Origin of the sequence: Moraxella sp. CTOTU46934, from assembly GCF_031979465.1 — a bacterium.
GTDB lineage: Bacteria > Pseudomonadota > Gammaproteobacteria > Pseudomonadales > Moraxellaceae > Faucicola > Faucicola tetraodonis.
Map to the genome: position 1 here is coordinate 1 of NZ_DALZEG010000014.1, position 57,671 is coordinate 57,671.

Below are 57,671 nucleotides of genomic sequence, written 5' to 3' on the forward strand. Positions count from 1 at the left end.
AGAGTCACTGACAACATCTTGGATGACATCACCGCTTGGCAGAACCGGCCACTGAGCAGCGTCTATCCTAACATATTTTTTAATCGTGAACAGGTTCTTAGATAAAGGTACTTTGTACGTTGCAGTATTTAAAGATGATGGTACAGGTGAATGGAAACCATTAACGTTTGGTACAGGCGCATTAACTGCGTCTTATGCAAAATACGCGTTTGCTAACCAAGCTGATGTGTTGGTACATGCTCGTATTGCGGGTGACGCACTAGGTGCAACTAGAATGGATCGTCCAGAATGGGTATCGGTCAGCCCTGTGACGGGTGAAGTTTATGTCACATTAACCAACAATTCTAATCGTGGCGTTTCATATCCGGTAGATGCAGCTAACCCACGTAACTATGCTACCAACAAGGGTAACCGTAACGGACATATCATTCGTTGGGCTGAAAAAGGTAACGACCATACAGCTACCAGCTTTAACTGGGATATCTACCTATTTGCAGCGCCAAATGATTTAACCGCAGAAAATTTGTCTGGTTTAAATGCCAATAACGATTTGTCTTCACCAGATGGCTTATACTTCGACCCACGTGGCGTATTATGGGTAGAAACCGATGACGGTGCTTACACTAGCAGAACCAACTGTATGCTACTAGCTGCGTTGCCAGGTAAAGTCAATGATGGTAAAGAAGTGACCACATCAGCGGGTATCAAAACCCGCGTTGGTATGCAAGCTACAGAACAAAATATCAAACGTTTCTTTGTGGGTCCAAAAGGTTGTGAAGTAACGGGTATCACCTTAACGCCAGACTTTAAAACACTCTTCATCAATATCCAACATCCAGGCGAAGATCAACCAGGGGTCACATGGGGCGCGATTACTGGTGGTACTACACCACGTTCAGCGACGGTGATGATTACCAAAAAAGACGGCGGTGTGATTTTAGGTGAGTCATTAACATAAGTTAAACACGCAACAAAGTTATCAAAAACCCTTGAACAGTGATTCAAGGGTTTTTTTATAAAATAACCTTTTATCTTTTAAAGGTATAAAAAGAATGCTATGATTTTGCCATTTTTATGGTGATTGTTTTTCCAAATAATCGGTCTTTTATGATGGGATAATCCCAATGAATATATCGATTGAATAAGGATTTTGTAATGAGTGAGCCAACGATGCAAAAACCGCGCGTGCTGATGATGGCAGCAGGCACGGGTGGGCATGTGTTTCCAGCGATTGCGGTGGCTCAAGCGTTACAACAATCAGGCGCCCAAGTGCATTGGCTCGGCACCCTAGTCGGTATGGAAAATGAGTTGCTACAACATTACGACTTTAGCTACCATGCCATCAATATGCAGGGGTTACGCGGTAACGGTATCAAACGCTTATTTAAAGCCCCGTCAACCTTACTCAAAGCAACATTAGCGGCTATCAAAATCATCAAAACCAATAAAATCGACATCGTGGTAGGGTTTGGTGGTTATGTGACCGCACCTGGCGGATTGGCCGCCAAATTTTGTAAAATACCAATTTTGATTCATGAACAAAATGCCATCGCAGGCATGAGTAATAACTATCTATCTAAGCTTGCTAATCAAGTGTTAGAAGCCTTCCCAAATACCTTTACCGAACTACCTTCTAATAAAGTAATGACAGTGGGCAACCCAGTACGTGAGGCTATCGTACAGGTACCGCCACCAAAAGCCCGTATTGATGTCAATGATAGCAGTCCTTTAAAGCTATTGGTCATTGGCGGTTCTCTGGGTGCTCAGGCGCTAAATAATCATATCGCGCCCACGCTAAAAAAATTAGAAAGTATGCCAGACGCCAAGCCGTGGCAAGTGCGGCATCAATGTGGTAAAAACAACCAAGAGGCTACTCAAGCGGTATATAGCGAAGCACAGCTCCAATCAACCCAATATGAGATTTTGCCATTTGTCAAAGATATGGCAGAAGCATACAGCTGGGCAGATGTGATTGTCTGCCGTGCTGGGGCGCTCACGGTCACAGAAGTTGCCACGGTTGGATTGCCTGCGGTGTTTGTGCCGCTGCCCCATGCGGTAGATGATCACCAAACGGCCAATGCCAAAACCCTATCACAACATGGCGCCGCGTTTTTAATGCCGCAAAAAGAATTAACGGCAGAGAGTTTAAGTGCGATTTTAGCCAAGCTCGACCGTCATCAAATTTTAGCGATGGCAGAAAAAGCGCGTGAATTTGCCAAACCCAATGCCACACAGCTGGCTGCCGATGCCATTTTATCCCAGTTAAAACCCTAATTATTTTTTACAACTTATAAGTCATTTATCATTGAGCCTGTCTATGTCAAAATCAGCCAAAACTGCCACTGCCCAATCTACTGAAAAACCTGAAAAAACCAACCGTGTCACCAAAAAAATTACCAAACGTGTGGTCGAAATTCCAGAGATGCGCCGTATTCGCCACGTGCATTTTGTCGGTATTGGTGGGGCAGGGATGTGCGGTATTGCCGAAGTCGTCCATAATCATGGCTATATGGTTAGCGGTTCAGACATCAAACAAAGCCCAGTGACCGACCGTTTGACCCAAATGGGCATTCAAGTGTTTATCGGGCATGATTCCAAAAACATCAGTGAAGCCGATGTGGTCGTGGTGTCATCAGCCATTGATCATACCAATCCAGAAATCCAAGCCGCCTTGTCAGGACGTATTCCTGTGGTACGCCGCGCCGATATGCTAGGTGAGCTGATGCGTTACCGTCATGGTATTGCAGTAGCGGGTGCGCATGGCAAGACCACCACCACTAGCCTGCTTACCATGATTTTAACCGAAGCGGGTTTGGATCCTACTTATGTGATTGGTGGTAAACTTAACGCCTCAGGCAAAAACGCGTCATTAGGTCAAAGCCGTTATTTGGTGGCGGAAGCGGATGAGTCAGATGCGTCGTTTTTATCGCTGCGTCCGATGGCAGCGATTGTCACCAATATCGACCAAGACCATATGGAAACCTATGGCGGCAGTTTTGATAAACTAAAAGCCGCGTATGTGCAGTTTTTACAGAATATGCCGTTTTATGGGTTGGCAGTATTGTGCGGTGATGACAAAGAGTTATACGGACTGATTGATAAAATCGCACGTCCTGTGTTGACTTATGGGTTAGAAAAACATAACGATGTGCAAGCCATTGATGTGGTGGCAGATGGCACCAAAACCCATTTTACCGTACTGCGTAAAGACCGTGAGCCACTGCCGATTACTTTGAACATTCCTGGCATTCATAATGTCTATAACGCCTTAGCGGCTATCACCATCTCCACCGATGAAGGTGTCAGTGATGAAGCCATTTGTCAAGCGGTCAAAAAATTTGCCGGCGTGGGCAGACGTTTTGAAAACAATGGTAACTACCCTGTGAAAGATGGCGCAGGCGATGTGCTATTGATTGACGACTATGGTCACCACCCAACTGAAGTGGCAATGACCATCAAAGCGGCTCGCCAAAGCTATCCCGATCGCCGCTTGGTGATGATTTTCCAGCCTCACCGTTTTACCCGTACCCGTGATTGCTTCGATGATTTTGTGGACGTATTGTCACAAGTCGATGTGTTGATGCTACTCGATGTGTATAGCGCAGGTGAAGCCGTGATTGAAGGCGCGGATAGTCGCAGCCTTGCCCGTACCATCCGTACTCGCGGACAAGTTGAGCCAATTATGCTGAACATCAATGACATGGATCAAATCCGTCAGGTGCTAGGTAGTATGTTAAAAGGCAATGATTTGCTGATTACCCAAGGGGCGGGTAACGTGGGTCAACTCTGTCTAGATTTGGCAAAAAATAATTTATTTCTAGCGGACAAATAACCGTTTGATTGAACAACCGCTTGATTGAAAACCACGCGGTAAACGGTTATGAAACTAAGGTATTGAAAAGCTATTTTAGCTTGCCCATGCTCCTAAGCCAAGTCATAGCCAAGCAATAGTTTAAAAAATTTGTGTGAAATAATTATAGCAATAAATCCGGTTAACAAAAGATTAGGAATCAATATGTCAGAGCTTATCGATGTCAAACAATTTGGTAAAGTGGCGGTTGTCTGTGGCGGCTGGAGTGCCGAGCGTGAAGTGTCACTGACGAGTGGTCAAGCTGTGCTTGATGCGCTACTCGCTAAAGGCGTGGATGCCCATCACTTTGACCCCAAAGAAACAGATATCTCAAAACTGCGCGACTATGACCGCGTATTTAATGTGTTGCATGGCACTTTTGGCGAAGATGGCAGCCTGCAAGGGGTGCTAGACGGCTTTAATATTCCGTATACCGGTTGTGGTGTGTTAGCCTCTGCAATTGCCATGGATAAGTTTCGCAATCGCCTAGTTTGGCAAGCGTTAGATTTACCAAACGTACCTTACGTCGTGCTTGATGACAATACCGATTTTACCGCTATCGAACAGCAGCTAGGTTTGCCGCTGTTTGTCAAACCCGCCGCCGAAGGCAGTAGTGTCGGCGTCTTTAAAATTAAAGAAGCGGGCGAGCTTGCCAAGACCTACCCACAGCTCAAACAATACCACGGCGCTATTTTGGCAGAAAAAGCCATCACAGGCGGTGAGTATGCTTGCTCAATCCTCGGTGACGAGGTGTTGCCCAGTATTCGCATCATCCCAACCACTGAGTTTTATGACTACGAAGCCAAATACAATCGTGATGATACCGTCTACCAATGCCCATCAGATTTGAGCGAGGCGCAAGAACAAACCATGCAACAAATTGCAAGAAAAGCATTTGCCGCAATTGGGGGCAAAGGTTGGTCACGTGTGGATTTTTTACGAGATGACGAAGGCACGCTATATCTGCTTGAACTCAATACGGTGCCCGGCATGACCAGTCATAGTCTGGTGCCGATGGCAGCAAAAGCGCGTGGCATGGATTTTGCGACGCTATGCGTGCGTATCTTAGAACAAACGTTGAGCAATTAAGTCGTTTTCGTTTATATTTGTTTACAAAAAAAGTACTTGAATTGTCTAGAAGCGTATTATCTATTTACCATTCATTTCATTGAATTTGCTATGATATGCTTCTAAGCATAAATCCTTGTAATATTTTTAGTTATTTTGATTTTTGTTGTTGAGATTTTAGTAATTAATAATTTTAGACCGAGTTATGATTGGTCAATATGGCAAATTCATTTGTGGCAACTGCTTCTCTAGATACTACGCTCCCTAATCGCTTTCATCAGCTACTGCCAAAGTTGTTAATGCTTGGCGTTGTGTTATTGTTAGTGATATTAGCGGCTTTGGCGATTAATGTGTTCAACAAATTACCCAATGCCGCGATTAGTTTGCAGCATAAAGGGTTAAATTCCCAGCAAACCCTGCAGCTTCAGCAATTATTGGGCGAAAAAGCAGACACAAATTTACTCAAAGCTGATTTGCAAAGCTATCTAGCAAAACTTGAGACGGTAGATTGGGTAGGGCAAGCCGATGTGCGCCGCGATTGGCAACAAGGTATTGTGGTCAATGTAGTACCGCGCCAAGCCGTTGCCAAGTTTGGTAGTGAGCGTTTAGTCGATGCCAATGGCATGGTATTTAAACCTGCCGATAGCAATGACCTAAATAATACCAGCCTAATGCAGCTACAAGGCGATAGCCAAAATGCCATTGTGATGATGCAGCAAATCAAGCAAGTCAGTGATTGGTTTATGCCACTGGGTATAAAAATTGAAGAAGTCATTGTAACGCCCAGAATGGCATGGCTATTTCGCTTTGATAACGGACTTCGGGTACTGGTTGATAATGACAATACGTCAGAAAAACTGTATCGACTAAGCATCATGTTACAAAATCAGCTTAAACCACAGCTCAAAACGCTGCAAACGGTGGATTTACGCTATAAAAACGGCATGGCAATTACCAAACGACCTATGATACAGCAAGCTGGTGATACAACTGCCGTCAATGCCAAATCGGATGATACTAAATCCGTGACCGATGCCAACTCAACAACCGATTCGAAAACTAACGCCTTAAAAACCACCGCCAACCCCAGCCATTAGGTGAAACATAATTTTGTAGTGTTCTATGAAAAAGCCAGATCTGATCGTCGTCGTCCACCTAAGTGCTACCGCTATTCATACTGTGATTGGTCAAATCCACAGTGCGCAAGATATTCGTATTATCGGTTTATCTACCGTCAAAAACCATGATTTCGCCCAAGGCACCATTCGCCACCGCGAACGTCTAAAATCTGCCATCAAACAATCTATTCAAAACGCTGAAGACATGGCAAATTGCCGCGTAAACAGTGTTTGGCTTAGTTTTTCTACCCCAGATTTGCAAAGCGTCAATAGTGTGGGCGAAGTCAAAATCAAACACGATATCGTACAAGCCAAAGACGTGGTCGCCGCGCTAACCCAAGCCAAAAATAAACATCTTACAGATGATTTGTATTTGATGCATTATGCCCAGCAAGGTATTGCTTTAGATGGCAATGCTGAGATGATTGATGATGCGATTGGGATGCAAGCGAGTGACTTGATGGTGCTCTATCATCTGATGATGATGCCGGTCAAAGGTCGCCAAAATTTACAGCAATTGCTGCAAGAATGTGATGTCAGTATCGACCAAATGCTATTTGATGCCGTATCTACCGCCGAATACGGCTTATTGCCTGAAGAAAAATACCATGGCGTATGTCTGATTGATATTGGGGCATCGACCACCAGTGTCTGCGTTTACCGTGAAGATAAGCTGATTTATACCCATTGTTTTGCCGAAGGCGGACATCACGCAACGCTGGATATCTCTATGTTGCTAGATGTCACCATTGCTGAAGCAGAGAATATGAAAAAATCCCAAGCCAGTGTCGATCGTCATGGGATTGACTCAAGCCAATTTTTTACCATCAAGCGCTCACAGCATGACGATGAAAAAACCATTAATATGCTTGAACTACTTGAAGTCACTGAAGCTCGCTATATCAGTATTTTAGGCAATATTAAAAAAGAGCTGGATAAAGAAGGGCTAAGTGATTTTTTACAACAAGGCTATGTGATCACGGGCGGTGGTGCTGAAATGCGCGGACTATTGCCATTAGCCAAAAAAATCTTTGCCAATAAAGTAAACAAGGTCAATCAACACTCAGCGATTTCTGCCTATACCCAATACGGCGATGATGATAAGCTTCGCACCATTGCGACGATGATTGGTGAGCGTAAATACCAAACCGCGTTTGGCACACTGTTATATAGTCAAAGTGAGGCATTTCATCATAGCGAGAAAAGCTCACCCGACTCTTTGCAAGTTCAGCCCATGCGAGAAAAACTCAAAATTGTGAATAAATTTTTTGGTAAATTTTTCTAAAAAAGAGATATTTAGTATTTTAAGAGTGCTCATGTTATGATTGACTCTAAAATCCACTAATTGTGTAATGATTTAATTGATATTTAATTTAATATATTTGCTATTTATGCTGCTCAAATCTACTTGACAGCATACGGAGATTTTCAATTATGGAAGCGAAGTTTAGTATTGTACAAGATCACACTGATACATTTGCCGATTCAGCCCGTTTAACCGTCATCGGTGTCGGCGGTGGCGGTGGGAATGCCGTTGAAACCATGGTACAAAATGGTGTAAAAGGCATTACCTTTGTCTGTGCCAACACCGATAGACAAGCGCTTGACCGCCTGTCAGCGCCCAATAAAATCCAGCTCGGTATCAAAAATAACAACCGCGGCTTGGGCGCAGGTGCCAACCCAGAAGTGGGTCGTGAAGCAGCCGAGAGCGATGAAGAACAAATTCGACAATTGCTAGAAAATTCTGATATGGTATTTATTACCGCGGGTATGGGCGGTGGTACAGGTACAGGCGCTGCGCCAGTCATCGCCAGACTTGCCAAAGAGCTGGGCGTATTGACCGTTGCCGTGGTGACCATGCCATTTACCTTTGAAGGTGGCAGACGCAATAAAGTGGCTAGAGAAGGTATTGAGCAGCTTTCTAACTTTGTCGACTCCATCATCACCATCCCCAACGATAAACTGATGACAGTGTATGGCAAAATCTCTATGAAAGATGCCTTCAAAAAAGCCGATGAAGTGTTACTTCAAGCGGTGCAAGGTATCTCCAATATGATTTCAAAAGATGGTTTTATTAACATCGACTTTAACGATATTCGCACGGCAATGACCTCACGGGGTCATGCGATGATGGGTATCGGTAAAGGCAGTGGGGAAGACCGCGCTGAGATCGCTGCTGAAAAAGCCATCAAAAGCCCATTGCTTGACAATTTATTGCTTAAAAATGCCAAAGGTCTATTGGTCAACGTGGTGGCTAGCTCAGATTTCAATTTTGAAGAGCAAGAACGCATCACCCAAAAAGTGCATAGCTTGGTGGATATTGACGAAGCCAACATCTTCTACGGTGTGGTATTTGATGAAGACATGGGCGATGAAATCCAAGTGACCGTGGTGGCAACCGGTCTTACGCTAGATAATACCCCAAAGCACCCAGCTAGAGATTTTGTCTCAGATGCCTCTAGCACCCACAAAGTGGAAGCAGGCACGCATGAACCTGCGTATGCGGCACGCCGTGATATACCACAATCCATCCCTGCACCTCAGCCACCTGTACAGCAAGCTATTGAGCCTGCGCCAGCGCAACCGCAATCATCGCAGCCACAACGCACAGGCAACAGTATTCAAGACTATCTACGTCGTCAGCAAAATCGCTAAAATACCGTATGACTTTTAACAGCCTCACACCTTAATCGTTGTGGGGTTTTTTTATCACTGTAGTCAATCATAAAGGTCGATAAAATCAATCAAGCATCACTATGATGTGGAAAGGGACAATGGTAGAATAGCCAAATGTAACAAATTATATCAACTTAGCTTTGGCTAAGGATGAGTGCAATCTACTAGGGGGCATTATGCAGCAGCGTACTATTCAACAACCCATTAATCTTGAAGGCATCGGCTTACATAGCGGTAACCCTGTACACCTGCGCTTTTCTCCTGCACCCATTGACTATGGGATTCAATTTTTACGTAGCGATGTGGCAGATGCACAGCCCATACCCGCTATCTATCATGCGGTAACCGATACCATGATGTCCTCAAATCTCACCAATGAATTAGGTCAGCGCATTGGGACAGTCGAGCATTTGATGAGTGCCATCGCTGCGCTTCAAATTGATAACTTACAAATCGAAGTGTCAGCGCCTGAAATTCCAATCATGGATGGTAGTGCCATCGAATTTGTACAAGTATTGCAGCAAGCGGGTATTGCCGAGCAAACGTCTGCCAAACGCTATATTCAGGTGTTGCAACCGATTGAGGTTCGCGTGGAGGATAAAGTCGCTGGATTTCGTCCCTACGATGGATTTGTGTTAGATTTCCAAATTGACTTTAATCACCCTGCGTTTAATGGCTCACATCAAAAGTTTAAATTGGATTTTAATGAAGGCAATTTTATCGAGCATATTGCCAAAGCGCGCACATTCGGCTTTTTAAAAGATATTGAGTACCTAAAAAGCAATAACTTAGGGCTAGGGGGTAGTATGCAAAACGCCATTGTTTTAGATGATAGCGGCGTACTTAATCCTGAAGGGTTACGCTTTGACGATGAATTTGTACGCCATAAAGTATTAGATGCGATTGGTGACTTATACCTTGCCGGTCACCAAATTTTGGGTGAATTTTACGCTTACAAGTCAGGTCATGCACTCAATAATAAATTATTACAAGCTTTATTCAGTGATGAAACTAACTATAAAGTTGTAACAAAAAATGACAATGTTAACTAGATTTATTTAGATTTATTAATTTTATTATGTATTTATACTAATCAAAAAATTTTACATATGGTTTGATTAGTAACATTTTTTCATCAAGAAGTTATCATTTTATTACACTAATTAAACCCAACCATCCAATTTTATCATTTAATTTTTGGATATCTTTTTTTAGCCATTGACTACTATAAGCGCACTAAAAATAAAAAAAAAGATATCTTTATCTATCATGTTAATTGTAAATTTTTTTCTACTTTTTTACTTTCACTTGCACAAGCCATCAATGCATTGATAAATCTTACTATATTAGTAACATAATTTACATAAAATTACATTGTAACTTGGCTATTTTAGTCTTTTATCAGTTTTTGTAATGCCGTTCTAAGTGGCTCGTTGTCCGTGACAAGGTCACATAGCTGTGTTATATTTCGCTTCGTAGATTCGCTTAGCTCACAATTCTTTACATTGCTAACATTATGATTACATTGTAAATCTGTCATTTGCGCGGTATGGACAGGTTTGACAATCACTACTCGAAATCGTAACTGGGTAAATTGATGAAAATTGTTGTCGAACGCTTGCAGTGTTGATAGTAGGTGCTGCTGGTTGTAATTGAGGTGATTGGCAAGGGTATGACTGGTCGTACTCACCACAAGTCTAAATGACTCACAAGCAATCACTTGTAAGCTTGCTAAGACTTCCTCAGTCAACACGTTTTGCCAAGCACTGCGAACATCGTCCGTCAACTGCTGTAATTGCTGCAGCTTTTTTTGAAACGGTAATTGATAGTTGGCAAGACGCTCAGTGCGAGAGGCAAGATGGTTGGTTGGTTTTTTCATAGTCAATGAGCAGTGTGGTGGGTAGTTAAGCGACAAAAATTTTGATTTAGTCTTAGTATTGGGTCTTAGTGTAGGTGATTTTAAGACCAAATTATAGTGAATTAAATCTTGCCAATGCGCTAAAGTAGCGTTCACATGACATTGGCACAGGGTTTAATAGCATAAGGTTTAACAAAGGATAAAAGATGAAATTAGCTCTAATCGCATTACCAGTTGTTGCTTTAACTACAATGAGTGTTGCACAAGCTCAAATTCTATCGATTACCAATGCTGGTAAAACCAGTCAAGTTATTGTCCGTGAAGACGATGGTGAAGATTATTATCTGCCTTCAGATGCCGTCAATGCCGCTATCAAAAATCTAAGCCAACAAACCCAGCAAAAAGAAGACCGCCTCGCAAGTTTAGCACAAAAGCTATCGACTCAGCCAACCACCACCATCATCAATATGCCTACCACGGGCAGCTATGCGGGTAATGGCATGTTAGCGTTGCGCCCAATTACGTCATCTGCACGCATGAGTTCAGGTTTTGGCTATCGTATCCACCCGGTCACTGGTAAATCACAGTTTCATAAAGGGATGGACTTTGCTGCTCCCATTGGCACCCCTATTTATGCCACCGGTAATGGTGTGGTGACTTTCTCAGGTTGGGGTACCGGGTATGGTCGTTATGTTGAAGTGGATCATGGCAACGGTACTGTCACCCGTTACGCCCATACCTCTGCAAACTATGTTAACGTTGGCGATACGGTGTATGCAAATCAGCAAATCGCGGCGGTAGGCAACACGGGTCGTTCAACAGGCGCCCACTTACATTATGAAGTACGCCAAAATGGTCAAACCGTCAATCCACAAACTTACTTGGCAATGGCGCCAGCGCGTTAATCGTGACACTATCTCGGTATATAAAAAAACTGGCTTTAAGCCAGTTTTTTATTTTTCGCTGTGCTATGGTTTAAAATCATCCTAATTTAGATGTTTATCCAGTGTGCCTTGGTATGAAAGTCCGCTGGGTGTGCATGCTGTATGGCCCAATAACTCATTTCATCGACGGTTGGAGCTGAGCTATCTGCTAAGCTATTGTCTGGCGGTTGCTGAATCACACGCGTTGGATTTAGCGCATAATTACCATTTGCACCAACCAACTTGTCCAATGCTGATTTGGCAAATGTCATACCGACACGAAAAGTACCAACGCTAAACGCATATTGCTGCTCTACCGCTCGTACATGGGTGAGGAGCATGGGACTTGCAGAACACCAAAAAACAAGCGGAAGCTCGCTATCTTGTGTGACGGCCTGGCTAAAAAAATTGATATCCTCACCATAAGTCAGCGCTGTGATAGGCAAGCGCCGAGGGGGTAATGTATTCGGTGTCCGATAGCTGTCAAAATAATAAAGATTAAACTCACCATTGGTCGCCAAATTGACCTCAAGATACGGGCTATCCGCTTGGCTATCTTTGGCAATAAAACACTCAAAACAATCTGCTTGCCATAAATAATCTTGGCGCATCACGCGTTGAAGTGCCAATGGGCTAAATGTCGGAAAATTTGCCCATAGACCAGCTTGCAGAGCGGTTTGACTATCATCAATCTTGGGATGGGCAGCATCAAATAAGATAGTTAAAAATTTACTATCAGCGACCACATGTACTGAAAGCTGGTAGTCCAGTATTGCCGATACGGTGAATGGTTCAACCGTGCGCGTCAGTGCGAATGTCTCACCCTGTAACGTGTCCATTGTAGCCTTATCCAAAACGTGCCAAGTTTGATAACTTAGGATTGGCGTCCAGATTGCGACGCAATAATAATACCATACGACCGATACTGGTGACCAAAATCGCATCAGTGGCTTCCGCAATCGCATTTGCCACAGCGTCACGATCTGCTTTGCTACCCGCTGGGATTTTTACTTTAATCAGCTCATGATCGCTCAGTGCGCGCCCAATTTCTTCAATAACGGTTGGGGTAACGCCTTGACCCCCAATCATTACCACCGGGTTCAGCTGGTGACCGATGCCTTTTAAATGTTTGATATCAGCATTTGATAAGCTTGAATTTGCCATAACTGTCAATTGACCTATAAAAAAATTAGCCAGCATTATACCATATTAATCATTTTGTCTAACAAATTATGGGCAATACATAGGCAAAAACACATAGGCAAAAACGCTGGCATGACTTATCATTCTGCAAAAATCACTAGATTAAAAAAATCAATAGCCAATCCATGAGTTAACGCAAGCTAACTTGGTGAAATATGCTAAAATAACAGCCTTAACCCTTGAGATTGTCAAAATTTACCGATAGTCATTCTAAGATGGCGTTGGGTTTTTTAGCCAAATCCCAAGTGAAGAATTTTTAAACTATAAAGGGTAGTTTGTAGAGAATTATGGCAACGCGTATTACCAACAAAAAATTGTCCAAAAGTAGCCGTGCGTGGATGAAAGAGCACATTGACGACCACTATGTCAAACTTGCCCAGCGCGATGGCTATCGGGCAAGAGCGGCTTACAAATTGCTAGAAATCAACGAAAAACTGCAGCTGATTAAAAAAGGCATGACGGTGGTCGATTTGGGTTCTGCCCCAGGCAGCTGGTCGCAAGTTGCTGGCAAACTAGTCGGTGACACTGGCAAACTCATCGCCTCGGACATTTTGCCGATGGATACGTTAGAGAATGTGACCTTTATCCAAGGTGATTTTCGTGAGCAAGCAGTGTTTGACAACATCATGGCAGAAGTCGCCGATAAAAAAGTGGAAGTGGTGCTATCTGACATGGCGCCCAATACCTCTGGTTTTACGGCAGTCGATCAGCCACGCATGATTTATTTATGTGAGCTTGCCATGGACTTTGCCGAGCAAGTGCTCCCGGAAGGTGGCACCTTAGTGATTAAGGTATTCCAAGGTGAAGGCTCTGATGCCTTACGAAAAAATATGCAGCAGCGTTTTAGTAAAGTGCGTAGTATTAAGCCTGCAGCGTCACGCGCACGCTCAAAAGAAATGTATTGGATAGCCACCAAATAAGGTAATTTGCTTTAGTCTATCCCTGAACTTGACTAGATAAAAATTGGTAATATGTTTTTACTAGAAAATAACAGAGAATTCGCTTGATAATGTTAAGGTAAATCCATATATCATGCTATATTGAAAGATTAATGTAACGTCTATTTTTGGTGAAAAATCTACCTATCTTTGGTAAACATTTTGATTTAACCCCACTTTTTAATCAACCCCCTAACGCGAAGGATGAAAAACAACGTGAGCGACATGGTAAAAAATACCTTATTGTGGTTAGTTGTGATAGGGGTATTAGTGCTAGTCTTTAGCAATTTTGATACCCGCAATGAACCTGATAAGCTCAATTACTCCCAATTTGTCACTGCGGTGGCAACTGACCAGGTCAAAAGTGTCAAAATTGACGGGGAGCAAATTTCTGGTGAAAAGAAAAACGGCTCAACTTTTGAGACAGTACGTCCTGCTGTCACTGACACTGAGCTAATGCCAAAGCTTATTAAGCATAATGTTGAAGTTCAAGGCGCCACCCCTGAACGTCAAGGCGTGATGATGCAATTACTGATTGCAAGCTTCCCAGTGCTATTGATTATTGGTTTGTTCTTGTTCATCATGCGTAATATGAGCGGTGGTGGTGCAGGCGGTGGTCGCGGTATGGGTCCGATGAGTTTTGGTAAATCTAAAGCCAAAATGCTATCCGAAGACCAAATCAAAGTGACATTTGCAGATGTGGCAGGGTGTGATGAAGCCAAGCAAGAAGTGACAGAAATTGTCGACTTCTTACGTGACCCAGAGAAATTTACCAAACTTGGCGCGACTATTCCACGTGGTGTATTGATGGTAGGTCCACCCGGTACTGGTAAAACCTTGCTTGCCAAAGCGATTGCAGGTGAAGCCAAAGTACCATTCTTCTCAATTTCAGGTTCTGACTTTGTTGAGATGTTTGTAGGTGTCGGTGCAAGCCGTGTTCGTGATATGTTTGAACAAGCCAAGAAAAATGCCCCTTGTATTATCTTTATTGATGAGATTGATGCTGTCGGTCGTCATCGCGGCGCAGGCATGGGCGGTGGTCATGACGAACGTGAACAAACTTTAAACCAGTTATTGGTTGAGATGGATGGTTTTGAAGGCAATGACGGGGTAATCGTGATTGCGGCAACCAACCGAGTCGATGTACTCGATAAAGCATTGTTACGCCCAGGTCGTTTCGATCGTCAAGTGCAAGTTGGATTGCCTGATATCAAAGGTCGTGAGCAAATTCTTCGTGTTCACATGAAAAAATTGCCCTCAACAATTGGCGTCGATATTCGTTCATTGGCACGTGGTACGCCAGGTTTCAGTGGTGCGCAATTAGCGAATTTGGTGAATGAGGCGGCGCTATTTGCTGCACGTAGCAACAAAGCGTCAGTTGATATGAACGACTTTGAAGAAGCCAAAGACAAGCTGTATATGGGTCCGGAACGTAAATCGATGGTACTGCGTGAAGAAGAGCGTCGTGCAACGGCTTACCATGAAGCAGGGCATGCCTTAGTGGCTGAAATGTTACCGGGTACCGACCCTGTGCATAAGGTTACTATTATGCCGCGTGGCTGGGCGTTAGGTGTCACTTGGCAATTGCCAGAGCATGATCAGACCAGCGTCTATAAGTCAAAAATGCTAAATGACATTGCGATTTTATTTGGTGGCCGTATCGCTGAAGAAGTCTTTATCAATCAGCAATCGACTGGCGCGTCAAATGACTTTGAACGTGCTACCAAGATGGCGCGTGCGATGGTTACCAAATACGGTATGTCAGATGCCATGGGTGTGATGGTATATGAAGAAGATGAAAACCAAGGTTATTTTGGGGCATCATCTCGTACTATCTCAGAAGCGACCCAGCAGAAAGTGGACGATGAAGTTCGTCGTATCCTAGAAGCGCAGTATGATATCGCACGTGCATTAATTGAAGGTAATGCGGATAAAATGCATGCCATGGTCGATGCGTTAATGAAATGGGAAACTATCGATCGTGACCAATTGCAAGACATTATGGCGGGTATCCCACCACGCGAGCCTAAAGTTTATCAAGAGCCGGTTAGAGTAAATTTTGATAAACCAAGCAATCCACCGTCAAGTGGGTCGGGCTTAACGCCACCGCCGTTACCTGCAATGTAAATTATCCATAATATGAGTTACACAAAGACCGCTACCAACTTGATAGCGGTTTTTTTGTTTTTCACTTAAAATAGTAAAAAATTTTAGCCATCATTGTGGACATCATGCAGCTACAGCCCATTCCCAACTTTGCCATTCATTATCATAATCAAACGCTCGATTTATCTTATCCCCATATCATGGGTATTTTAAATGTCACCCCAGACTCATTTTCTGATGGTGGTCGATATAATCATATCGACCAAGGCTTGCGTCATACCGAGCAGATGATCAAAGACGGGGCGACGATTATCGATGTGGGGGGTGAATCTACTCGCCCAAACGCCAGTCCCGTGAGTGAGCAAAAAGAAATTGACCGCGTTATTAAAGTGGTTGAAGCGATTAATCATAACTTTGGTAAGCAAGTGTGGGTGTCGGTTGATACCAGTAGCCCGACCGTGATGACCCTCGCCAGTCAAGTCGGTGCCAAAATTTGGAATGATGTACGAGCCTTGACGCGCCCCGATGCCATTGCTACCGCTGCCAAACTTGATATCCCTGTCATGCTTATGCATATGCGCGGTGAGCCAACGACCATGAATCAGCTGGATAATTATCAAGATTTATATACCGATGTTATTACCGAGTTACAGCAGCGCATTGATGAAGTTGTGGCGGGTGGGGTCAGACGTGATAATCTTATCATTGACCCAGGGTTTGGCTTTGCCAAAAACGCCCAGCAAAATCTGGCATGGCTGAATGAATTTTATCGGTTGCACACGTTTAATCTACCGGTTATGGTAGCATTATCACGTAAACGCTTTGTCGGTGAAGTGCTTAAACATACTAATTTGCCCCATGAAGCGACTGATAGAGACATCGCCAGTATGGTTGCAGGATTACTTGCGGTTCAGCAAGGGGCATGTATCGTACGCACTCACAATGTGGCTGCGACCAAAGCAGGATTAGCTATGTGGCAAGCGATCAATTGTAGTAATACTACTTCTATAAATTACTAAGTAAAGGAAATCTATGCTAACAGTGGGTATTTGTTTATTTGATGAAGTTGAAGTATTGGATTTTGCAGGACCGTTTGAAGTGTTTTCATTAGCTGAAAACGAACAAGGTGAGAAACTGTTTAATGTCATTGTCATTAGCCAAAATAACGTAATCAAAGCTAGAAACGGCTTAACAGTTTTGGCAGATTATAATTTGACCAACCATCCAAAAATCGATGTTTTGGTAATACCTGGTGGTTATGGTGCTGAACAGATTGAGATTCATAACACTGTATTATTAGAATGGATAAAACAGCAATCTAACCAAGTAAGCATTCTATTATCTATCTGCACAGGGGTATTCTTGCTGGCAAAAATTGGCTTATTGGATAATCTTAAAGCGACGACCCACTGGATGGATGTAGCGCAAATTCAAAAAGATTATCCAAAGATTGAAGTGGTAACGAATCAACGCTATGTTGATAATGGCAAAATTATCACATCAGGTGGTATTTCATCAGGTATTCATGCTAGCCTATATACGGTAGCCAAGCTATCCAAGATTGCTATGGCAAATGAAACTGCGAAACGAATGGAATTTGATTTTTATTTAGACTGACGATAAATATAATCAGAGAAGACTATGACCGAACCTACATTAGAGCAGCGCAAAGTTATCTACCGTGCCAGACGGGGGCTAAAAGAACTCGATTATTATTTTGACCCGTATGTGAGAGCGCACTATTTACAAGCCGACTCACAAGAGCAGCAAATTTTTGCAGAATTGGTGAAAGAAGAAGATCCTGATTTGCTAGACTGGTTTTTACACAATCAGCCGACCAAGCCAGAATTTGCTGATTTGATAGCCAAGCTCAAATCATTAAAAGCATCTTCTTAATTGACTTAGATGAACGAACGCTACTTATCGCGTCATAACACCTCATTTATTGACATTGATGCCACGCTCAAACCCAGTGTGGATAAAAAACTGCTTTGGGGGGCTTGTTTATGGGTGGTAATTGGTATTTTAACACTTGTACCTTTAGCGCTTATTTATAAACTATTGCTAGGTATGGTCGCTATAGCCAGTCTTTGGTTCGGGCAAGTCTCTAGTTGTCACTTATTGGCCATTTCATCGTTACACGCCAAACCGCAAAGTAACAATCAAACCTCACCCTATGACAACTTTGATTTTTTAACCTGGCAAATCCAGTGGGTACGTGGGGTTGTCAAAGTACCTAGACATCATAAGCAAGCGGTGTGGCAGGCAAATTTGCTGGGCATCGCTGATATGGGGTGCTTGGTGATTTTAACATTTGGCTTGATAGAATCAGCCCCAGCTAAAATCAGCGTAACCATTTGGCAAGACCAAGTGGACCGCGATACATGGCGGCAATTTAAGGTGCTAGCGAACACGCTGGAGCGATAACAAAAATGGTATATAAGTTATATTCAATATTGCTACAATTAAATCAACCAAGTGTTGAGGCGACTGCGCATTTTAGCTTGAACTTAAGTGCAGTTGGCAATGGGCGTGCATCAGTGCATTATTATTGGTGATATACGACAATCATTGAAAAAGATAAAAGGGAATGACCATGGGTCTATTAACAAGTCTAGTAACACAAGTGGCGCAAAATGCCATTCAAAGCAAAATGGGCGGTCAAAGCCAAGCAGATATGGGCGGCCTAGGGAATATTTTTGGTAATGTTTTAGGCGGCGGAGTGCAGCAGCCACAAATGCAATCAAATGGTTTTGGGTTGGATGATATCATCGGTATGGCGATGAACCAAAATCAAGGTATGTCGCAAATGTCTCAGGGTGGCGTGCTAGGACAAGTGCTAGGTAGCGTGCTAGGGGGTGGCATGGGCGGTGGTCTAGGTAGTGGTATGGGCAATAACGTGGGTATGAACCAATTTCCACAAAGTCAAAGTGGCTTTGGTGGTAAGGGTATGTTAATGGCGGCTTTGTTGCCAATTGCATTGATGTTTATTCAGCGTAATGGTGGTCTATCAGGGGCCTTTAATAAAATTCAAAATATGGGATTCGGTCATCAAGCTAACTCTTGGATGAGTGCTGACCAATCAAACCAACCACTGGATGCTAATGATATCAATCAGCTATTTGATAATGATGAGTTGGCGCAAGTTGCGGCACAAACTGGTGTCGACCAAAGCGAAGTCCGTCAAAGTATGGCGGAGCTTTTGCCACAGTTATTTGACAACTTGACACCACATGGTGATACCCAAACCGAAAGCCAAGCCAATAAAGAAATCAGTGATATTTTGGCGCAATTAGGCAAGGCGAATCGCTAAATTAGTATGACTAAAAAAAGCTAGTGACAAACTGGCTTTTTTTATTGGGTTTTCCTGCGCTCTCTTGGGCAAATTTTGGTTTTGTCTATTTTATCTAAAGCGTAGGCGAGTGCGTAGTGCTTTTTTATGAGAAAGCTAAAAATGAAAATTCGTCAAATCGACTTGTTTACCCGTCCAAAGCGCAAAACTTAATGCCCCTTGATTGACCAGCATTCCCAAGCCATCCGAGGTTTTGGCATGTTTCGCTTTAAAAAAGTCCAAAAACGCGGATGGTTTGCCATACATCATGTCATAGGCAAAATCGACCGTCATATCCTTAGCGAACGGCAAGGTGTCACCGCTTAGACCTATCGACGTTGCATTAATAATCACCTCAATATCATTGGGTAAATCCGTCAAATTTGAAAAGGTGAGCTTATCGGTATCAAATAATCGGGTTAAATTCTCTGCTTTTTCTACTGTGCGATTGGCAATATGTAGCGATTTTACTTGCGCATCTAGCAACGGCAAAATCGCGCCACGAGTCGCCCCACCTGCCCCTAAAATAGCAACGTTTGCGTCTTTTAACCTGACGCCTTGCGACAATAAATCTGCCACCAAACCGCGACCATCGGTATTGTCGCCATACAGTTTGCCCGCTTTGATGGCAAGGGTATTGACTGCACCCGCCAAGCGCGCGTATTCAGATAGCTCACCGCGCTGCTGGCACAGCGCAAATGCCATCTCTTTAAAAGGTACGGTCACATTTGCCCCTGTGCCACCGCCTGCAAAAAATGCTTCGATGACAGCGGTAAAGCTGTCGACATCGTTGGGACAATATTGGCGTTGGTAAGACAAGGTGATGCCAGTTTGTTTGGCAAAGGCTTGGTGCAAATCAGGCGATTTGCTATGGGCAATCGGATTGCCGATTACCATGCAATGATAACGGACGTTTGAATCAGGAATTGATGACATGGGAAAACCTATAATACGATGAGTAAAATTACCAATTGCCACCACTTTACAATAACTATGGCTGCGACATCAATGCTGGGTTTTGATTGGCTAGGTTTTGATTGGCTAGGTTATGATTGGGTGGATGTAAAGCGTAGCAATTCATCGATTCGGCTAAAAATAACAACAAAAGCGTACTGTTAACCGCTATCAATGCCTTGTTACAATGCGCTATTCACACCAACCCGTTATACAACACAATGAAGCTAATTGCCCGCAAACCGCTTTTTTTACCGCGTCAAAACCGCTCAGAACATCCGATAAGCGCTACCCAAAAAGGCGCTACCAAAAAATGCGCTGCCCAAAAAAGCGTTACCCAAAATAAACCCACTTGGCTAAAAAATCTTGGCGGGGGGTGCGTTATTCTAACACTCACCTTAACTGGCTGTGATAAGGTCAAGCAAATCGCCTCACAACGCAATGCCAGTGTGACCGCTAGCACTACCGCATCGACCACAGCCGCCAATCCGTCTATCAACCCTACCTCGCAGCCAACACCTGTGGTCTATCCCATCAATGAATGGCAGCAACAAACGTTGGCAAACAAAGTCAGTATCCACGATACCGAAGCCATGACGTTATTATTAGGTCAACCCATTACCATTGATACGCAAAGTTTGGACTACCGAAGCAATGTGGCGAGCAAATATAGTTTTGCCAAAATCGGTGAGCCGTATTTTGATTTACTTGATTCGCCTATGTATATCGAGGTACAGTGGTATTATGCCAGTGCCTATGACAATGCCAGCGTTAAAAACATCAGTATCCAGCATGCCAAAACAGCGTTTCATCTGACCCAAAATTGGTTTGGGCAAGATGGCTCAGACATTGTTGCCCATATGGTGCAAGGACAGCCGATTAAAAATGCGAGCTACCACGGAATTTTGGTAGAATTAGCACGCTGTGACAATTATCATTGTGATTTGGTGGTCAGAAAACCCACTGTCACCCCCAAAACCGCTAAAAAAAGCGGCTAATTGATGCGGCTTTCACTGTCATACAGTCAACTATTAATTTAATCAAGTAGCCAAATAACCATGTGGTATTCATTATCTGATGCTCAGTATGCCAAGCAAACGCCAATCACCGCTATCGATATTGACTCACGGGTGATAGCGTATGGCGATGGGTTTTTTACCACCATGGCGGTGGTGGCAGGACAAATCAATTGGCTAAATTACCATTTAGATAGAATCAAAGAGAGTGTCCATGCGTTACAACTCAATTTAACCAACGCGGACTTAGACGCAGCCAATTTAGACGCAGCCAATTTAGAATCCCCCAATCATACTATTCGCGCATACTTTAATAGTCAGTTAGCCAATTTTGCTAAAACCCTCAATCACGGTATGCTCAAGCTGATAGTCTGCCGAAAAAACCAACCTATCAAAGGCTATGGATTTTGTAACTCTGAATTTGACGCTTTTATTAAGCTTATGCCCACCGATAAGCCATTAGCACAGCAAGCCAATCAAGTCATCATCCAACCTGCCGCTACCGCGATTTGTCTTACGCAGCAAATTGCGTGTCTACCCAAACCCTTGGTAGGACTTAAGCTACTAAACGCTCAAGATAAAGTGATGGCAAGTCACGAGCTGTGGCAGCACCAAACCCAACATGCGCAAATGATTGATGGGCTGGTACAAGATGTGATGGGGCATTGGGTAGAAGGTACCTTTTGCAATGTGTTTTATCAGCTTAATTATGAAAACGTGTGGTACACACCGCCCATCAACCGCTCAGGGGTAAAAGGGGTGATGCGGCAGGTGTTATTGGCTAAGTTTGCCAAGTACAATAGGGCGCATGAAGAGCGATATTTAACCAGCGAGGAGTTAGCCAATATCACAAGCTTGTTCTTTTGCAATGCGGTACGCGGAATTTTGCCCATTCAAGCATTGATGCTACCCAATGGGCAGTCAACAGCGCTTGATTTGGCCCCAATCTATACGCAAAAATTAACTTAAATCGTGTTGCTGGTAACCAAAAAAAATTGCTATTTTTGTCATTAATTGTTAAATTCTCGCTAATTGAGTCAATATAAGCTTTCTCTATGAACGACCAATCTAATAATAATATGTCTAATAACTCAGAAGGTTCTGAGCATCATCCTACTCAGCACAGTGACGCACCTCACGCAGTGGATATTCCAGATTCTCAATTGCAGGACAATCATAGCAAAGATAAGGATATCAAGGATAAGGATGACGAAGACCCTCATAGCAAAAACGTCAATATTAACGATGCTTGTCTGATTAATCGTTCAACGCGAGAATTCAATGACAACATCACCGGTAGAAACAAAAAAAATAAATACCGTCTACTGGGGCTAGTGGGGTTTATTGTATTGGTGCTAGGCTGGTTGTTATTTGCGTGGTATAACACCTTATATGGCACTATCACCCAACCAAAGCAGATGGTGACTATCAATAAAGGTCAAACCTACTATGCGCTGGTAGACGACTGGGATAAAAAGAAAAAGCTGTTCGTCGCGCCACTTGCCAAACTATATATCAAAATGACGGTGGATAAACCGCTTCATTCAGGGGTCTATCAACTGCCTGAAAATCCAAGTTTTGCCAATTATTTAGCCATGCTACAACAAGGTGAGAAAGTCGCTTTTATTAAAGTGCAAATCATTGAAGGCAAAACAGCTAAAGAGTTGTATCAACATTTGATGGACAATAAAGGGATTAAAAACGAAGTTATCCATGGTAGCAAAGTTGACGTTGACAAACTTGGGCTCAATATCCCTGCTGACTATCACCCAAATGGCAACCTTGAAGGTTGGTTTTCACCGGACACCTATTATTTTAATGAAGGCAGCAGCGATAAAAAAGTGCTAACGGATTTATTTACCCGTCAACACACAGCATTGATGGAAAACTGGAACAATCGCCAAGCCAATCTCCCGTACAAGACACCATATGAAGCGCTGATTATGGCATCGATTATTGAAAAAGAAACCAGTGTCGAAAGTGAGCGGGGTGAAGTGGCAGGCGTGTTCGTCAATCGTCTGAAGAATAATATGCGCCTACAAACCGACCCCACCGTGATTTATGGCATGGGCGATCGTTACGATGGCAATATTCGCAAATCTGACCTTGAAGAAAAAACCGCTTACAACACCTATCAGATTGACGGCTTACCACCGACACCGATTGCCTTGCCAAGTATTGCATCCATTAAAGCGGCACTCCACCCAAATCAAACCGATTCGCTATATTTTGTGGCAACGGGCAATGGCGGTCATAAATTTACCAGTAATTTAGAAGACCATAACCAAGCGGTGCAAGATTATCTGCGGGTGATGCGTGAAAAACGCGCCAGCCAAAACAGCCAATTAGGTCAGTAAAAAACGATACCCATGCAAACAGCTGCGAAAGCCCCCATTAGCCAAAAATTTATCTCATTTGAAGGTACCGAAGGGGTTGGTAAGTCCACCTTGATTGCCAATCTGGCAGCGTATTTGACCGCGCAAGGCATCGATTTTATCCAGACCCGTGAACCGGGCGGCAGTCCGTTTGCTGAGCAGTTACGCGCCATGTTACTTGACCCTGCAACGACTATGACAGAGGACAGTGAACTGCTATTGATGTTTGCGGCACGTGCCGATCATGTGGCGCAAGTGATTTTGCCAGCGCTCGCTCAGGGTCAATGGGTGCTGTGCGACCGCTTTACCGATTCCACCATTGCCTATCAAGGGTTTGGGCGCAAACAGGGCGATAGGGCAGAACTTAGCAAAATTGAATTACTGATTAGGCATTTTGTGGCAAAAATGCCAGATATGACCATTTGGCTAGATTTACCGGTGACAGAAGGGATGAGCCGTGCCAAAAATCGCGGCAAACTAGACCGCTTTGAGCAAAATCAGCTAGCGTTTTTTGAGCGGGTGCATCAAGGGTTTGCTTATCAAGCACAGCAAGAACCGCAGCGCGTCAAACGCATTGATGCGCAGGGTACACCTGATGAAGTGTTGGCAAAAGTGCTAACGCAGCTGGGTATTTAATGTCGTTATTTAGTGTTATAAAGCTTTTACAATTATTTTGAAAAAAGGGGATGATAAACATTCCCTTTTTTATTTAACCCAAACTATGGCATAGATGGGGTTAAAATCACGTCTGCCGCGACTGGCAAAGTTTGCGGAAAGTCTTTGTTGTAATGCAGTCCGCGCGATTCGTGGCGACGTAGCGCCGAGCGCACAATGAGCTCAGAGACTAGCAGCAAATTACGCAATTCAATCAGATTTTTGCTGACCACAAAGTTGGCGTAGTAATCATTTACTTCTTGTTTTAACAACAAAATGCGGTTGAGTGCGCGATGCAGGCGTTTGTCTGAGCGCACAATACCAACGTAGTGCCACATGCTTTGGCGCAGCTCATCCCAGTTTTGCAGCACGATGACTTCTTCGTCAGGGTCGGTCACATCTTGGCTGTCCCAATCAGGGATAGTAGGAATGGGGGGAACGCGATTTTCTGTAAATGCAGCGGCAATATGGCGCGCTGCACTCATCCCATACACAAAACATTCTAACAGCGAGTTACTCGCCATGCGATTGGCGCCATGCAGACCCGTAAATGACGTTTCGCCCATGGCATATAGATTGAACACATCGGTTTGGGCGTTTTCATTGACCATCACCCCACCACAGGTGTAGTGAGCGGCGGGTACCACGGGGATTTTATCTTGGGTCATGTCAATGCCCAGCTCTAGTAGCCGCTCATATAACATAGGGAAATGACCTTTAATAAAGGCTGGTTCTTGATGCGTAATATCTAACCAAACATGACGTATTCCCAAACGCTTCATCTCAAAGTCGATGGCGCGAGCCACGATATCACGCGGCGCCAGCTCACCCCGTTCATCGAAACGAAGCATAAAGCGCTCACCTTCTGGGTGTTCTTTGGTTGCTGGCAGGCGCAGGTAGGCACCTTCACCGCGCATGGCTTCGGTGATTAAAAACGAGCGCGCTTCTGGATGATATAGACAAGTAGGATGGAACTGATTAAATTCCAAATTCGCAACGCGGCAACCTGCGCGCCATGCCATCGCGATACCATCGCCCGTGGCAATATCTGGGTTAGATGTATACAAATACGCTTTTGATGCCCCGCCGCATGCTAAGGCGATAAAGGGCGCGGTAAAGGTGATAACTTGATTGGTGTTCAAATCAAGGGCGTACAGTCCCACGGCACGATTAGGCTCGCTAATCGGACTGTAGTTGTGTTTACTAAGTTTATGGGTGGTGATGACATCAATGGCAGCGACATACTCAAACAGTTTGACATTCGGGCATTGTTTGACACGTTTGGCTAACGAGGTAGAAATAGCCACCCCAGTGGCATCTGCCGCATGGATGATACGACGTTTGCTATGACCGCCTTCACGGGTCAGGTGCAAGGTTTCGTTTTCATCCAAGGTAAATTTGACACCCTGTTTGAGCAAAAACTCCACCGCTTCTCGGCTATGCTCCACTGTAAAACGTACCGCATTTTCATGACAAAGACCTGCCCCTGCAATCAAGGTATCATCGACATGCTCATCAACCGAATCATCATCCGATAGTACCGCTGCCACGCCGCCTTGGGCATAAAAAGTGCTGGCTTCAGTGAGCTTGTCTTTTGCCAAAACAGCAATCGATAGATGGCTTGGCAAGGATAAAGCTAACGATAAACCTGCGCCGCCACTGCCGACAATCACCACATCAAATGCGTGGCGATGGTTAGCCTGTGCTTGCGGCTGGAGAGTTTCTTTGATAGGGGAGTTTGACACATTAACGCTTGCTGTCATAACGCTGACGTCCTTCAAATTAATGAGTTAAAGAGCCAAAAAAATCTAAGCCAGCGCTGAGCAAATTGGGTCAGCGTGCTACATTTAAAAGGCTGTGTTTAAAAGGCTATTTTAAAAGCTATGGTTAAAAGGCTAGGTTTAAAAAGCTATGTGAAAATAAAACTATCATATCAGCTTTTATAAATGATGGCGGATTTTTTCTATGGGTTGTTTAAGTAGCAAGCCCATCCAAACAGCCAATGGTTAAGGCTAAACAGGGTGCGATGGAGAAAAAGCGCTCGTCTTTGTTTTGCCGTCGCTACCAGATAAACAGGGTCAAAATGCAAAGTTAGGTATTTTTGGATGAGTTAAATACAAAAAACTCGCCTAGCTGTTCATTCATTTTTTGCGATATGATGACAGTTTAAATTGTCATATTCATGATTGCCATTTATAATGGGCGCTTTTTTTTATACGTATTTGTCATGCAAATTATTGATTATTCAGTAAATTTAGGTAATGCTTTATATGGGTGGTAGCATGATTGGCAGTTGGCTAGGTCATCTTGGCGCGCTCATTGCCGTCTTGGTAATCCTATGGTCGTGCCTAAAAACCGTGCAACTCAAAGCGCGAACAGATAATCTGCAGATTCTATTACAACTGGTCAGTTTCTACGCGCGCTATTGGTTTGTTTGGCTGTTGCTGTGGGCAAACGTGCAACTGCTGTATGACAACCAAATCATTTACTGGCTGCTTATCGCGTTATCCTTGTTGTATATCTATATGAGCTGGGTTGAGCCCAATCGGCTGCGCGTTTCGCGTTTTTCAATTAATTTGACTGCATCTGCGACCTATCGACCTGCGACCGATATTTCACTGGCTGCGCCATTATCACAATCTATCAAACGACAAGCTGCAAAAATTGCGGTGCTGAGTGATATCCACATTGGTATATTTTCTAACCCCCATCAGTTAGCGCGTTTGGTAAAATGCCTTAATCGCTTAGATGTTGATGCGGTGCTGATTTTGGGTGATTGGTTATATCAAGCGACAACTTTGGATGCCCATCTAAGCCCATTTAAAACGCTGAACAAGCCTTGCTATACCGTCCTTAGCGATGCCGATACCCAGCAGGTTGTCGATGATGCACAAAATAGCGAACCTGCTAGCAATATGCAGTTAATGAATATTTTGCCAACCTTCGGTATTCAATTATTGCCTGAGCAAGGCTTGCGCATTGCCGGGATAAAAATCATAGGCATTCATAATGGCAGTACAATGGATTTACCGCGCGTGATTGAACAGCAGCGCGGCGCGGGGCAGCCATTAGTGATTGCCACCCATGATATCAAGCAGTTAGAAGCCAATCCGCGAACGTTAAGTGACGCCAACAACGATACTTTGGTGATTGCGGGGCAAACCCATGGTGGGCAGGTCAATATACCTATACTGACACCGCTGATGGTGAGAGCATTGACAGGTAATAAACTGGCGGCAGGGTTACGCAGACCCGATGCAGCCAAACAATCCGACAATCATCCCAAAGTATTCAATGAGGATGAAAAACCCAGCAAACGCTACCAAGTATGGGTGAATACTGGGATTGGCATGACAGGGCTGCCGTTTCGTTTTAATTGTCCCCCTACCATTGATGTGCTAACCATCCAAGTTCAAACGGCTGATACTTAACCCCTACCATTTGCCACGGTAAGCCAGCGACTATAAACCAGTTGCTGCCTTATTATCTGGTTGAATGGGGTCTATAACTTGATTTGCTACAGCGGCGGAGAAACTTGCGTTTGCTATCAAAGCGCTTAAACTTCGCCCCAAATGTATGCTACACTAGACAAAAATTTTCAAAAAATTGTCGCAGCTGTTACATATTCTACTTAAGGTTTTGTCCAAGGTATTGTTATGACCCCCATTTTAGATAAACTACAAGGCTCTATGGTCGCGCTTATTACACCTATGCATAGCAATGGTGACGTCGATTGGCAATCATTGGCAAATCTCATTGATTGGCAAATCGAGCAAGGTACGGACGTACTGGTATCGGTTGGTACGACGGGTGAATCCGCAACCTTATCGATGCAAGAGCATGTGGACGTCATTGAATTTACCATGAAGCAAGTGGGTGGTCGTATCCCCGTCATCGCGGGTACAGGCGCTAATAATACAGTTGAAGCCATTGAGCTGACCCAGCACGCCAAACAAGCGGGCGCTGATGCCGTGCTGTTGGTTGTCCCTTACTACAATAAACCGACCCAAGAAGGGCTATACTTACACTATAAAGCCATTGCTGAAGCCGTGGACATTCCCCAAGTGCTGTACAACGTACCCGGGCGCACTGTTGTTGATATGCAGCAAGCCACTGTCGAGCGCTTAGCGGACATCGACAATATCATCGCAATTAAAGATGCGACAGGTGACGTGGCGCGTGGTGCCAAACTGATTGAAGCAGTAAAAGGTCGTATGAGCGTATTTTCAGGAGATGATGAAAGCGCGCTTGCGCTGATGCGTCATGGGGCAAAAGGCAATATTTCAGTGACCGCCAATGTCGCGCCAAAAATCATGAGCCAAATTTTTGGCTTGGCACTCAAAGGTGAGTTTGAACAAGCCGAAGCATTAAACCAAAAGATAGCCCATTTACACCAAGATTTATTTATCGAGTCAAGTCCAATTCCTGCAAAATATGCCTTACACAAAATGGGTCATATTGAGCAAGGTATCCGTTTACCATTAACTTGGCTTACCCCAGAACACCAACAAGTGATGGATGAAGCACTTGCCAAAGCAGGTTTACTATGAAAAAAACACGCAGCGCCAACCACAATCGATTCAACGCCCAACTAGCCCTAGCTATCATTGCCTCTGCTAGCATTGCTATGACAGGCTGTACTACTTTTAAACGTAAAGTTGGCGACAATTCTTTGGACTATACCAAAACCAAAAAACTTGAACCCATCCAATTACCGGCAGATGCACAAACGCTGCCTTTTACGCCAGTTTATGCCGTGCCGCAATCAGGCGAAAATACGTTAAAAATCACAAAAGAAGGCAGTAAGCGTTTTGAGCTACCGCGTCCGATTAGTACCGTAAAATAAAGAGTGGCTGACAGCATTCATGATAGTTGGCAGCTTGTGTTGCTAACCGCGTATCAGCCAATCAATGCAACTGTCATAAATTAGCTACCCTAAGCCAACCTTAGCCAATCTTAAACAGCCATTTGGGAATTACCATGCAAAAACTCGATTTACTTTATAAAGGCAAAGCAAAATCCGTCTTCGAAACTGACAATCCAGATTACCTGATTTTAGAATTTCGTGATGATACCTCTGCATTCAACGGCGAGCGTATCGAACAGTTAGCGCGTAAAGGCAAAGTCAATAACCGCTTTAATGCCTTTATCATGCAAAAACTCAGCGAAGCCGGCATCGAAACCCATTTTGAACAGCAATTATCGGATGAAGAAGTGCTAGTCAAACGCCTAACAATGATTCCCGTCGAGTGTGTGGTACGTAATTATGCGGCAGGCAGCCTAGTACGTCGCTTAGGCTTACAAGAAGGTCAAGCGTTGACGCCACCTACCTTTGAATTGTTCTATAAAGATGACGGTCTGGGCGACCCCATGGTGAATGATTCGTTAGCGGTATCACTCGGCTGGGCAACGCAAGCACAACTGGATGAAATGAAAGCCTTAACCTTTAAAGTCAATGACGTGTTATCAAAAATGTTTGATGACGGGGGTTTGATGTTGGTGGATTTTAAACTAGAATTTGGGGTATTCAAAGACCGTATCGTACTGGGCGATGAGTTCTCGCCAGATGGTTGCCGCGTCTGGGACAAACAAACCAAGAAAAAACTGGATAAAGACCGTTTCCGTCAAAGCCTAGGTGATGTGGTCGAAGGTTATGAAGAAGTTGCCCAACGTATTGGCGTGTCTTTGGTTGATGAGTCAGGTCGATAAATCGGACGCATTCATCAAGCTAGCTAATCGCTACAGCGAATCTAATTAAGTCCAATTAAATTTGGATGGCATGTGAAATAGATAAACATCTAAAACTGGGGCTTGCTCCAGTTTTGTGTTTTTGGGCTTAAATTTAGGTTTTTAGCGATAAAAATTATCCACAAGTAAGGTTATCAAAATAAGTGATCGCAAAGACTCACTTACTTGAGTTAATTTTATGACGCCTAGTCATGGGTGTTGTTTGACTGGGTCTATCAATCGCTCAATCCCAAGACAGTCATCACCCCATCGAGTCCTGCGACGGTTACCGCATAATCTGCTTGGTCACGCACAATCGGTTTGGCGCGATAGGCAATACCGATATCAGCTAGCCCTAGCATTGGCAAGTCATTAGCGCCATCGCCGACAGCAACAGTCTCTGACAGCTTAATGCTTAAACGCTGTGCTACGGCTTGCAGAATTTCGGCTTTACGCTTGCCATCTACAATCGCTGAGGTGATTTCACCTGTCACTAAATTATCGACGATATCTAGGTCATTGGCATAACTCTCATCCATCCCTAAGCTGTTTTTCACGTATTCGGCAAAATAGTTAAAGCCGCCTGAGACCAATACCACATAGTAACCATGATTTTTCAGTGCGCTAATCAAGCGTTTTGCCCCTGGGCTAAAGGTAATGTGATTGGCAATAATATCTTCGAGCACCTCACTTGATAACCCTTTAAGCAAAGCCACACGGCGAGTAAAGCTTTCAGCAAAATCAATTTCCCCGCGCATGGCAGATTCGGTGATCGTATCGACTTGCTCACCAATCCCGGCTTTTTTTGCCAATTCCACAATCACTTCTTGCTCAATCAAGGTCGAATCCATATCAAACAACGCCAGTTTATGCGGGCGCACCAATGTCGCAAGGGGCATGACATTGACATCTACATGATAGAGGTTGTTGGCGGCGATTTGTTTGATCCGTTGCGGTAAGTCGCTGATATCAGTATCTGATTCTAGCGTCACAATCCAGCGAATCGTTGTCACAGGGCTGGTTTGCTCAGCTTGGGCGCGTGTGTCATTGGCTTGCCAATCAAGCTCATTGACTAAGGTGTCTTGATGTAAGAGGCGAATGGCAGGATGAAGGCTTGCAAGGGTTTGGCTAATTTGGCTCAATAGCCCCAATTCAAACTTGGCGGCGCTTAGGGTAATCGCGTAACTATGGGGAAAATGCTGATTAAGTTGATACAAAAAATTTGTCGTCATGGTAGTTTACCCCTTGTATGCCAAAAAAATAAACATGATAATGTAGCATTTAATCGCTCCTAAAGAAAGTTTAATCTACCCATGAATCATCTAGCCCCCCGTCAAGGCAAATTCGCTATTGTGCTACTTATTAGTTTTTGTTTACATTTTTTGATGCTTACTTTTAGTAGTGAAAAATCCCAATACGAGCAGCGTACCCAAAAGGGTGAAAAAATTGTTGAACAGTTAGCCAAAGAAGCCATGGTGGGCATCACCAGCCAAGATAGAATTAGCCTGAGCGTCTTGGCAAACCGCTACCAAGTTGATCAGGAAGTCGCCAAGCTTGTCATCAGTGACCAAAACAATCAGCCGCTGGTGCAAACCGGACAAGCACAAAACGAAGTAGGGCAGGTGATTGACAAACCGATTATCCAAAACAACCAAGTCCTCGGTCACGCCATCATCACCATGAAAGCGGTCTCCAAAGGCGAGATTGTCAGTAGTCAATGGTTGTTTGTATTAGGGTCAGCAATTTTGCATGGGTTTTTATGGTTGATTTATGGCTATATGGCGCGCCCAACGCAGGAACAGCTTGCGCAATTGGGTGAAAAAGTCCAGCAGCATATCGCGCTTGCCCGTGGCAGCTTAGCGCCCACCAACCCTGCATTGACAGCGGGTGGTGAATTGCAGTTAGACGAAGACACCTTGTACAATAAAGCAGGGGATAGCAGCGCCACCGCGCAACCTGCCGCCACTGGCAAAACCATCAATGATTTTTTAAATCGAGAAAAATCAAAATCTGCTAAAGACATTCCCCAAGCCCAGCCCACAGCGACTGAGGCGACTGACAATCTGGCTCAAGAAAATACAGTAGACAGCCAAAAACAGCCTGAAATTGAATTACAAATTCATTTTTACGACCAGTATCATCTGCTAAAACGGGTGGCACCTGAAGTTGCAAAACCGTATTTTCAATTGTGTAATCAGCTATTGATGCGCGCATCAAACAGCTTGTTTAATTCGTCAAACAATGTGTTAAATCGCTATATCAAAGACGTGTATATCAAAGACAACTCGCATTTTAATGCCAACGGCGCGGTCATTCATCTAGCAGGTAAAGCCGAGCAATTGCCACTGGCAGCGGTGCTGTTGTCAAAATTGTTGATTATCCTCAACCAAGTGGTATACGAAAAACACCGTGAGCTATCGCGTTTTGCCTTGCCATTAACCATCGGTACCAGTATCAGTCATCAATTCGATGACGTACAAAAACTAATGGCAAACCACGCCAAAGAAGATGGTTTATTACTCCTGTATCCACTCGATTTACTTAAAACGTTAGATGGTAAAGTGCAGTTTAAAAACTTGCAACATCCGACCACTATCACAGAGCGTGAAATGGTTTGGTACAACGGTTTATCAGAAACCTTGATGACCGAACTCATTGCCAAACGCGATGATATTTTGACAGCCACAGAAAAATAAAAGAATCATGGCTATTTTTTCTTTCGCCACTTGACTTGACCGACAAAACCCATTATAAGGCTTTATGAAATTGCAAATTTATCGAATCGACCAGCGAAAGGAGCAATAAATGGCTGATCCAGATATTGATGATAGCTTTGAAGATGACAATTTTGATGATGACGATGACGCGCGACTCGTGGATGACGACGCATCGGGTCGAAGTCGGGCAAGTAGTCTTGAAAAACGTCGTTTGATTGACAATTTATTGGAAGAAAAGCGTCTAGAGCGCTCACTCAAAGACAGCTTTGATGACGATCTTGATGACTTAGACGATGACGACGATTTTGATGATGATGAGTTGTAAGTCAAGCAAAAGGTTAATACAGTCGGTATTAACCTTTCTTTTTTCAATCCGCTTTTTTGATAAAATACTAGGATAACCACCATGGATTTTGATGATTTAATCGATTTTTTAGACAGTGATGACAATGAATTTGGGCTATCGAGCATCGCTACACACGGCTTTTTAACCGCCTCTATTGTCGGCAAACCTTTAGACAATTGGCAAACCTATCTTTTTGAAGGGCATGAAAAACAAGTCAAGCCAGAGGTGCTAGCAGCCATTGAACAGTGGCGTGATGAGCTGCAAGCCATGCTGCAAGATGAGCGTGAAATTGAGCTGCCTTTTGATGTCGAAGAAACTGACTATCTCGATATTGAAAACTCAGAAATCAGCGAATGGTCGGTGGGCTTTGTTGATGCCATGTATGCCAGCGATGACGAAGAAGATGATTGGTTTGATGATGACGACAGCGAAGAAGATGTGGCAATGCTGACGTTACCGATGATTTTGTTTAGTGGCATTGATGAAGACCAACCTGATATGCAAGAGCTACTCAAAGACCCAGAAACCATGAGTCAAATGGCACAAGCCATAGAAAAAAATATCGTTGAGCTGTTCTTACTCTTTCATACCAATGATTAATGGTAGTCACAAAAAAGGGCAATCGCATCGATTGCCCTTTTTTTATTTACCGCATTATTTTTGCTCTAGTTGCGGTACGTCTGAGCCATGGGCATTGGATAACAAACCTGATTGGCTATATAACGCCAATTTAGCCCGGGTATCTGAAATATCTAGATTGCGCATGGTGAGCTGACCGATACGGTCCATTGGCGTGAACGCCGCATCTTCAACTTTTTCCATCGATAGGCGTTCTGGTTGGTAGGTCAAGTTGTCAGATTTAGTATTTAAGATGGTATAGTCATTACCGCGGCGTAGCTCGATGGTGACTTCACCCGTGATAGCTTTGGCGACCCAGCGCTGGGCGGTTTCACGAAGCATCAAGGCTTGTGAGTCAAACCAGCGACCTTGGTACAACAAGCGACCTAGGCGTAAACCATTGATACGGTACTGCTCGATGGTGTCTTCGTTATGAATCCCAGTGACCAAACGCTCATAGGCAATGTGCAACAGCGCCATGGCAGGGGCTTCATAGATACCGCGTGATTTGGCTTCGATGATACGGTTCTCAATTTGGTCACTCATCCCAAGACCATGACGACCGCCGATTTCGTTGGCTTTTAAAATCAAATCCACTGGGCTATCAAAGGTTTCATCATTGATTGCCACAGGCATGCCTTGTTCAAAGCGTACGGTCACTGTTTCTTTGTCGATTTTGACATTGTCATCCCAAAATGCCACACCCATAATCGGCTCAACGATGTGCATGCTGGCATCCAAAAACTCCAAGTCTTTGGCTTCATGCGTCGCGCCGAGCATATTTGAGTCGGTTGAGTAGGCTTTTTCTTTGGACATTTTGTAGTCAAAGCCATTGTCGATTAAGAACTGTGACATCTCGCTACGACCGCCCAATTCATCAATGAAGGTTTGGTCAAGCCACGGCTTATAGATTTTAAGGGCAGGGTTGGTGAGTAAACCGTAACGGTAAAAACGCTCAATATCATTGCCTTTATAAGTTGAGCCATCGCCCCAAATGTTGACATCATCTTCTTTCATGGCAGTGACTAGCATGGTGCCTGTAACCGCACGACCCAGTGGCGTGGTGTTAAAGTAGGGCATACCACCGGTGCTGACATGAAACGCACCGCATTGAATTGCGGCAATACCTTCAAGCGCTAATTGCAAACGGCAATCAATCAAACGTGCTTTGACCGCACCATATTGGTCGGCTTTTTTGGGAATGGCGTTGTAATCGTCTTCGTCAGGTTGACCTAAGTTCGCGGTATAAGCGTATGGCAGCGCGCCTTTTTGCTTCATCCAAAGTAGCGCAGCTGAGGTGTCAAGTCCGCCAGAAAACGCGATACCGACTTTTTGTCCGACGGGGACAGATTGTAAAATGGTGGCGTTGTTAGTTGCGCTGTTGTTCGCATTCATGCTCATAAGCTTTCCTATCCAATTCTCAAAAAATAATCTGTAAAATCAACCTATCGAATTATTGTAACATTTTTGTCAACGTGTTTTTCGCCATTTTTTGACAATTACCCATAATTTGTCACAATAAAAAAGCCAATCATTTGATTGGCTTTATCGGCTAAATAGCGGTTATTGGTACAAGACTTCTACGATTTCGTATTCGACTTCACCGCTTGGGGTTTGGATTTTGGCTTCATCGCCTTCTGATTTGCCAATCAGACCGCGCGCGATAGGCGAGTTAATCGAGATTTTGTTGGCTTTAAAATCTGCTTCGTCATCACCCACAATTTTATAGCGTTTTTGCTCTTCGGTATCGAGATTTTCAATCACTACCGTGACGCCAAACACCACGCGACCTTCTTGTGGTAGTTTGAGCGGATCAATGACTTCAGCCCCGCCCAGTTTGGCTTCAATATCGCGAATACGGGCTTCACAAAATCCTTGCTGCTCACGGGCAGCATGGTACTCGGCATTTTCTTTTAAATCGCCATGTTCGCGCGCTTCGGCAATCGCCGCGGTAATACGTGGACGGTCAACGGTTTTGAGCTGTTTGAGCTCTTCTTCTAAAGCCGCGTGACCTTGAGGCGTCATTGGATAACGTTGCATAGGGGATTCCTTTTGTCACAAATAGGGATTCAAACGGCAAGATTGCCAAAGTAACAAGTCACAAAAAATGGTCATCAACGCTCGTGATTAACCACTATCTATTTTGTATAGATGAAAAAAACCATGCTAGACAGGGCTACTGCCTAACAAGGTTCTAGTAAAAAATTTGCTGTGCTGCGTCAATCACCACAATCACGGTATTTTACTTGATAACGGCTTGTGATGCAAAGCATTCACTCAATTGACTGCATGAGCCTGACATTACCAAGCTGAGCTGATGGTAACACCCACGGCTTTATTTTCATACCAAGGTAAAATAGTGGCATTGTCAAACGGTTGCGTCATCACCAAACCACTGACGACACCCAGCGCGCAGCCAGCAACCACATCACGGGTATGGTGCTTGTCGGCATCCACACGTGACCAGCCCACATAGGCGGCAGGAATCATTGCCATCGAGCCATAGCGCCAGCCATAGCGTTGACCGATGAAAGTTGCGCCCGCGCAAGAATCACTAGCATGCCCTGATGGAAATGAGTAATCTTCGCCATTGGGACGTTCGCCCCATGCGGTGTCATTGGTGGCGTATTTGAGCGCATAGGTAGCCGCCAAATTGGTTGCCATGGTTTTGCCTAATTGATACACGCCTTCTTGGTCATGTTTGGCAAGTGCCATGCCTAAGCCTGCTACCGGGATAGCAATATGCAATATATCGCCCGCTTTTTCGCTATCGCTTTTGGCATATACCGTTGTGGTTGGCGCTAATACAGCAGCGAGCAGTATGATGTTAAAGGTCTTAGAAGGTTGTCTCATGGCATTCACACCCTGATTGTGGTTGGTGGTCAAAACATTGATAAACATGGCTATACTTAGGGCAAACCTAGTATACACCCCAAACCTTAGGATTATCTTAACCCATAAAAAAATACTGATAGCACTGGCTATCAGTATTTTAGACTAGCGGTGGTTATCCCTGTGTCTGTGTATGTAGCGCTTGGAGCTTATACACATCAAATGGTAGCTGCACTTTATACGCTTGGGTAACTGCTGCCGCGGCATTTAAGGTGGTCACATTAAATACTTTATGCTGTAAGGCTGAGCGGCGAATCGAGAATGAGTCTTCATGCGCTTGTTTGCCTTCAGTGGTATTGACCACAATCGCAATCTCACCGTTTTTGATGGCATCGACGATATGTGGGCGACCCTCGGTGACTTTGTTGATGCGCTCACAGGCGATACCTGCTTCGGTCAAGATTTTTTGTGTACCTGAAGTTGCCACAAGTTTAAAGCCATAGTCGGCAAATTGTTTTGCCACTGGTACCAGGTTGGCTTTGTCGCTTTCACGCACTGATAAGAACACTTTTTTAACTTCATTCTCCACTGGCAAACCGGGCAATCTATCATTACTGCCGATGATGGCTTTGTAGTAAGCTTCACCAAAGGTCTGACCCACGCCCATGACTTCACCCGTTGATTTCATCTCAGGGCTTAAAATAGGGTCAACGCCTGGGAATTTGGCAAAAGGGAAGACCGCTTCTTTGACCGCAAAAAAGGTTGGAATCACCTCAGTGGTAAAGTTTTGTTCCACAAGCGTTGTGCCAGCCATACAACGCGCAGCGACTTGTGCAAGTGAAGTGCCGATGCATTTTGATACGAAAGGCACCGTACGTGAGGCACGCGGATTGACTTCAAGAATATAAACCACACCATCTTTGACCGCGTATTGCACGTTCATCAAGCCCACCACACCCAGCTCTTTTGCCATCGCCACGGTTTGTTCGCGCATCACATCGCAAATCTCTTGGCTGAGTGAATACGGAGGGATTGAACACGCTGAATCGCCGGAATGCACGCCCGCTTGTTCGATATGCTGCATGATACCGCCAATCACCACATTAGTGCCGTCAGAGATACAATCCACATCCACTTCAATTGCATCATCTAAAAAGCGGTCAAGTAATACAGGGGCTTCATTGGACGCTTGTACGGCTTCACGCAAATAACGACGCAGTTCGTTTTCGTTATAAACGATTTCCATCGCGCGACCGCCCAACACGTAAGAGGGACGGACAACTAGGGGATAGCCCACTTGCGTCGCTTTGACAATACCGTCTTCGGTACTGGTCGCCAAGGCATTGGGCGGCTGAGTAAAGCCTAATTGCTCAATCATGTGTTGGAAACGTTCACGGTCTTCTGCACGGTCAATCGCATCTGGGCTGGTACCGATGATATGCACACCTGCAGCTTCCAGTGCGCGCGCTAATTTTAATGGCGTTTGTCCACCGTACTGCACAATCACACCTTCGGGTTTTTCGATGCGCACGATTTCAAGCACATCTTCTAAGGTAATAGGCTCAAAGTACAGACGGTCAGAGGTGTCATAGTCAGTTGAAACTGTTTCAGGGTTACAGTTGACCATGATGGTCTCATAACCATCTTCACGCATTGCCAAGGCGGCATGTACACAGCAATAGTCAAATTCAATACCTTGACCAATGCGGTTGGGACCACCACCGATAACCATGATTTTTTTGTTGTTGGTTGGATTGGCTTCACATTCGTCATCATAGCTTGAATACATATAAGCGGTTGAAGTCGAAAACTCCGCGGCACAGGTATCCACGCGTTTGTACACAGGATACACGCCCAAATCCCAACGTTTTTTACGCAGTTGTTTTTGTGAAATACCAAGGAGCGTTGCCAAGCGTAAATCTGATAACCCTTTACGTTTGAATTGACGCAAGTTGTCGCTGGTCAAACCGCCAAAGCCAGTTTCTTTCACCAATTTTTCCGTTTTGACGATGTCTTCAATTTGCACTAAAAACCAAGGGTCAATGCGAGTAAACTCAAACACCTCATCTACGCTCATGCCAAAACGGAAGGCATCAGCAATGTAGAAAATACGGTCAGGTGTAGGAGTTTTTAATTTAACTTTTAAGGTACTGCGAATGGTATCCTCATCTTGATTGAAATCAAGATACTCATCAAAACCATTTACGCCAATCTCAAGACCGCGTAACGCTTTTTGCATCGACTCTTGGAAGTTACGACCAATCGCCATCACTTCACCCACTGATTTCATTTGGGTAGATAAAGTGCTGTCAGCTTGGGGGAATTTTTCAAAGTTAAAGCGCGGTACTTTGGTCACCACATAGTCAATGGCAGGCTCAAAGCTGGCTGGGGTCAAGCCGCCTGTAATGTCATTGCTGAGTTCATCGAGGGTGTAACCGACCGCAAGTTTTGCTGCGATTTTGGCAATCGGGAACCCTGTGGCTTTAGATGCCAAGGCGGATGAACGGCTGACACGTGGGTTCATCTCGATGACCACCATACGACCTGTTTTTGGGTCAATACCAAATTGTACGTTTGAACCACCGGTCTCCACACCAATCTCACGCAGCACCGCCAATGACGCGTTACGCATGATTTGGTATTCTTTATCCGTCAAAGTCTGAGCAGGCGCCACAGTGATAGAATCACCTGTATGCACACCCATAGGGTCAAAGTTTTCAATCGAACAGACGATGATACAGTTGTCTTTTTTGTCACGGACAACTTCCATCTCGTACTCTTTCCAACCGATTAAGCTTTCATCAATCAATAGTTGATGAGTGGGTGATAAGTCAAAACCACGCTCACAAATTTCGACAAATTCGTCACGGTTGTAAGCGATACCACCACCCGAACCACCCATGGTAAATGATGGGCGAATGATGCAGGGAAAGCCGACTTTGGCTTGAATAGCGAAGGCTTGTTCCATGGTTTCGGCCACTTCGGCGCGCGGGCACTCTAAGCCGATTTTTTTCATCGCTTTATCAAATAAATTGCGGTCTTCGGCTTTTTCGATGGCATCTTTGGTCGCGCCAATCAGCTCACAGCCATATTTTTCCAGTACGCCATGCTTGTCCAAGTCTAACGCACAGTTGAGCGCGGTTTGTCCGCCCATGGTGGGTAAGATGGCATCGGGGCGTTCTTTGTCGATGATGCGCTCTACCGTTTGCCAGGTGATGGGCTCGATGTAGGTGGCATCTGCCATGACAGGGTCAGTCATGATGGTGGCTGGATTTGAGTTAACCAGAATGACGCGGTAGCCTTCTTCACGTAAGGCTTTACAGGCTTGTGCGCCTGAATAGTCAAATTCACAGGCTTGTCCGATGACAATTGGACCTGCGCCGATGATAAGAATGGATTTGATGTCGGTACGTTTTGGCATAGCTTCTCTCTTACTAACAATTAGTTAAAAGGCGGACTTGGCATTAATTTAATAACATTTTCAATTTTGTTAAAATCTTTTTGATTAACATTGACCAATTCTAAATTGCGAATTTTGGCGACAACATAATGAAATACATCAAAGTTCTGTTTATCGAGTCTGATACCTGTGTCTTTCGATGAAAAATCCTGACTACGGCTAAAGTGAAAAATTCTAGCGGAAGGATTGGCTTCTTTATCAGTGATATTAAATTCAACAAAATCGTCTAAAATTTCTTGGGCTTCATCAATTGAAATACTTTTTACACCTCGTAATACTTCATAACGAATCAAAGGGGTAATGGCAATCGTGGCATTTTGAGCGATTAAGTCATTAAATTTTTGTTTTGCTTCAATATGATTAGGATTATCATCCTTTCCATCAATCACAGCGATTAAAATATTAGCATCCACTAAAACAGATTTTTGATTCATTTTTTCACCTATCTGTTTATCCTATTTATTTAACAGGGCTAATAATTTTTGTTTCGCTTTGGTTTGGTCAATGTGTTCCATGTTTTCACGTTTCAATTGATTTAAATCGACATCAAACGCATCTTGTAATACATTTTCTAGTAACCGAGTATTGGGTGAATTTATTTCTTGACTTCTTACCACACCATCAGCGTCACGTTTTAATAAATACGCTTCACCTTCAGCCAGTTGTGATAATACTAAGGGTGAATGAGTAGCGATATAAAAAGTGGTATTGGGAAATAAGTTTTTCAGCGTGGGTACAATTTTAGTTTGCCATTCGATATGTAGATGGCTTTCGATTTCATCAATTAATACCACGCCTTTGACGTTTAATAAGTCGGTGGCGTTGGTAAATGCTGAATACGCAGAGATAATGGATTGAATGATTTTTACCACTGAAATAAAACCAGAGCTTAATTCACTTAACTCTCGTTCTTGTCCTTCGATGGTGAGAAATACATTGCCGTCACCATCGATTTTTAGCGTTTTTTCAATACGATTGTCTAAAATGTTTAAAGCGTTTAAAACAGTGTCAATTTCTATTTTTCTATTATCTTCTTCACGTTGGTAAGGATTTACAGACTGTGCTCTTAAAACAAACCATTCATTTAAGGATTCTGACATCCCTAAATCTTTCATGCCATCAACAGTGTAGAGGCTACTTTCAAATCTTTGCAAATAATCACTTTTTCTTTGGTTAAAATTACCAACTTGCTTATTGTAATAACCCGAATGATGATTAAAGACACCCCGTTGATTTGCACCTAAATAAGCAATAGCAAAAGATTTGCGTTCTGGGTTTATTTGTAAAGTATCAGTACTCACGTATTGAGTATCAAATAAAAGATGTATTTTATTTAAAAAATCAATATATTCTCGAAATAATCTTTCAAAAGAGCCATATTTTGGGGTTATATCGAATTCAGAGTTAGTAGCAACTAAACCAATAAATATTGACTCTAAAGTTTTGGTTTTGCCTACCCCATTTGACCCAAAAAAAACAAAAACTCGCTTAGTATCGTCAAGATTTAGCTCAACGTCACCCACCCCTCGCAAGTCTTTGATTTTAATTTCGGTCATATAAATCTCAAATTTTATCTTTAAAAAAGTGCAATTAATGCACTTTAAAATTAACCTTTCGCTTTTGCCATCATATCCGCAAATTTATCAAACAATGGCGCACAGTCATGGGGTCCTGGGCTTGCCTCTGGATGTCCTTGAAAACTAAACGCAGGCTTATCGGTCAGCTCAATGCCTTGATTTGAGCCATCAAACAACGAGCGATGCGTCACTTTAATGTTGCTTGGCAGGGTGGCTTCATCCACCGCAAAACCGTGGTTTTGTGAGGTAATCATCACCGTACCTTGCTCGATATCTTGCACAGGGTGGTTGGCACCATGGTGACCAAATTTCATTTTCAAGGTTTGCGCGCCGCTAGCCAGTGCCAATAGCTGATGACCTAGACAAATCCCAAACAGCGGAATATCAGTCTCGGTGATGATGTGTTTGATGGCATCAATGGCGTAATCACATGGGGCAGGGTCGCCAGGACCATTGGATAAGAAAATACCGTCTGGGTTATGTTTGAGCACTTCATTGATAGGCGTTTGGGCAGGCACAACGGTGACATGACAGCCGCGGTCAACGAGCATGCGCAAAATGTTGGTTTTGACGCCAAAGTCATACGCCACGATGTTAAATTTTTGCTCAATGTCAGTGCCCAATTCTTTAAAGTGACCACAAGTTGGGCTCACTTCTGGACTCACCAATTGCCATGAGCCTTGCGTCCAGGTAAAACCCGCTTGGTCACAGCAGACTTTCGCCAAGTCCATGCCTTTGATACCGGCAAAGCTTTTGGCAAGTTCGATTGCTTTGGCTTCATCGAGCTGGCCGTCGCTATCGGCAGTCATGATACAACCGTTTTGTGCGCCTTTTTCACGCAGTAGGCGAGTGAGTTTACGGGTGTCGATATCAGCGATGGCAACGGTGTTATGGTTAATCAGATACTCATTGAGTGATTGGCTTGAGCGAAAGTTACTGGTCGCCATGGTCAAATCACGGATAATCAATCCATTTGCCCACACTTTGTGAATACGACCTGACTCTGTGTCTTCATCGTTGGTACCAGTATTACCGATATGCGGGTAGGTTAAGGTGACGATTTGCTGGGCATAGCTTGGGTCAGTCAAGATTTCTTGGTAACCTGTCATCGCTGTATTAAACACGACTTCACCAACGGTGTGTCCGCTAGCACCGATGCTGCGACCATAAAAAACCGTACCATCTGCCAATGCCAAAATTGCTTTTGCGTAATTCGTGTTCACCTAGTGCCTCCGCTCGTATCCTGTGTTCTACCCATGTGTGCGACGGTAAATTATGCCCAGTCAATGCACATACCGTAAAAAGTATCGCCCACAAAAAAGCGAGAAGACATTGATTTTAAAGAAAATAGCTAACTGGTTTTAATGCGTTACCAGTCTGTGCCATTAACTTTATCATGCCAACTCGCTAAGGTTTGATTTTGCCTATTTTAACAGAACCTCACAAAAAAAGGTAGCCAAAATTTTTGTCGAAGTCAGTCTAAAAAGTACGTAAACTTGGTTGAAACAAACCGACCACAAACCAAATCGTTTCAACAATCCAAATGATCAGTACATACAAGCGGATTTGCTCAGCGGTCCAATCTAGCGAAAACCAGCCAATTAGCCACCAAGATAGCCAGCCTTCTAGCCATTTTGCGCCATTTCCCAGCAGCACCCAACTATAAAATATACTGCTAAGCAAAAACAGCAATAACCACTGTAATAGCGACATTTTGCTTAGTCCTTTAACATTTGCTTTATGGATTTTACCCAATTGCCGCCACAAAGCGCGTAAGGATTTGTGCTAAACTGGTAAAAAATTCTGATAAGGTGCGCTTTAACCGCCCTTTAAAAAAGAGAACAATCATGAATATTCTTACCCCCCAAACTGTGGTGATTATCGGTGGCGGCAATGTTGGTTTATCCTTTGCTTTACTGCTTGCCGACAAAGGCATCTCAAGTACGTTACTAGAAAAAGCCAACTATCCGACCATCAGCCCTGATGATGACTTAGACCGCGCGCAATTTGACAGCCGTAACATCGCGCTGTCACGCCGTACGGTACAAATTTATCGTGGTATCACCTTTAATGGCAAAGCGCTATGGGATGATTTACAAAGCCATGCCTGCCGCATCGATGAAGTTAACATCAGTGAAGAAGGTAGTTTTGGTAAAGCGACGCTCAACAAACACGCTGAAGGAGTAGAAAGTTTTGGACAAGTGATGGAAAACGCATGGCTTGGCAAAAAATTACTGCTCGCCGTGCAAAACAATCCGCTGATAACCTTGCTAGACGGTGCCACTTTGACCGATATACAACAGACGGCAACCGATGTCACCATTCGCTTTGACCAAGCCCACCAAGCTCGCCAAACCTTAACAGCTGATTTATTGGTGGCTTGTGATGGTCAGCACTCGCCAAGCCGGCAACTACTGGGCATTGGCGCAACTGCACACGATTATCACCAAGTCGGTGTCGTGGGCGTGGTCATGACGGACAAACCGCACCAGCATCAAGCGATTGAACGCTTTAATAAAATGGGCGCAGTTGCTGTGTTGCCTTTGGTTGATGCGTTTGATATCAGTCAAGGGGATGGACGACAAGCCCAGCAAGGCTACCGCCGCTCTGTGGTATGGGTGTGCCCAAAAGGCGAAGAACAGCGCTATCTAGACGACGACCAATACTTTCTTGACACCATTCAACAAGCCTTTGGCAGCCTAGCAGGCAAGTTTGTCAAAGCGGGTAAACGCGGCGCGTATCCACTGGTGAAAATATTGGCAGATAGTCAAGTCAAAGATCGCTGCGTCATCATGGGCAATGCCGCCCACACCTTGCACCCTGTGGCAGGACAAGGCTTTAACCTATGTATGCGCGATGCTGATACGCTCGCCAAAATGCTGGCACAGCAAGTGATGCGCGGCGAAGATATCGGCGATAGTCGCATGCTACAAACTTATGCCAAACGCCGTAAAGCCGACCAAAAACGGGTAGAAATTTTCTGCGATACGGTGGTCTATGGCTTTATGCACCAAAATCCCTTGCTCAAATTCGCGCGTAATGTCGGACTCATTGCCTTTGATAAAGTGCCATTTGTGAAGCCAGCTGTGGCTACCTTTGCGATGGGGCTGAAATCATGAAAAATAATACCCTCATCATCGGCGGCGGTATCGTTGGGACAATCTTAGCACTAAAGCTTGCCCAAGCGCGCCATCCTGTCACCTTAATCGATGCTCGCCCAAAACTTTTAGCAGCCGATTGGCACGACAAACTCACCCAGCGTGATGCTCGTGTGTATGCGTTAAGCGTTGCCAGTATTAACCTACTCAAAGAGGTCGGTGCCTGGCAGCGTATTGAACAAAGCAAACGCAAAGCCGACTATACCCAAATGCAGGTATGGCAAACCAATGGCGTGGGTGAGCTAAATTTTGGTGATGCTCAAACACCGCAATTATTGGGCAGTATGGTCGAACCTTTTATCATCGAAAAAGCGCTGTATGACGGTTTTGACGATGAGCGTCTTGTCCATCAGGGTCAATCTTATTTGCGCCATATTGCAGGGCATAAGGTCACTGATATTGCGTGGCAAGGTGAAGATTTAGGGTATCAAGTTAGCTTAGACGATGGCACCACGCATCAAGGTAAGCTATTAATCGGTGCTGACGGGCGCGGCTCTATGGTACGCCAAGCGACAGGGATTGGGTTAGATACTTTGGTGTACCAGCAAACGGCAATCTGCTGCGCCATCAAAACCGAGCAGCCACACAAGGCGACAGCCAGACAAGTGTTTTTGCCGACAGGGCCTTTGGCACTTTTACCGCTGGCAGATGTGACGGCTGACGATCAGGCAAATCCTCAACATTGGCAATCGGTGGTATGGACATTGCCGACCAATGCTGCCCTCGATTTACTCACACTCACGCCAAAAGAGCTTGCCAAAGAACTCGCCTTTGCCAGTGGCTATGCTTTGGGGGACATCACTGAGATTGAATCAATCGCCAGCTTCCCACTGGGTGCCCAACATGCCAAAAATTATGTCAAAGCCAACTTGGCGTTGGTTGGCGATGCCGCGCATGGGGTGCATCCTTTGGCGGGACAAGGTTTAAACTTGGGTATGCTCGATATCATTGCCTTGAGCGATATTTTGCAACAAGATTACCAGCGTTCAGGCAACAAGCTATGGGCAAGTTTCGCCACCTTACAGCGGTATGAGCGTCAACGCTATGCAAATAACGCGATGATGATGCACAGTTTTTCTGGGATCAATTGGATTTTTGGTACACAGCTGCGTCCGATTCAGCAGCTACGCAGTAAAGGCGTAAGTGTGGTTAGCAAAATCACACCCTTGATGAAATTTTTTACCCAAAAAGCCAGTGGCATCTAAAAATTTTTAACAGCAAAAAAAATCCTCGATAACTTATCAAGGATTTTTAACGATGCATCAACCGTAAAAGGTGATTTATTTCGCTGGACTTGCAACCGTCGTGACAGTTGTGGTACCAGTGGCAGGAATTGCATTGTCATCAACAATGTATGCATCGACACGGCGACCTTCTTGGTCTTTACCCGCAGCACCTGTTGTATCTTGTGGTTTGATCAATTCAAGTTGTGATTGTGGCACACCATTGGCTACCAAGAATGATCTAACTGCTTGGGCACGCTCTTTTGCTAACTTCTCATTGGCAGCAGCATTACCTGTGCTGTCAGTATAACCACTGATACCGATTTTTTTGCCTTGTTTAGCGGCTTCAAGGATATCATTGGCTTTTTCTTTAGCATTACCAGCAACTTGTGCTTTACCCGTAGCAAAGTAGAAGCTTAAGCGACCATTTTCAAATACCACTGAAGGCTCAGTGCTAGAGATAGTTGTTGCCGTGGTTTCAGTGGTAGTCATCGTGGTGCCAGATGCCATTGGCATGCTTGCTACTGCCATGTCAGTGGTTGATGCTACAGGCATTGCCATGCTATTGGTTGCACTTGCCGCAGAGACTTCAGTTGTGGTAGTGGTTGTCGTTGTTGACGCAGTAGTAGAAGCCACAACTGGCGTCGCGACTGGCTCAGTTTTGTTACATGATTTTAATAATGCCCAAGCGAGTGCACCTAAAATCAACAAACCAATGATTGGCAATAACATTTTCATCAAGCCGCCTTCATCGCGTTTAGGCGTAGCAACTAGATGCTCCTCTGTACGAGTGGTCGTTTGGACAGTAGGCGTGGTGGCTGCATGCACAGGCGACAAATTCAACATGGTTAAAATGCCCGCTGGGATAAATGCATATGCCCAAGCAGGAATCACAGAAGCCACAGACGCAATATTGTTTGATAAGAAAGTATTGAGTGGTGTTGTACCTGCAAGTGAGCGTAATTCACGCAGTACCAGCGGCGCGGCACGGCTTACTAACGAAGCAGTCTCTTGCTCTGGTACACTGTAATGACGTGAGAGCTGTTGCACTAGCTCTGTACGGTGGGTGGTATCTGGTAGTACACGGTCAAAAAAGCTATTGTCATTATCAGCGATGGTTGCATTAGCAAAGCTGTTAGAGACGTTACCGTCAGCAAGACGGGCAACCAAGATAGCGTATAATTTTTCTAATAAAGATGAGCGGTTTTCGTCATTTGCATTATTTAAAACAACGGGTGTTACTGTACGGGTTAAATGTTCAATGATATTCATAATTCAAGCCTCAAGAAAATGAAGGGTTATCAACCACCATAAAACCAATGTATTATTTTTATATCCAGCACACTAGCCAATAATTCTATTATATATTTTCAAAAATTATTATTTATGGTTGTTGGGTTTGTTATTGCATTGCTAATTAATTTACGCTTAACAATACTGAGAAAAACTGCCGCAACTCAACAGATTTTGTTAAGTCTTTTGCAGTATTACTCAAATATAGCTAATAAATTAAAGCAAAATCGGCTCGCCTTCAGTTATGTTAAGGTAACTATTGCGTAAATATTGTGTTAAAAATTCAAATCGTCCCCATTTTGGGTAAACTTGGGTAAAGGTGTGTTGCTCAAATTTGAAGGGTTTGTCATTAGCTTCATGCTACAAGGTGAACGTGACACTACAAGGCAGCTTTAGGTATCATCTATATCAATAAATTCACATTTGGCTTATTGAGATAATACGCTATCTTTATCATAATCCTACTTATCATTATTTATTGCTATTTTGAGGTGTTATGTCACTTTTTTCTAACCATACTTTATTTATCATTATCATTACGGTGGTCGTCAGTTTATTAGCTTGGCAATCACCCCAACTGATGCAAAGGTTAATTTTTTATCCACCTGCGGTGAAGCGAGGGCAAGTCGATCGCTTTGTCACCCATGGTTTTATCCATGCCGATGGGATGCACTTATTTTTTAATATGTTTACCCTGTATTCGTTTGGACAAGCGGTGCAGGGATTGTTCATGTCCAAACTCGGCAGTCTAGGATTTGTGCTGTTTTATCTTGCCGCTTTGGTGGTGGCGATTGTGCCAACCTATCTAAAACAAAAGAACAATCCTCGCTATAGCAGTCTAGGCGCATCGGGCGCTGTTTCAGCAGTAATTTTTAGCTATATCTTGATGAATCCGTGGTCGACATTGTTGCTGTTTGTGATTCCTGTACCTGCGATTGTGTTCGCGGTGGCGTATGTGGCGTATAGTGTGTGGGCGGATGGGCAAGGTCGCGGTAGTATCAATCATTCGGCACATTTGGTGGGTGGTATTTTTGGTATGTTAGCCACGATTGCCATTGAGCCCGGTATTGTGGCGCATTTTTTTAACCAATTAATGCACCCAAGATTTTTAGGCTTTGGTGGCTAACATTTGGGGGCAAAAAATTGCGTGGCGCCGCTTGCCTGATTACAGCTTGCCCATTCATAGGTTGTACAGCCACAGGTTGCCTAGTTAACAGTCGCTTGGCTGGTTAACGGTAAAGTCGTAAAAAGCAGTAAAAGGTAAAAAATATGATTTATGATGTGATTGGTGATGTGCATGGTCAGGCAGATAAACTCATTGGGTTACTGACGCAGTTGGGCTATCAACATGATGGTCAGTGTTTTCAAGCGCCTCCTAATCACCAAGCGATTTTTATAGGCGACTTGATTGATAGGGGCAGTCAACAGCTGCAAACCTTATCTATCGTATTTGCGATGATTGACCACGGGCAAGCGCTCGCGGTCATGGGTAATCACGAGTATAATGCGTTAGCTTACGCCACACCCGATGCCCGCGATGCAAGCCAATATTTACGACAACATAATGATAAAAATACCTCGCAGCATCAAGCGTTCCTTGATGAAGTAGGGTTTGGTAGTGAGTTGCACCAGTTTTGGCTCAAGCGGTTTTATGAATTACCGCTGTGGCTAGCATTGGATGATGCGTGTTTTGTGCATGCTTGTTGGGACAGTGATGCGATGGCGATTTTAAAACCGCTGTTAACGATAGACAATCGCTTGACGCCCGTTGCGCTACAAAAAACCAGTGAGGAAGGTACGCCGCCTTTTGAGGCACTGGAAAGAGTGCTTAAAGGTGTGGAAGCACCGCTACCTGAAGGCATTCATTTGGTCGATAAAGAAGGTCATCAACGTAAAAATGTACGGATACAGTGGTGGCAGCCGAGTTTATCGTTTCAGCCGATTCACCAGATTGCGCGCGCCAGTCAAGAAGATTTGATTCATATTCCTAAAGACACGTTGACCGCTGAGATTTTGTTTGGTCTTGACCATGACAAACCTATTTTTGTCGGGCATTATTGGCTCAATGGCACGCCTGAGCTACTTAGTCATCAAGTGGTCTGTGTGGATTATTCTGCTGCCAAAGATGGTTTTTTGACGGCTTATCAATTTGACACCGATCATCCGGCTTTGACCTCAGCGAATTTTATTCAATATCAGCATTAACCCAAAGCTAAACTGGGTGTAACATAAATTAAAATATTTATTTAAAGCTTACGGCTAAAAATGATAGCCAGTGAGCAAACGATTAAGATGAGTTAGGTATGATTCGACGTCCGATTGAGCCGCTAAAGATGCTGTTTGTGATGCAAGGCTCGTATTTTAAACGGCTGATTGTGCCACAAGTTTTGTTGTTTATTTTCTCCTTTTTCATCTATTTTTATCAAACCCATATCGCCACCGAGCCTGTACCGCTCAATCCTTCGGTGTTTGCGATACTCGGTATCTCTCTTGCGATTTTCCACGGGTTTTGTAATAACGCAGCGTATGACAGGTTTTGGGAAGGGCGCAAGCTGTGGGGCACGCTGGTTTGGCTAAGTCGCAACATCGCCCGTCAAGTGATGACACTGCCGAATGTCAGTATGGCGGAAAAACAAGCCTTTATCCGTCATCAAATCGCTTTTGTCCACAGTCTACGCCAACAGCTGCGGAGTGAGGATAATACAGCAAACCTGCAGCGGCTATTAACGGTTGAAGAACAGCAAGCCGTGGTTGGGCAAAACTTTATTGCCTTACGCTTGACCCAAATCATGGGGCAGATGCTCGCCAACTGGCAAGCCGAGCAAAAAATCGATGTTTGGCAGTGGCAAAGCTTAGATAACACCTTGGGTGAAATTGCCCATATCCAAGCGGGCTGTGAACGCATTAATAACACACCGATTCCGTATGCCTATTTTGTGCTGCTGCATCGCACTGTGTATCTGTATTGCTTTATGCTGCCATTTGGACTGGGCAATGCGATTGGCTGGGTAACGCCATTTGTAGTCAGTTTTGTCGGCTACACCTTTATGGCGCTCAATGAAATCGTCGATGAAATCAGCGAGCCGTTTGGTACGGGGGAAAACGAATTGCCCTTAGGGATGATGTGCGATACGATTGAGACGCAGCTGGCCATGCTTAGTCATCAAAAATTTGCCCCTGAACAAAAGCCGCGAGTACCCGCCAATGTGGTGATATAGTTGCCTCATAGATTTTGATTTTCAAGGGTAAAAAATCATGCTATATTAAGTTTTAACCGTGCATTTCATGCACGTTTTTTTATTTTTAGTCCGTCAATTTTTTGGCAAAAGGAATTTTCCATGTCAGCAAGTCAGCCAAACGCCCAGACACACCAGCTACCACCACCCATCCCATCGCCACAAGGTCAAGCCAAAGTCGGTATCATCATGGGTAGTCAATCTGACTGGGAAACCATGCAAAACGCCGCGCAAATGTTAGCGGATTTTGGGGTGCCCTTTGAGTGTGAAGTGGTATCGGCACATCGCACCCCTGATAGATTGTTTGACTATGCCAAAACTGCCAAAGCTCGCGGCCTGTCTGTGATTATCGCAGGGGCAGGCGGCGCGGCGCATCTGCCCGGGATGTGTGCGTCTCAGACGGATTTGCCTGTACTTGGTGTGCCTGTCAAGTCCTCCATCCTAAGCGGTTGGGACAGTTTGCTATCCATCGTGCAAATGCCCAAAGGGGTGGCGGTGGGTACGCTTGCCATCGGGGCAGCGGGTGCGGCAAATGCAGGGCTACTGGCAGCGCAAATTTTGGCGATTGGTGATAGCACGCTTGCGCAAAAAATCAGTGATTTTCGCGCCAAACAAACCCAAACAATTTTGGATAATCCTGTGCCTGGTAAAATGGATTGATTTTAATAAAAACCGCCCTTTAAAATGGCGGTTTTTTGCTTTATCCAAATGTGGTAATAAGCCAGTTTTTAAAATTTTGGTAGGTAGCGGTGTTTGGGTCAGCTAGTGCCAAGGCTTTTGATAAATCTTGGGTGGGTTTTGATTGGGTGGCAAGCCATGTATAAATCCGTGCTTTATCCAGTGATGTGGTAGGATTTTTAAAATGGCTTGTTCCAAGGCTATGGATAAAGTTTTCGATTTGTCCAAAATGATTTTGTTCATTCGTTGGCATCGTCATTTTTATCCAAGTTTCGAGATAGCCTTCATCTTGATTATTTGGCATTAGCCAAACGCCAATTGGGTTATCGTAATCTAAATTTTCAAAATAAATACCTAATTCATCATTTTGTTGTGGGAATTGATAAAATCCTAATGGGTTTAATCGCTCGCTAATTTGCCGTAGATTTTGGGTTTTAATATCGGTTTTATCAGTAAAATCCATGTCAACCAAAATACCAATATGGCTTACTTGTCCTGTTTCTAAAAGTTTTACTAACCTTGGCAGCTGTTGCAATACTGCTTGTTTTGTCGTGTAGGCGGTTGGCTCAAGGTCTTGGGGTGTTGCTACGTCAATGTTTAATTGAAGGTTTAGATTTTCATGACGCAAAAAAGTTTGGATAAATAATTTATCTGATTCTGCTTCAACAATAAGGTGCTTTATCATTATCTAACCTCAATATTCATTTTGGTTAGATTGTATAAGTCATCTTCATCAAATACGGTGGCGATAAGTTTGCCTTTATCAGATTTGCGGACGCTGTGACCCATGCGAAATAGTACGCCTTCCATGTCGGTGCGGTCTTTGGCGACTTGGGAAAAACTTTCGATACAGTCCCAACTGTGGGTAGTGGCAAATACTTGGATGTTAAAGCGGTGGGCGAGTTCAAAGATAAGTTCCCAAACTTTGGGCTGAACGCTGTAATGTAGTCCGTTTTCAAATTCATCTATTAAAAGGATACTATTTTTTGACTTTGGAATTTCTAAAATAATCTGTAATAGTCTGAAAATTCCATCACCCATTTGATGTAATGGTATTCTTCTTTCAATATTTTTAAGTCTAACAAATGGTATTCTTGTTTCAGAATCCACCAAACTTAGAAAAGCCAAGTTAGTTATATCGCTATCAATCAACTTAAGCATTTCCAAAACTAAATTTTCATCATCTGTTAATGCAATTTTATCCCATGAAGAAGCAAACAAATTTAAGTCAATGTTATTAGTAGTGATATAACCAAAATTAAAAGCTTTCTTTTTCATATGATGTGAATTTTCGGACATATCCATAAATAAAGCTCTATTACTTATAGCTTTGACTTCAAAGTTCATAAAATTTCTATCATCAATAAAATAGGTAAATGAATATCCTTTTTCTCTATCTATGTCCAAATTATTATTTTTACCATTCTTAACATAACCAAAAGTTAAATAATGGCTTTGATTTCCAATATAAGTCCAATTCAAAAAGGGGTCTTCATTAGATTTACTTATAATATTTTCAATTGAAAATACCTTAGATTCTATGTCTTTTGTATTTAGATGACGATATACATTTCTATTATTTGAAATAAATAGCATTACTTCAGGATTAAACCCACTTGCTAATAAAGCTAAGGCTTCAAGAACAGTACTTTTCCCCGAATTATTTTTTCCCACAATCAAATTCACATGACCCAATTTCTCAATCGTCACATCTTCCAAAATCCGAAAGTTCTTAATCTTTAGAGAGTCTAAGTGCATAACGCAAACCTTACGAGTTATTAACCCATTTATTATTTTATCAACCGCTATCTTACCCACAAAATACTCTACAATCTAGGCAATTTACGGTAAAATCCGTTAATTACCTTTTTGACATTCCTTTCTTTTTTATTGTAAAAGTTGACCATCTATGAGCACGCAACATCAAATCGCCCAAGCCTTAACGTCTTTAGAAAACGCTTACAACCCAAGCGACGTCGAAAACGGCATGTACCAAGTGTGGGAAGACAAAGGCTACTTTCAGCCAAGCTATGATAAACAACAATCGTTTTCTATTGCGCTGCCACCGCCGAATATCACAGGCTCATTGCACATGGGGCATGGCTTTAACAATGCCATCATGGACACGCTCACCCGATATCACCGAATGCTGGGCGAAAATACCCTCTGGCAACCAGGTACCGACCACGCCGGGATTGCCACGCAAATGGTCGTTGAGCGTCAATTGAACGCCCAAGGCATCAAACGCCATGATTTGGGTCGTGAAAAATTCCTTGAAAAGATTTGGGAGTGGAAAGCCGAGAGCGGTGGCAACATCACTCGCCAAATCCGCCGTCTAGGTAGCTCGGTGGACTGGAGCCGTGAGCGTTTTACCATGGATGATGGCTTGTCCAATGCCGTCAAAGAAGTGTTCGTGCGTCTGTACGAAGATGGACTGATTTATCGCGGTAAACGTCTAGTCAACTGGGATACTAAGCTACAAACCGCCTTGTCGGATTTGGAAGTAGAAAACCATGACGAGAAAGGCTCACTGTGGCATTTTCGCTATTATTTGACCGATAAAAATGTCAAAACCCAAGACGGTAAAAATTACCTTGTCGTCGCCACCACCCGCCCAGAGACCTTGCTCGGTGATACCGCCGTTGCCGTGAACCCAGAAGACGCACGCTACCAGCACCTTATCGGGCAAACCGTGACGCTACCGATTACAGGTCGCATTGTGCCGATTGTGGGTGATGACAAGGCGGTGGACATGGAATTTGGCACAGGCTGTGTCAAAATCACGCCTGCCCATGACTTTAATGACTACGAAACAGGCAAACGCCACAATTTGCCGATGATTAATATCTTTGATAATTCAGCGCATATCTTGCCAGAAATGCAGATTTTTACTGATTTGCAAACCAAAGAGCCACAGCTTGAGACCACGCCTAGCGAGTATGCAGGACTTGAGCGGTTTGCCGCGCGTAAAAAAATGGTTGAGCAAAGCGAGGCTGAAGGCTGGCTTGAAGAAATCAAACCGCATGATTTAAAAGTGCCCAAAGGCGACCGCAGTAACACCATCGTTGAGCCGTGGCTCACCGACCAATGGTATGTGTCCATTGAGAAACTGGCAAAACCTGCCATCGAGGCGGTAGAAGACGGGCGCACCGAGTTTGTCCCTGCCCAGTACAAAAATATGTATATGGCGTGGATGCGCGATATCCAAGACTGGTGTATCAGCCGTCAGCTTTGGTGGGGACACCGTATTCCTGCGTGGTACGATGATGAGGGCAATATCTATGTCGGGCGTGATGAAGCGGAAGTCCGCCAAAAATACCACCTTGCTGATAGCCTAGCGCTGCGCCAAGATAGTGACGTACTAGATACTTGGTTTAGCTCGGCATTGTGGACGTTTAGCACCCTTGATTGGACAGGCGAGCTAAACTTTGACGACTATAGCCAAGCGCTCAAAACCTTCCACCCAACCAGCGTATTGGTCACAGGTTTTGACATCATTTTCTTCTGGGTTGCCCGTATGATGATGATGACCCTGTACTTCATCAAAGACAAAGACGGCAACCCGCAAGTGCCGTTTAAGACGGTGTATGTGCATGGCTTGGTGCGTGATGGACAAGGGCAAAAAATGTCCAAATCCAAAGGCAACGTACTTGACCCGATTGACCTGATTGACGGCATTGATTTAGAAACCCTAGTCGCCAAACGCACCACAGGTCTCATGAACCCCAAAGACGCGCAAAAAATTGAAAAAGCCACGCGCAAAGAATTTGCCGACGGTATCCCTGCGTTTGGTACGGACGCGCTGCGCTTTACTTTTACCTCCTTGGCAAGTACGGGACGTGACATCAATTTTGACCTCAAGCGCATTGAAGGCAACCGCAATTTTTGTAACAAGATTTGGAACGCCACCCGTTTTGTGCTGATGAACTGTGTCGATAAGGAAGGCAATGCGCTAAACATCGACAAAACCGCCAACACCGCACTGTGGGAATTGCCAGAGCAGTGGATTATGAGCCGTCTAAACTCCACGGTGAAAGCCATCCATGAGCACATGAGCCAGTACCGTTTTGACTTGGTGAGCCAAGATATTTATGAGTTTATCTGGAATGAATACTGCGACTGGTATGTCGAGCTTGCCAAATCGAGCCTAAACGATGAGTCGGTGAGTGCCGAGCGTAAAGCCCAAATCCGCTATGTGCTGCTCAACTGTCTTGAAGTCGCCATGCGCTTTACCCATCCGATTATGCCGTATATCACCGAGAGCATTTGGCAAACCATTGCCCCTATCATCGATAAAAAAGCGACTGACAGTATCATGACGGCTGCCTTCCCAACGGCGGATGATAGCCTAATCAGCCTACAGACCGAGCATGACATGACGTGGCTACAAGCGCTGATTGGGGCGATTCGTAACATCCGTGGTGAGATGAAGCTTGGCAATGCGGTGCGTCTGCCTGTGCTACTTGATAACATCAGCGATGAGGAAACCGCGCGCCTAAGCCGTATCGAAAATCAGTTTAAATCGCTTGCCAAAGTCGATACGCTGACTATTGTGAATGCGGGTGACGGTTCTGATAAAGAGTTACCGTTGTCGTCATCGAGTATGGTAGGGCAGTTAAAAGTGCTAGTGCCGATGAAAGGCTTGATTGACCCAACGGCGGAGCTTAATCGCCTTGCCAAAGCGCAAGAAAAACTTACCAAACAAGCTGAAAGTCTGCGTAGTAAGTTGTCTAATGAAAGTTTTGTGAGCAAAGCCCCTGCCAATGTGGTGGAAAGCGAGAAAGCGAAACTCGCAGAGATGGATAGCCAACTTGCCGAAATGAATAAGCAAATTGAGCAGTTAAAATCACTCTAAGGAATTTAATATGTTAAAAAAAATATTAATAAATGGTTTGTTTGGGGTTTTTAATTATGAAATTAAATTGAATGAAGACATAACTATCATTACTGCTCCAAATGGATATGGTAAAACATTTTGTTTAAAAATTATTCATTCAATTTATTCCTTTAATTATTTCTTTCTATTTAATCTGAATTTCAAGAGTATAACTTTTATTTCGAGTAATAAAGAGTTAACTGTAAGTAAAAAAGTAAAAATAAATAAGCAAGCATTAGATAGAACGCAGGAATCATTGTTTAATGAAGAGATTTTTGGTGTTGAAAACCATTTGAGATTTGGAAGTAAATATCTGAATGAAGGAGAAATATTTAAAGAGCATAGTAGTTTAGAATTTTCATTAAATGAAATAAATACTACAAAAAAACCTAAAAAGAAAGTCATTGAATTTAAGAGTTTTAGAGAAGATTTGGTTAATAATTTATATATTCTTCCTCATATCAGTAGAGTAGACGATGATGAGTGGATTGATCGTAGGTCTATGAAAAGATTAGACTTAGAGAATTTATTGAATGATTATGATGTAAGTTTACCTGTTAAATCTATCTTACCTGACTGGCTTGTTAATTTTTCGGAAAATACAGTTTCCTATTTCATTCAAGACCAAAGACTATTAAAGAAAGTCAAAAATGAGAGTAGAAGAGAAAATAGCTCATATGTTCAAACAATTCAAACATATGCTAAGGAGCTTAAAAGCCATATAGTTAGTGCAAGCCTTAAATTTTCTGCTATATCCCAAGAACTTGATTCAACTTTCCCAAGGAGATTAATTGATGATAATGAAATATCGTACAGACTTTCAACTCAAGAAGATATTATTAAAGAACTAAATGAATTACAAAACCAGAGAGAAAGATTAAAGAATTTTGATATTTTGCCAAAAAATAATAGTTTTGATGAGTTGATTAGACACGATAAAATTGAAGAAAATCATATTGGTGTTTTAAATTTATATATAGAAGATACTAAAACTAAGTTGTCTCAGTTTGATGATATATATAGCAAAGTAAATTTATTTGTCACAATGCTAAATGCTAAGTTATCTTTCAAGAAAGTTAAAGCTGATGCTGATAAAGGTTTTTACTTTATAAAGTATTTCAGTGATAGAGAAGATGATAATGATATTCCGCTAAGTTTATCTCAACTTTCTTCTGGTGAGCAACATGAAGTAGTTTTAATTTATGAGTTAATATTTAATATTAAGAAAGGAAGTCTAATTTTAATAGACGAACCTGAAATTTCTTTACATGTAGTCTGGCAGCAGCAGTTTTTAAGCGATTTAAAGAAAATAATGGATATTAATAAATCCAATGTAATTATTGCTACTCATTCGCCGCAAATTATTAATAATGATTGGAACAAAGTTGTTGATTTGCAAGATTTAAGTAAGTAAAGGGTTAAAGACGAAGATGAGTAGTATTCAAGAAAGTTATCAGCAAAGCCAAAATGTTTTTAATACTTTTAGACTCAATTTAAATCATCCACAAGGATATAAAAACCTTGCATTTTTGGAAGGGGATACAGATGTTAGGTTGTTTAGAAATTTTGTAGATTGCAACAAAACATGGTTATATGATTGTGATGGAAAAACAAATGTAAGCAAATTTCTTAATGATACGCCAAGTGATTTGATAGATAAGGTTATAGGTATACGTGATGCTGATTTTGCTCACATGAATGATGAAATCAAGTCTAAAATACACTCTAAAGTTTTATTAACAGATTATCATGATATAGAAATTATGATGATTTCGTCAGATGCGTTTAAGAAAGCATTGAATGAGATATATACAACTCAAAGGAAAGCTCTTGCAGAACAAGATATTATTAATCTTAAGA

The 57,671-nt window shown here is 43.6% G+C and carries 52 protein-coding genes and 1 pseudogene (1 of these 53 running past the window's edge); 36 read left to right on the forward strand and 17 right to left on the reverse strand.

The window, feature by feature from the left end; translation table 11 throughout:
• Window positions 1–88 precede the first annotated feature (88 nt).
• From RTN07_RS09900 to lpxC, 8 genes and pseudogenes are all read left to right on the forward strand, one after another.
• A pseudogene (locus RTN07_RS09900) lies at window positions 89–958 on the forward strand (PhoX family protein); the annotation flags it as partial.
• Window positions 959–1,155: 197 nt separating this feature from the next.
• Window positions 1,156–2,274 carry an undecaprenyldiphospho-muramoylpentapeptide beta-N-acetylglucosaminyltransferase gene (gene murG, locus RTN07_RS09905; protein WP_312177782.1) on the forward strand — a complete coding sequence of 373 codons (1,119 nt, stop codon included), beginning with the start codon at window positions 1,156–1,158 and terminating at the stop codon, window positions 2,272–2,274.
• A 148-nt stretch (window positions 2,275–2,422) separates the two neighbouring features.
• Window positions 2,423–3,832, forward strand: coding sequence for a UDP-N-acetylmuramate--L-alanine ligase (murC, locus tag RTN07_RS09910; protein ID WP_060995614.1), 1,410 nt, complete (start codon window positions 2,423–2,425; stop codon window positions 3,830–3,832).
• Window positions 3,833–4,015: 183 nt separating this feature from the next.
• On the forward strand, window positions 4,016–4,939 hold the full coding sequence (locus RTN07_RS09915; protein ID WP_309597008.1) for a D-alanine--D-alanine ligase: 924 nt from the start codon (window positions 4,016–4,018) through the stop codon (window positions 4,937–4,939).
• Window positions 4,940–5,136: 197 nt separating this feature from the next.
• Entirely contained in the window at window positions 5,137–6,015 is an 879-nt protein-coding gene (locus RTN07_RS09920; RefSeq protein ID WP_312177784.1) for a cell division protein FtsQ/DivIB, read from the forward strand.
• 25 nt (window positions 6,016–6,040) lie between these two features.
• The gene (gene ftsA, locus RTN07_RS09925; protein WP_312177785.1) at window positions 6,041–7,321 is read left to right on the forward strand and encodes a cell division protein FtsA; all 1,281 of its coding nucleotides are present in this window, start codon (window positions 6,041–6,043) and stop codon (window positions 7,319–7,321) included.
• 149 nt (window positions 7,322–7,470) lie between these two features.
• A complete protein-coding gene (ftsZ, locus tag RTN07_RS09930) occupies window positions 7,471–8,691 on the forward strand; it encodes a cell division protein FtsZ (protein WP_007116178.1) in 1,221 nt (406 codons plus the stop codon).
• A gap of 194 nt (window positions 8,692–8,885) precedes the next feature.
• A complete protein-coding gene (lpxC, locus tag RTN07_RS09935) occupies window positions 8,886–9,764 on the forward strand; it encodes a UDP-3-O-acyl-N-acetylglucosamine deacetylase (RefSeq protein ID WP_253852216.1) in 879 nt (292 codons plus the stop codon).
• Between the two features lie 338 nt (window positions 9,765–10,102).
• Here lpxC and RTN07_RS09940 read toward each other — a convergent pair whose 3' ends face one another.
• Window positions 10,103–10,591 (reverse strand): DciA family protein, encoded by a 489-nt coding sequence (locus RTN07_RS09940; RefSeq protein ID WP_060995236.1) that lies wholly within the window; start codon window positions 10,589–10,591, stop codon window positions 10,103–10,105.
• 185 nt (window positions 10,592–10,776) lie between these two features.
• On the opposite strand from RTN07_RS09940, the gene RTN07_RS09945 reads away from it, so the two are divergent.
• Entirely contained in the window at window positions 10,777–11,475 is a 699-nt protein-coding gene (locus tag RTN07_RS09945) for a M23 family metallopeptidase (RefSeq protein ID WP_065253598.1), read from the forward strand.
• Between the two features lie 86 nt (window positions 11,476–11,561).
• Here RTN07_RS09945 and RTN07_RS09950 read toward each other — a convergent pair whose 3' ends face one another.
• Complete coding sequence (locus RTN07_RS09950) at window positions 11,562–12,332, reverse strand: DOMON domain-containing protein (RefSeq protein WP_312177788.1); 771 nt, start codon at window positions 12,330–12,332, stop codon at window positions 11,562–11,564.
• A 7-nt stretch (window positions 12,333–12,339) separates the two neighbouring features.
• Window positions 12,340–12,657: a YhbY family RNA-binding protein gene (locus tag RTN07_RS09955; RefSeq protein ID WP_138018748.1), complete on the reverse strand. Its 318-nt coding sequence runs from the start codon at window positions 12,655–12,657 to the stop codon at window positions 12,340–12,342.
• A gap of 326 nt (window positions 12,658–12,983) precedes the next feature.
• On the opposite strand from RTN07_RS09955, the gene rlmE reads away from it, so the two are divergent.
• The 7 genes from rlmE to RTN07_RS09990 all read left to right on the forward strand — a co-directional run bounded on the left by rlmE (window position 12,984) and on the right by RTN07_RS09990 (window position 19,053).
• Entirely contained in the window at window positions 12,984–13,616 is a 633-nt protein-coding gene (rlmE, locus tag RTN07_RS09960; RefSeq protein WP_309575123.1) for a 23S rRNA (uridine(2552)-2'-O)-methyltransferase RlmE, read from the forward strand.
• 243 nt (window positions 13,617–13,859) lie between these two features.
• On the forward strand, window positions 13,860–15,761 hold the full coding sequence (ftsH, locus tag RTN07_RS09965; protein ID WP_312177791.1) for an ATP-dependent zinc metalloprotease FtsH: 1,902 nt from the start codon (window positions 13,860–13,862) through the stop codon (window positions 15,759–15,761).
• Between the two features lie 104 nt (window positions 15,762–15,865).
• Complete coding sequence (gene folP / locus RTN07_RS09970; RefSeq protein ID WP_312177793.1) at window positions 15,866–16,759, forward strand: dihydropteroate synthase; 894 nt, start codon at window positions 15,866–15,868, stop codon at window positions 16,757–16,759.
• 13 nt (window positions 16,760–16,772) lie between these two features.
• Window positions 16,773–17,357, forward strand: coding sequence for a DJ-1/PfpI family protein (locus RTN07_RS09975; RefSeq protein WP_036594505.1), 585 nt, complete (start codon window positions 16,773–16,775; stop codon window positions 17,355–17,357).
• A gap of 24 nt (window positions 17,358–17,381) precedes the next feature.
• Window positions 17,382–17,636, forward strand: coding sequence for an FAD assembly factor SdhE (locus RTN07_RS09980; protein WP_312177795.1), 255 nt, complete (start codon window positions 17,382–17,384; stop codon window positions 17,634–17,636).
• Window positions 17,637–17,645: 9 nt separating this feature from the next.
• On the forward strand, window positions 17,646–18,167 hold the full coding sequence (locus RTN07_RS09985; RefSeq protein WP_312177796.1) for a hypothetical protein: 522 nt from the start codon (window positions 17,646–17,648) through the stop codon (window positions 18,165–18,167).
• A gap of 169 nt (window positions 18,168–18,336) precedes the next feature.
• Entirely contained in the window at window positions 18,337–19,053 is a 717-nt protein-coding gene (locus tag RTN07_RS09990) for a YidB family protein (RefSeq protein WP_312177798.1), read from the forward strand.
• Between the two features lie 135 nt (window positions 19,054–19,188).
• Here RTN07_RS09990 and aroE read toward each other — a convergent pair whose 3' ends face one another.
• On the reverse strand, window positions 19,189–20,007 hold the full coding sequence (aroE, locus tag RTN07_RS09995) for a shikimate dehydrogenase (protein WP_312177799.1): 819 nt from the start codon (window positions 20,005–20,007) through the stop codon (window positions 19,189–19,191).
• A gap of 239 nt (window positions 20,008–20,246) precedes the next feature.
• Between aroE and RTN07_RS10000 the strand changes: the two genes are divergently transcribed.
• The 4 genes from RTN07_RS10000 to tmk all read left to right on the forward strand — a co-directional run bounded on the left by RTN07_RS10000 (window position 20,247) and on the right by tmk (window position 24,052).
• Window positions 20,247–21,023 (forward strand): hypothetical protein, encoded by a 777-nt coding sequence (locus RTN07_RS10000; protein WP_312177800.1) that lies wholly within the window; start codon window positions 20,247–20,249, stop codon window positions 21,021–21,023.
• Between the two features lie 60 nt (window positions 21,024–21,083).
• Window positions 21,084–22,010: an aminotransferase class IV gene (locus RTN07_RS10005; protein WP_312177802.1), complete on the forward strand. Its 927-nt coding sequence runs from the start codon at window positions 21,084–21,086 to the stop codon at window positions 22,008–22,010.
• A gap of 86 nt (window positions 22,011–22,096) precedes the next feature.
• Complete coding sequence (gene mltG, locus RTN07_RS10010) at window positions 22,097–23,398, forward strand: endolytic transglycosylase MltG (protein WP_312177804.1); 1,302 nt, start codon at window positions 22,097–22,099, stop codon at window positions 23,396–23,398.
• Between the two features lie 12 nt (window positions 23,399–23,410).
• A complete protein-coding gene (gene tmk, locus RTN07_RS10015) occupies window positions 23,411–24,052 on the forward strand; it encodes a dTMP kinase (RefSeq protein WP_203171440.1) in 642 nt (213 codons plus the stop codon).
• Between the two features lie 83 nt (window positions 24,053–24,135).
• Here the strand turns inward: tmk and nadB are convergent, their stop codons facing one another.
• Entirely contained in the window at window positions 24,136–25,833 is a 1,698-nt protein-coding gene (nadB, locus tag RTN07_RS10020) for an L-aspartate oxidase (RefSeq protein ID WP_312177806.1), read from the reverse strand.
• Window positions 25,834–26,340: 507 nt separating this feature from the next.
• On the opposite strand from nadB, the gene RTN07_RS10025 reads away from it, so the two are divergent.
• The 4 genes from RTN07_RS10025 to purC all read left to right on the forward strand — a co-directional run bounded on the left by RTN07_RS10025 (window position 26,341) and on the right by purC (window position 29,779).
• Complete coding sequence (locus RTN07_RS10025) at window positions 26,341–27,501, forward strand: metallophosphoesterase (RefSeq protein ID WP_312177807.1); 1,161 nt, start codon at window positions 26,341–26,343, stop codon at window positions 27,499–27,501.
• 225 nt (window positions 27,502–27,726) lie between these two features.
• Window positions 27,727–28,620 (forward strand): 4-hydroxy-tetrahydrodipicolinate synthase, encoded by an 894-nt coding sequence (gene dapA, locus RTN07_RS10030; protein ID WP_312177808.1) that lies wholly within the window; start codon window positions 27,727–27,729, stop codon window positions 28,618–28,620.
• Window positions 28,617–28,916 (forward strand): hypothetical protein, encoded by a 300-nt coding sequence (locus RTN07_RS10035; RefSeq protein ID WP_051499973.1) that lies wholly within the window; start codon window positions 28,617–28,619, stop codon window positions 28,914–28,916. Before dapA ends, RTN07_RS10035 begins: the two co-directional genes overlap by 4 nt.
• A gap of 134 nt (window positions 28,917–29,050) precedes the next feature.
• Window positions 29,051–29,779, forward strand: coding sequence for a phosphoribosylaminoimidazolesuccinocarboxamide synthase (purC, locus tag RTN07_RS10040; RefSeq protein ID WP_050325481.1), 729 nt, complete (start codon window positions 29,051–29,053; stop codon window positions 29,777–29,779).
• A gap of 254 nt (window positions 29,780–30,033) precedes the next feature.
• On the opposite strand, the gene serB is transcribed toward purC, so the two are convergent.
• Window positions 30,034–31,029, reverse strand: a complete 996-nt coding sequence (serB, locus tag RTN07_RS10045) for a phosphoserine phosphatase SerB (RefSeq protein WP_312177810.1) — start codon at window positions 31,027–31,029, stop codon at window positions 30,034–30,036.
• Window positions 31,030–31,110: 81 nt separating this feature from the next.
• On the opposite strand from serB, the gene RTN07_RS10050 reads away from it, so the two are divergent.
• From RTN07_RS10050 to RTN07_RS10060, 3 genes are all read left to right on the forward strand, one after another.
• The gene (locus RTN07_RS10050; RefSeq protein WP_007116152.1) at window positions 31,111–32,493 is read left to right on the forward strand and encodes a hypothetical protein; all 1,383 of its coding nucleotides are present in this window, start codon (window positions 31,111–31,113) and stop codon (window positions 32,491–32,493) included.
• Between the two features lie 109 nt (window positions 32,494–32,602).
• A complete protein-coding gene (locus RTN07_RS10055; RefSeq protein ID WP_007116151.1) occupies window positions 32,603–32,839 on the forward strand; it encodes a PA3496 family putative envelope integrity protein in 237 nt (78 codons plus the stop codon).
• Window positions 32,840–32,920: 81 nt separating this feature from the next.
• Entirely contained in the window at window positions 32,921–33,460 is a 540-nt protein-coding gene (locus tag RTN07_RS10060; protein ID WP_007116150.1) for a UPF0149 family protein, read from the forward strand.
• A 54-nt stretch (window positions 33,461–33,514) separates the two neighbouring features.
• Here the strand turns inward: RTN07_RS10060 and argG are convergent, their stop codons facing one another.
• The 8 genes from argG to RTN07_RS10100 form a co-directional block, all read right to left on the reverse strand.
• Window positions 33,515–34,873, reverse strand: a complete 1,359-nt coding sequence (gene argG / locus RTN07_RS10065; RefSeq protein ID WP_312177828.1) for an argininosuccinate synthase — start codon at window positions 34,871–34,873, stop codon at window positions 33,515–33,517.
• A gap of 168 nt (window positions 34,874–35,041) precedes the next feature.
• Window positions 35,042–35,518 carry a transcription elongation factor GreA gene (gene greA / locus RTN07_RS10070; protein WP_007116148.1) on the reverse strand — a complete coding sequence of 159 codons (477 nt, stop codon included), beginning with the start codon at window positions 35,516–35,518 and terminating at the stop codon, window positions 35,042–35,044.
• 261 nt (window positions 35,519–35,779) lie between these two features.
• Entirely contained in the window at window positions 35,780–36,331 is a 552-nt protein-coding gene (locus tag RTN07_RS10075; protein WP_040403597.1) for a phosphatase PAP2 family protein, read from the reverse strand.
• A gap of 154 nt (window positions 36,332–36,485) precedes the next feature.
• Window positions 36,486–39,731, reverse strand: coding sequence for a carbamoyl-phosphate synthase large subunit (gene carB, locus RTN07_RS10080; RefSeq protein ID WP_312177812.1), 3,246 nt, complete (start codon window positions 39,729–39,731; stop codon window positions 36,486–36,488).
• Between the two features lie 20 nt (window positions 39,732–39,751).
• Window positions 39,752–40,204, reverse strand: a complete 453-nt coding sequence (locus tag RTN07_RS10085; protein WP_095356162.1) for a PIN domain-containing protein — start codon at window positions 40,202–40,204, stop codon at window positions 39,752–39,754.
• Window positions 40,205–40,225: 21 nt separating this feature from the next.
• Window positions 40,226–41,326, reverse strand: coding sequence for an AAA family ATPase (locus RTN07_RS10090; RefSeq protein WP_198510976.1), 1,101 nt, complete (start codon window positions 41,324–41,326; stop codon window positions 40,226–40,228).
• Between the two features lie 50 nt (window positions 41,327–41,376).
• The gene (carA, locus tag RTN07_RS10095; RefSeq protein ID WP_312177814.1) at window positions 41,377–42,570 is read right to left on the reverse strand and encodes a glutamine-hydrolyzing carbamoyl-phosphate synthase small subunit; all 1,194 of its coding nucleotides are present in this window, start codon (window positions 42,568–42,570) and stop codon (window positions 41,377–41,379) included.
• Between the two features lie 256 nt (window positions 42,571–42,826).
• Window positions 42,827–43,060 carry a hypothetical protein gene (locus tag RTN07_RS10100; RefSeq protein WP_076774895.1) on the reverse strand — a complete coding sequence of 78 codons (234 nt, stop codon included), beginning with the start codon at window positions 43,058–43,060 and terminating at the stop codon, window positions 42,827–42,829.
• A 134-nt stretch (window positions 43,061–43,194) separates the two neighbouring features.
• Between RTN07_RS10100 and RTN07_RS10105 the strand changes: the two genes are divergently transcribed.
• Both RTN07_RS10105 and RTN07_RS10110 read left to right on the forward strand, forming a co-directional pair.
• The gene (locus RTN07_RS10105) at window positions 43,195–44,466 is read left to right on the forward strand and encodes an FAD-dependent monooxygenase (RefSeq protein WP_312177816.1); all 1,272 of its coding nucleotides are present in this window, start codon (window positions 43,195–43,197) and stop codon (window positions 44,464–44,466) included.
• Window positions 44,463–45,710: an FAD-dependent monooxygenase gene (locus RTN07_RS10110; RefSeq protein WP_312177818.1), complete on the forward strand. Its 1,248-nt coding sequence runs from the start codon at window positions 44,463–44,465 to the stop codon at window positions 45,708–45,710. The genes RTN07_RS10105 and RTN07_RS10110 overlap by 4 nt, the downstream gene beginning before the upstream one ends.
• A gap of 75 nt (window positions 45,711–45,785) precedes the next feature.
• Here RTN07_RS10110 and RTN07_RS10115 read toward each other — a convergent pair whose 3' ends face one another.
• Window positions 45,786–47,000: an OmpA family protein gene (locus tag RTN07_RS10115; RefSeq protein WP_312177820.1), complete on the reverse strand. Its 1,215-nt coding sequence runs from the start codon at window positions 46,998–47,000 to the stop codon at window positions 45,786–45,788.
• A gap of 517 nt (window positions 47,001–47,517) precedes the next feature.
• Here RTN07_RS10115 and RTN07_RS10120 point away from each other — a divergent pair.
• The 4 genes from RTN07_RS10120 (at window position 47,518) to purE (ending at window position 50,917) form a co-directional block, all read left to right on the forward strand.
• Window positions 47,518–48,147, forward strand: a complete 630-nt coding sequence (locus RTN07_RS10120; protein WP_060995078.1) for a rhomboid family intramembrane serine protease — start codon at window positions 47,518–47,520, stop codon at window positions 48,145–48,147.
• Window positions 48,148–48,290: 143 nt separating this feature from the next.
• Window positions 48,291–49,226, forward strand: a complete 936-nt coding sequence (locus RTN07_RS10125) for a metallophosphoesterase (RefSeq protein WP_312177821.1) — start codon at window positions 48,291–48,293, stop codon at window positions 49,224–49,226.
• A 98-nt stretch (window positions 49,227–49,324) separates the two neighbouring features.
• Window positions 49,325–50,239 carry a bestrophin family protein gene (locus RTN07_RS10130; protein ID WP_065253624.1) on the forward strand — a complete coding sequence of 305 codons (915 nt, stop codon included), beginning with the start codon at window positions 49,325–49,327 and terminating at the stop codon, window positions 50,237–50,239.
• A 120-nt stretch (window positions 50,240–50,359) separates the two neighbouring features.
• Window positions 50,360–50,917: a 5-(carboxyamino)imidazole ribonucleotide mutase gene (purE, locus tag RTN07_RS10135; protein ID WP_095356172.1), complete on the forward strand. Its 558-nt coding sequence runs from the start codon at window positions 50,360–50,362 to the stop codon at window positions 50,915–50,917.
• Window positions 50,918–50,957: 40 nt separating this feature from the next.
• Here the strand turns inward: purE and RTN07_RS10140 are convergent, their stop codons facing one another.
• Both RTN07_RS10140 and RTN07_RS10145 read right to left on the reverse strand, forming a co-directional pair.
• Window positions 50,958–51,620, reverse strand: coding sequence for a DUF3226 domain-containing protein (locus RTN07_RS10140; protein ID WP_060995081.1), 663 nt, complete (start codon window positions 51,618–51,620; stop codon window positions 50,958–50,960).
• Window positions 51,620–52,693: an AAA family ATPase gene (locus tag RTN07_RS10145; protein ID WP_095356173.1), complete on the reverse strand. Its 1,074-nt coding sequence runs from the start codon at window positions 52,691–52,693 to the stop codon at window positions 51,620–51,622. Before RTN07_RS10145 ends, RTN07_RS10140 begins: the two co-directional genes overlap by 1 nt.
• Window positions 52,694–52,844: 151 nt before the next feature.
• On the opposite strand from RTN07_RS10145, the gene RTN07_RS10150 reads away from it, so the two are divergent.
• The 3 genes in view from RTN07_RS10150 to RTN07_RS10160 are tightly spaced (at most 16 nt apart) and all read left to right on the forward strand, a layout consistent with a single transcriptional unit that may run on beyond the window.
• Window positions 52,845–55,790, forward strand: a complete 2,946-nt coding sequence (locus tag RTN07_RS10150) for a valine--tRNA ligase (protein WP_312177823.1) — start codon at window positions 52,845–52,847, stop codon at window positions 55,788–55,790.
• A gap of 10 nt (window positions 55,791–55,800) precedes the next feature.
• Window positions 55,801–57,225: an AAA family ATPase gene (locus tag RTN07_RS10155; RefSeq protein WP_065253627.1), complete on the forward strand. Its 1,425-nt coding sequence runs from the start codon at window positions 55,801–55,803 to the stop codon at window positions 57,223–57,225.
• Window positions 57,226–57,241: 16 nt separating this feature from the next.
• Window positions 57,242–57,671, forward strand: partial view of a DUF4435 domain-containing protein gene (locus tag RTN07_RS10160; protein WP_065253628.1) — the 5' end (the start) only. The gene runs 431 nt beyond the window's last position; the window shows 430 of its 861 coding nt (coding positions 1–430); the start codon lies at window positions 57,242–57,244; the stop codon falls past the right edge of the window.

Bases quoted from the DNA above. Each gene is read 5' to 3' on its own strand.
- ftsH (WP_312177791.1), top strand. From the start codon at position 13,860: ATGGTAAAAAATACCTTATTGTGGTTAGTTGTGATAGGGGTATTAGTG.
- RTN07_RS10140 (WP_060995081.1), bottom strand. From the start codon at position 51,620: ATGATAAAGCACCTTATTGTTGAAGCAGAATCAGATAAATTATTTATC.
- RTN07_RS10120 (WP_060995078.1), top strand. From the start codon at position 47,518: ATGTCACTTTTTTCTAACCATACTTTATTTATCATTATCATTACGGTG.
- greA (WP_007116148.1), bottom strand. From the start codon at position 35,518: ATGCAACGTTATCCAATGACGCCTCAAGGTCACGCGGCTTTAGAAGAA.
- RTN07_RS10075 (WP_040403597.1), bottom strand. From the start codon at position 36,331: ATGAGACAACCTTCTAAGACCTTTAACATCATACTGCTCGCTGCTGTA.
- nadB (WP_312177806.1), bottom strand. From the start codon at position 25,833: ATGACAGCAAGCGTTAATGTGTCAAACTCCCCTATCAAAGAAACTCTC.
- carB (WP_312177812.1), bottom strand. From the start codon at position 39,731: ATGCCAAAACGTACCGACATCAAATCCATTCTTATCATCGGCGCAGGT.
- murG (WP_312177782.1), top strand. From the start codon at position 1,156: ATGAGTGAGCCAACGATGCAAAAACCGCGCGTGCTGATGATGGCAGCA.
- RTN07_RS10155 (WP_065253627.1), top strand. From the start codon at position 55,801: ATGTTAAAAAAAATATTAATAAATGGTTTGTTTGGGGTTTTTAATTAT.
- RTN07_RS10150 (WP_312177823.1), top strand. From the start codon at position 52,845: ATGAGCACGCAACATCAAATCGCCCAAGCCTTAACGTCTTTAGAAAAC.
- RTN07_RS09990 (WP_312177798.1), top strand. From the start codon at position 18,337: ATGGGTCTATTAACAAGTCTAGTAACACAAGTGGCGCAAAATGCCATT.
- dapA (WP_312177808.1), top strand. From the start codon at position 27,727: ATGACCCCCATTTTAGATAAACTACAAGGCTCTATGGTCGCGCTTATT.
- RTN07_RS09975 (WP_036594505.1), top strand. From the start codon at position 16,773: ATGCTAACAGTGGGTATTTGTTTATTTGATGAAGTTGAAGTATTGGAT.
- RTN07_RS09920 (WP_312177784.1), top strand. From the start codon at position 5,137: ATGGCAAATTCATTTGTGGCAACTGCTTCTCTAGATACTACGCTCCCT.
- RTN07_RS09985 (WP_312177796.1), top strand. From the start codon at position 17,646: ATGAACGAACGCTACTTATCGCGTCATAACACCTCATTTATTGACATT.
- RTN07_RS10130 (WP_065253624.1), top strand. From the start codon at position 49,325: ATGATTCGACGTCCGATTGAGCCGCTAAAGATGCTGTTTGTGATGCAA.
- RTN07_RS10105 (WP_312177816.1), top strand. From the start codon at position 43,195: ATGAATATTCTTACCCCCCAAACTGTGGTGATTATCGGTGGCGGCAAT.
- rlmE (WP_309575123.1), top strand. From the start codon at position 12,984: ATGGCAACGCGTATTACCAACAAAAAATTGTCCAAAAGTAGCCGTGCG.
- RTN07_RS10035 (WP_051499973.1), top strand. From the start codon at position 28,617: ATGAAAAAAACACGCAGCGCCAACCACAATCGATTCAACGCCCAACTA.
- purE (WP_095356172.1), top strand. From the start codon at position 50,360: ATGTCAGCAAGTCAGCCAAACGCCCAGACACACCAGCTACCACCACCC.
- RTN07_RS10100 (WP_076774895.1), bottom strand. From the start codon at position 43,060: ATGTCGCTATTACAGTGGTTATTGCTGTTTTTGCTTAGCAGTATATTT.
- ftsZ (WP_007116178.1), top strand. From the start codon at position 7,471: ATGGAAGCGAAGTTTAGTATTGTACAAGATCACACTGATACATTTGCC.
- serB (WP_312177810.1), bottom strand. From the start codon at position 31,029: ATGACGACAAATTTTTTGTATCAACTTAATCAGCATTTTCCCCATAGT.
- RTN07_RS10145 (WP_095356173.1), bottom strand. From the start codon at position 52,693: ATGCACTTAGACTCTCTAAAGATTAAGAACTTTCGGATTTTGGAAGAT.
- RTN07_RS10115 (WP_312177820.1), bottom strand. From the start codon at position 47,000: ATGAATATCATTGAACATTTAACCCGTACAGTAACACCCGTTGTTTTA.
- tmk (WP_203171440.1), top strand. From the start codon at position 23,411: ATGCAAACAGCTGCGAAAGCCCCCATTAGCCAAAAATTTATCTCATTT.
- mltG (WP_312177804.1), top strand. From the start codon at position 22,097: ATGAACGACCAATCTAATAATAATATGTCTAATAACTCAGAAGGTTCT.
- RTN07_RS10000 (WP_312177800.1), top strand. From the start codon at position 20,247: ATGAAGCTAATTGCCCGCAAACCGCTTTTTTTACCGCGTCAAAACCGC.
- folP (WP_312177793.1), top strand. From the start codon at position 15,866: ATGCAGCTACAGCCCATTCCCAACTTTGCCATTCATTATCATAATCAA.
- aroE (WP_312177799.1), bottom strand. From the start codon at position 20,007: ATGTCATCAATTCCTGATTCAAACGTCCGTTATCATTGCATGGTAATC.
- RTN07_RS10110 (WP_312177818.1), top strand. From the start codon at position 44,463: ATGAAAAATAATACCCTCATCATCGGCGGCGGTATCGTTGGGACAATC.
- ftsA (WP_312177785.1), top strand. From the start codon at position 6,041: ATGAAAAAGCCAGATCTGATCGTCGTCGTCCACCTAAGTGCTACCGCT.
- RTN07_RS10090 (WP_198510976.1), bottom strand. From the start codon at position 41,326: ATGACCGAAATTAAAATCAAAGACTTGCGAGGGGTGGGTGACGTTGAG.
- argG (WP_312177828.1), bottom strand. From the start codon at position 34,873: ATGAATGCGAACAACAGCGCAACTAACAACGCCACCATTTTACAATCT.
- RTN07_RS10085 (WP_095356162.1), bottom strand. From the start codon at position 40,204: ATGAATCAAAAATCTGTTTTAGTGGATGCTAATATTTTAATCGCTGTG.
- RTN07_RS09945 (WP_065253598.1), top strand. From the start codon at position 10,777: ATGAAATTAGCTCTAATCGCATTACCAGTTGTTGCTTTAACTACAATG.
- murC (WP_060995614.1), top strand. From the start codon at position 2,423: ATGCGCCGTATTCGCCACGTGCATTTTGTCGGTATTGGTGGGGCAGGG.
- RTN07_RS10005 (WP_312177802.1), top strand. From the start codon at position 21,084: ATGTGGTATTCATTATCTGATGCTCAGTATGCCAAGCAAACGCCAATC.
- RTN07_RS09950 (WP_312177788.1), bottom strand. From the start codon at position 12,332: ATGGACACGTTACAGGGTGAGACATTCGCACTGACGCGCACGGTTGAA.
- RTN07_RS09980 (WP_312177795.1), top strand. From the start codon at position 17,382: ATGACCGAACCTACATTAGAGCAGCGCAAAGTTATCTACCGTGCCAGA.
- RTN07_RS09955 (WP_138018748.1), bottom strand. From the start codon at position 12,657: ATGGCAAATTCAAGCTTATCAAATGCTGATATCAAACATTTAAAAGGC.
- RTN07_RS10025 (WP_312177807.1), top strand. From the start codon at position 26,341: ATGGGTGGTAGCATGATTGGCAGTTGGCTAGGTCATCTTGGCGCGCTC.
- RTN07_RS09940 (WP_060995236.1), bottom strand. From the start codon at position 10,591: ATGAAAAAACCAACCAACCATCTTGCCTCTCGCACTGAGCGTCTTGCC.
- purC (WP_050325481.1), top strand. From the start codon at position 29,051: ATGCAAAAACTCGATTTACTTTATAAAGGCAAAGCAAAATCCGTCTTC.
- RTN07_RS09915 (WP_309597008.1), top strand. From the start codon at position 4,016: ATGTCAGAGCTTATCGATGTCAAACAATTTGGTAAAGTGGCGGTTGTC.
- RTN07_RS10125 (WP_312177821.1), top strand. From the start codon at position 48,291: ATGATTTATGATGTGATTGGTGATGTGCATGGTCAGGCAGATAAACTC.
- RTN07_RS10055 (WP_007116151.1), top strand. From the start codon at position 32,603: ATGGCTGATCCAGATATTGATGATAGCTTTGAAGATGACAATTTTGAT.
- RTN07_RS10060 (WP_007116150.1), top strand. From the start codon at position 32,921: ATGGATTTTGATGATTTAATCGATTTTTTAGACAGTGATGACAATGAA.
- RTN07_RS10050 (WP_007116152.1), top strand. From the start codon at position 31,111: ATGAATCATCTAGCCCCCCGTCAAGGCAAATTCGCTATTGTGCTACTT.